Below are 43,616 nucleotides of genomic sequence, written 5' to 3'. Positions count from 1 at the left end.
AACTCAGTAAGCATGAGTGAAAGCTTAAGCAACTCAGTAAGTATGAGTGAGAGCTTGAGTAACTCAGTAAGTATGAGTGAAAGCTTAAGCAACTCAGTAAGCATGAGCGAAAGCTTATCTAACTCAGTAAGCATGAGTGAAAGCCTATCTAACTCAGTAAGCATGAGTGAAAGCTTAAGCAACTCAGTAAGCATGAGTGATAGCTTGAGCAACTCAGTAAGCATGAGTGAAAGTTTAAGTAACTCAGTAAGTATGAGCGAAAGCTTAAGCAACTCATCATCGATGAGTGAGAGTCAATCTAGCTCAACAAGTACGATGACTTCAACAAATAGTACTAACAATAATGGTTCTAAAGTAACGCCAAACAATAGTGGTGCTAAATCTACAATTTCTACTAATACACTTAAGTCTCAACATGAAAATGCTGAATCTGTAGATAAGACGGTTAAGAGACATCACCGTAGAGGTAAATTGCCTCAAACAGGAGCAGAATCAAGTTCTAATTTATTAGGATTAATGATTACTGCTTTAGGTGGATTGCTTGGCTTCAGACGTAAGAAACGTAAAGATAAAGATTAATAAATCTTAAAGATAATAAATAAAGCCTCGACTTCCTTTTTTGGAAACTCGAGGCTTTGTTGATGTGTTTGGAGACTTACATCTAGTCTGTTGAAATGCAGATATCGTTAACGATAGTGGTAATGCGATGTGTGAGAGAAGAGACTTCTGAGTTTACGCATAGAAATTTAACTAAATCAAATAGTGAATTGTACCAAGTCATAGTTCCGGAGATAAATGTAAAAATAGGATAACCATGCTAATCCTCTCTCTTAATTGATAAAGAAATGAAAAACTATAACTTTAATGAGAAGTTACGTAGGTATAGATTAGCTATTGATTTATTTTCTTTTACATGTTGAAACTTATTTTGAATGAATTAGCTGATTATAAGAAAATAGAATATAAGTGTTATATAATATGCTTTTAGTAGATAATATATTATGCGATTAGTGAAAGTTAGATGTTTAAATATTAATAGAAATGAGTGATAAGTTTGAAAACGATAGTATTAAATGGTGATTATGGATTCTTAGATAAAATTGAAACAACAATTAAATCAATTATTTATCATAATCAAAAAGTAAAAATCTATGTTATCAATCCTGATATTCCACACGAATGGTTCACTAATTTGAATCAATATCTCAGTCAAATAGGGTCACAAATTGTAGATAAAAAAATTGATCAGGCATATTTAAATGACGTTAATTCTTCTTTTAAAGGAATTAAAAATATTGCCTTTGCGAGAATACTAATTCCTGAATTAATTAAAGAAGATAAAGTACTATATTTAGATTGTGATATAGTTGTGAATGCCAATTTAGACGAATTATTTAATATTGATTTAGAAAATAAATGGGTTTGTGGTGTGCGTGACTATCAAGTTCCTGCAGAATTTAATTCGGGAGTGTTATTGATTAATAATAAAAAGTGGAAGAAAAGTAACATAGTTTCTAGACTTTTAGAGAAAGCAAAAGATACTAATCTTCGAAATGGTGATCAAACTGTTATCAATGAAGTATTTAAAGATAAAATTGAAGAATTAGATCTATCTTATAATTACCAAATTGGTTTTGAAAAAGCAGCTTTTTGGGGAAATTTGCAAAAAACTACACAATTTCTTGATAAAGTTAAAAAACCAAAAATAATCCACTTTATTACTGAAGATAAACCATTTAACTTAGTATCAACAGTTAGTTTACGAAACAAATGGTGGCATTATAGAAGACTAGAATGGTCAGAAATTATTTCTAAATATAGTAGTTTTAATAAGAGTAAAATTAAAGATCCATCTTTTGATGGAGAGGCATTTTTGCTTACTCGTATGGCGGAGGTACAGAATATTGAACAGTTGATAAAAAAATTACCAAATATAAGATTTAACATAGCAGCCTATACCCCCATGGCTTTTCTTTTATTGAAATTAACACAATATGATAATGTGAGACTTTTCCCAACTATTGTAGGAAAAACTTTGGATAAAGAAATAAATGAAGCAGATATTTATTTAGATATTAATTATGGTCCTAAAGCTGATGAAATAATTGAAAGAATTATGAAGAAAAATATTCCAATCTTTTCCTTCGATCAAACTCAGTCTCAAAATTTGGATTATGATAATTATCATGTCTTTCGTGATAATCAAATTGATGAAATGGCAGAAGCGATTAAAGAGACGGTCAAAACTAATGCTCCAAAATATAATATTAGAGTAAAAGATATGGACGAATCATTAGACTTGATTTTGCGAGACAATAAATCTGTGATTCGCTTTGGAGATGGTGAATTTGATTTAATTAGAGGAGGTTCAATTCCCTATCAAACTTATGATTCAGAACTTGCTAATCGACTAAAAGATATTATTTTGCGGGGGCAATTTAATAATACCTTGGTTTGTCTACCAGATGTATTTACCAAACTAGAACGTTATCAAGATTTTACTCGATACTTTTATAAGACATCTTTCTTTCCAAATAATGAAAGTTTCTTAAATGAAATTGGACAGACTGGTAATTGGTATGGTTCAACTTTTATTTCAAGACCATACATTGATTTGTTTGATAAAAGTAAAAGTGCAGCATACTTTGATAAATTAAAACAACTTTGGAGTGGTCGTAATCTGCTAATAGTAGAGGGAGCACTAACGCGTTCGGGAGTGGGAAATGATTTATTCGCTAATACTAAATCAATTAAAAGAATTATTGCTCCATCAAAGAATGCGTACCAAAAGATTAGTGAAATAGAACAAATGATTCGAGAAAATGCAGAAGATAGATTGATTTTGTTGATGCTCGGGCCAACAGCTAAAGTAATTGTAGATGATTTGCAAGATTTAGAGAATCAAATCATTGATTTAGGTCATATTGATTCAGAATACGAATGGTTCAAGATGGGAGCTACTCATAAAGTTAAGCTTGAAAATAAGCATACTGCAGAATTTAATTTTGATGAAAATATTGGGTCGGTCCATGATCAAACTTATGAGGATGAGATTATTGGAGAAGTTGAATAAATGAAGATAATTGCATTAAGTGTAGATTACGACTGGATTGATAAAGCAGAGACAACTTTAAAGTCTATCTATGCGCGTAATCAAGATATCAAAACCTATATTATTAATCCAGATATTCCGCATGAGTGGTTTATGAATATTAACCGATATTTAAAAGAGTTGAACTCAGAAGTTATCGATTTAAAAATTGATCTTAGCCGTTTTAAGGATATGCCAAATCCTGAAAATCGAATTTCTAAGATGGTGTATGGTAAATTTTTGATTCCCGAATTAATTAAAGAATATAAGGTTCTTTATCTAGATAGTGATGTAATTGTAGACCAAAATTTAGATCAACTTTTTGAAACTAATATTGAAGATAGGCCTCTCTATACTGTAGTCGACTATTTTAATCCTGGTCAATTTAATTCAGGAGTCTTATTAATTAATAATAGATTTTGGTATAACAACAATATTGGAAATCAATTGTTGGATTTAGGGAAGAGATATAATCTAAGTAATACTCAGGTTATGATGAATGAAGGTTTTGCGCAGAACTATGGAAAGCTAAATCCAAAATATAATTATCAAATTGGTTATGAACGCAAAAGTTACTGGAATGATAAAGATAGTTTTTATTCATTTTTTGATCATATAAAAGAGCCTGCTATTATTCATTTTACTGAGCGAGATAAGCCATTTAACGTTACTAATACAACTGAATTAAGAGAAAAATGGTGGGATTATCACAATCTAGAGTGGACAAAAATTATTTTCAGAAACTTTGAACTAAATAACGAGCATGATAGGACTTTTGATGGAGAGGCCTATACATTTACGAATGTCGCTGAAGTTCAAAATTTAGAAGAGCTAGTAAAAAAATTACCTAATATTCACTTTAGTATTGCTGCGTTTACTCCAGTTGCCTTTTTATTAAGTCATTTATCTCAATATGACAATGTAACTATATATCCAAGTGTTACTGCAAAAAAACAAATTGAACTTATTAATAAGTGTACAGTTTATCTTGATATTAATTATGGTAATAAAAATAAAATGGTGCTCGATCGGATTGTACATCGCAAAGTTCCTATTTTATCTTTTAGTTCATCACAATCTAAAAAGTTAGATTATGAGCACTATCAAGTATTTGAAGACGATCAAATTAATGAGATGGCTAATAGAATTCAGAAAGTAGGAAAGAGTATCACTCAACAATTCGTTCCTCAGCTTTTTAATATTCATGTCAGAGGTATGGATGAAGCGCTTGATCGACTTATTAATGAGAAAAAGTCCATTATTCGCTTTGGTGATGGAGAACTGAGCTTGATTAATGGAAAGGGGATTACCTATCAAGCATATGATGAAAATTTGTCGAGACAATTAAAACAGATACTTTTTGCTGGAGGTAATAATAAATACGATGTAGCTCTTCCAGATGTATTTGAAAGTTTAAAGAATTATGGTCAATACACAAAAGATTTTTACGAAACTAATTTCTTTTTTAACAATCAGCATCTTCTAAAAGAAATAGAAAAAACAGAAAATATTTATAGTAATACTTTTATTTCAAGACCATACATTGATCGAATTGATAAATCTAAAAGTGCACACTGGTTTGATAAACTCAAACAAATTTGGAAAGATAAAGACATCTTAATTGTTGAAGGAAATTTTACACGTTCAGGGTTAGGAAACGATCTATTTGCTAATACTAAATCAATTAAAAGAATTATTGCTCCATCGAAGAATGCGTACCAAAAGATTAGCGAAATAGAACAAACGATTCGAGAAAATGCAGAAGATAGATTGATTTTGTTGATGCTCGGGCCAACAGCTAAGCTAATTGTAGATGATCTCCAAGATTTAAAGAATCAGTTAATAGATTTGGGACATATTGATTCAGAATATGAATGGTTCAAGATGAGTGCTACTCATAAAGTTAAGCTTAAAAATAAGCATACGGCCGAATTTAATTTTGATGAAAATATTGAATCGGTTCACGATAAAACTTATGAGAATGAGATTATTGGAAAAATTGAATAATAAATAATACTAAGCAAAAAAGCTACTAAATCAAGGCTTGAATACCAAGATTTAGTAGCTTTTTATGTAGAATATTAATTTCTATCGCTAAATCCAAAGATTTGTAAGAATTGTAAGAATAAGTTAACGAAATCTAAATAAAGAGCTAAAGCACCAGCAACTGCTAGGCCGTCAACAGAAACTTGACCATTATAGTTTTCGTAGATTTGCTTCATTCTTTGTGCATCCCAAGCAGTTAAGATAGTGAAGATAATAACTGCAATGAATGAAAAGATGTAAGAAACCATTGGATTTCTTAAGAACATGTTGATTAGCATTGCAACAATTAATCCAATTAAAGCTGCTGAAGCGTAAGAGCCAAGATTATTCAAGTTCTTCTTAGTTGTTGTACCGATAACTGCCATAGTAATGAAGACAGTTGAAGAAGCAACGAATGCAGAAGCAATACTACGACCAGTGTAAGCACCAGCAATTAGTGAAAACTCGACTCCGTAAACAATTGCCATGACCATTAACATAACAAAGCTAGCTACCGGATTTCTTGTTGCTCTAAAGCTAATCCCAAAAGTTAGTGCAAGTGGAACTAACAATAAAATCCAAGTCATTGCTGGGTTACTAGAAAATAAAGTTAAAATTTGAGTTCTAAAGACGGTCATTGTTAAGTAAGCGCTCAAAGCAGACACTAAAACGGCAATTGTCATCATACCGTACATTCTGCTTAAGAATCTATTTAATCCAGTTACATCAACAATTGTACGACGTTCTGGTTCTTGTGAAAAGTTATTCATAAGCTCTCCTTCTTTCTTTTTATTAGTATATTTTAACGTATATTAAATATAAAAGAAACTTTTATACAAAGGGATTATAGAAGCGTCCAGAATTAACTTTAAAGAGCAAAATAACGACTAAAACTAGAATAAAGGCTGAGCTCGTGACTAAATAGTCTGCTAAGCTAAAACTTTCTGCAACATACCAGGTACGTTTTTTCTTTGAGCCAAAACGTCTAAGTTGCATAGCAGTACTAATTGTGTCAATTCGGTCAAGACTTGAAAAGATAAGTGGAGTAACGATGTTTAGTGTTCCATGAATTCTTTTGCCCAGGGATGCTTTTTTAGATAATTCATTACCACGCGCTTGCTGGGCAGCAGAAATTGACCAATAAATTTCTTGAATGTTAGGGATATAGCGCAAGGCTAAAGAAACGGCATAAGAGACCTTATAGCTGACGCCAATTTTATTTAAACTAGCTGCGAATTGACTAGGATTAGTCGTTAATAAAAAGAGCAGCACTAGGGGAATAGAACAGATGTATTTCAGACTAACGTTAAATAAATAAAACAATTCTTGAGCAGTCAAAGTGAAGTAACCTGCATTAATTAGGACTGTTCGTGAGTGATACAGCGTTTCACCATAAGTTGGCTGAAAGATGAAGACTGCAATAATATTGATAATCGCAAAAACAATAATGAACTTAACGATAAACGATACTTGTTTCCATTTGATGCCAGCTATTTTTAATAAAATTTCTGAACCAACACCTGGGTCAACAACTGAAACAAAACTTGTACCTTTTGGCCAATACTTAATAGTTTGGTAAAGGCGGTAAGAGGCAGACCAAATATCATAAGGTGGAATCTCATGAGTTAAATCTGAAACGACGATGTGAGGGACAACCATGTGGGCAACTCTGTGCATGGCACTAACGGCCTCATCTTTTAAGCCGAAATCGGTTTGTAGTACTAGAAAATAATTTGTTTCCCTTCCTCCTTTGATATGTTTTTAATTACTAATAATTTACAATGTATTAAAAGTTTCGTCAATGAAAAATCCGTACCATTTCACTATGTAAGTGTATATAGTACGGATTTTATGGTGAAAATTATTTTTTAGGCTTAGGTTGCCACTTTAATCCAATTCCTGTTACTCCAGAAAGAATTGAGAAAACAGGAGAAAGTAAACTAAAGAAGGTAAATGGGATAAAGGCTAAAACTGGAACCCCCAGAGTAGAGGCAGCAAATGATCCAGCCACGCCCCAAGGGATTAAGTAGTTAATTACGCTACCTCCATCTTCTAACACACGGCTCAAGGCAAGTGGGGCAAGACCGATTCTGTCGTATGCTTGTTTAAAGGCGCGACCTGGCAAGATTACGGATAAGTATTGTTCGCCGACAAATAAGTTAATGCAGATACCGGAAAGAATAGTAGTAATTACTAAACGACCAGGCTTTTTAAGGTGTTCAACTAATGGTTCCATGGCAGTTTGAACGATATTAAACTTCATTAATAAACCACCGAGAGATAAAGTAGCAATAATTAAGCCCACAGTATCCATCATGCTAGAAATACCACCACGGGTTAGTAGGACGTTAACGGAAGCATCACTAGTTTTGGCAACGAAACCTTTCATAATTAGATTAGTTAAGTCAGTAAGGGATTGATGAGGATTTTGAATAAAAATCATAATGATAGTGACAGCGATATTTAAAAACAGAGTGGGAATAGCTGGAATCTTTCTCCATGCACAAATTAACATTAAAATAATTGGAACAATTGCCCACCAAGTAATAATGAAATTATGTTGTAAAACTGAAGCTGTATGATTAATCTTGGAAGCATCAATTGAGCCACTGTTTCCTAAGATCCAAAAAAGAATTAAAGATACTACAAATGCTGGAATCGTAGACCACATCATATTTTTAATATGGGCAAATAGTTCACTTTCTGCGACAGCAGAAGAAAGGTTAGTAGAGTCAGATAAAGGTGACATTTTATCGCCAAAGACTGCTCCAGAAATAATTGCACCAACAACAAGTGCAGGATTGGCATTCATACTGGCACCAATTCCAAAAAGAGCAATTCCAACTGTTGAAATAGTTGTAAAGCCGCTTCCGATTGCTAGACCCACGATTGAGCAAACAATGAAGACGGAAGGAACGAAGAATTGTCCACTAATTAAGTGAAAGCCAAGCACCATAATTGAAGGGATAATGCTGCCTTTGATCCATAAACCGATTAAGGCCCCGATTAAAATAAAAATAAAGATAGGAATAATGGCAACACCAATCCCTTCTTTAATTCCGTCTTGAATAGAAGTCCAGTCATTTCCTCTAAGTCTGAGCCAGAAAACTAATAAACAGACTGTGAATAAAACTGGAACTTCTGGCATTAAGCCGAATTTAATTACTGAAATACCTAAAATAATTAGGAGTAACAGTAAGATAATAATTGCTTCTGAGAAAGAAACTTTCTTTTTCATAAAAAATCCTCCATAAAAAAAGTCCTGTTGAAATTAATCAACAGGACGCATTACCGTGGTACCACCTATTTACTGCATATTTGCAGCACTCTCATCAGGTGATAACGGCACTGATTGTGGCCAAATAAAAGATTGATCGCTGTAATTCATAACTTATGCCTGACTGGTTCGCACCTTACCACCAACTCTCTGACGCTTAACATAAGCACTACTGTGACGATAATTGTTGCAATTATGATAACAAGCTTAAAAAAAGATGTCAATGAATTTATTAATAAAAATGATTAGAATTTCGAATTATGGACTTAGAGCGGTAAAATAGATGGATAGAGAAAAAGTATAAATATAAATTGAGGGATTAAGATGACTGATATTTTAACCACCAAAGAATTAGGGAAAAACTTCAAAAATAAACATGTTCTGAGCCGAATCAATATTCATGTTCCTGAAGGAAAAATTTACTGCATCATGGGACCAAATGGGGCTGGTAAATCAACTCTTTTGAAAATGATTAGTGGAATTGAGAAACCAACCGAAGGAGTGATTAACTTTAAGGGCGAAAACTGGAAGCGAGAAGATTTAAAAGTAATTGGTTCGTTAATCGAAGAGCCGGGCTTATTTTATAACTTAACAGTTGAAGATAATATCAAATTAAAATTAAAACTTCATCATGTTGAAAACAAAGATCAAGAACAGATTTTAAATACGCTTGGCTTTGGTGATCATAATCAAGAAAAGGTTAAAGGATTCTCAACAGGGATGCGACAACGTCTTGGTATTGCGCTCGCTTTTATGGGAAATCCAGACTTAGTAGTTTTAGATGAACCAACAAATGGTCTTGATACGTTTGGAATTCATGAACTACGTGAATTATTAATGCTAGAAAAAAAGCAAGGTAAAACAATCATCATTGCTAGTCACAGGCTTTCTGAAATACAAAAAGTAGCTGATCGCATTGCTATCTTAGGTAATGGGGAGCTTTTACTAGAAGAAGATTATGACCAAAAGACAGATTTGGAGGACTTATTTATTTCAACTCTAGAGAAGGCAGGCGTAAAGCATGACTAATATTTTAAAAGTTGAATTTTTAAAAAACAAGCATACTATTATTCGTTTGCTTATTTGGCTTTTGCCATTAATTGCCATTTTGATGATGACTGCTGTTTTCTGGGATAATCAATATTCGGTGCAATTAATGATGGGACAATGGAGTTATTTTTGGTTAAATATGTCAATTGCTCTCGTAATCGGAATTAGTACTTATTATCAAAACCAAGCTACAAAATTCAAAGAAATTTTAACTTCGCCGCAAGATCTTTTTACTTACGAAGTTGGGCGAATTATTCATGGAATTTTACAAGCAGCTTTAATGAGCGTGATTTTCTTAGCTTTGGTAATTTGTGTACGATTTATTTTTTCAAGTAGTGAAGAAATTGTTTGGATGCTTTGCTCAGGGATTGGAATTTTCTTAACTTCCATTTGGCTAGTTCCGTTTTATTCATGGCTTTTCCGTATTACTAACTTATATTTTGCCCTAGGAATTGGATTTTTAAGTTCAATTTTGGCAATGTTTTTAAGTAGAACTTCTTGGAGTATATGGTGGCCATTTGATTGGGGAATGCTTTTAAACAATATGTGGCTTAAGGGAGACTTTGTTTTAGGATCCTGGAGTTTAATCATTTGTAGTTTGATTTTAGGATTTATTTTAGGTGTCTTTAGTGCCTATTCTTTTAAAAAGCAATAGTATTTTTTAGTAAAATAGTAGCAAGTATCTAAAAAGGAATTGAAATTATGCAAAAAAATCAAATTGTCGACTTAGAAATTACGGACTTATCTTATGAAGCAATGGGCGTTGCTCACTTAGACGGAATGACTATCTTTGTAAATAATGCTCTTCCAGGCGAAGTGGTTTCCGCTAAAATTTTAAAGGTAAAGAAGAATTTTGCCTTTGCGAAAATTGAAAAAATTAAGAAGGAAAGTCCAGATAGAATTAACGTTGAACTTCGTCAATGGGTTCAAACAGGTTTAGCCTCACTTGCTCATATTAAATATGAAAAGCAACTTGAATTTAAACGTAATCAAGTAGTGAACTTATTACATAAGGCCGACTTAGATAATATTAAGGTTGGTCAGACTTTGCCTAGTCCAGAAGAGACAGGCTATCGTAATAAGGCACAAGTGCCAGTTCGTGAAGTTCATGGCAAGCTTGATATTGGTTTCTTTAGAAAGCATTCACATGATTTAGTACCGTTAACTAATTTCTTTACCACGGATCCAGAAATTGATCGAGTTTTAATTAAAGTTCGTGATATTTTAAGAAAGAATCATGTACCAGCTTATGATGAAATTCACAATAAAGGTGAAGTGCGTTACCTTGATGTACGGCGCTCAAAAGCAAGTGGAGAGATTATGGTGATTTTGGTCTGCTTGCATAAGGATTTTCCACAATTGCAAAAAGTGACTAAAGAAATCAGTGAAATTAAAGGTGTTACAAGCGTAGTGTTGAACCATAATCCTAAAAAGACTAACGTGATTTTAGGTAAGAAAGATTACTTGCTGTGGGGAGAGCCTCAGATTACCGACAAAATTGGGGATGTTAGTTTTAAGATTTCACCTCAAAGTTTCTTCCAGATTAATTCACTGCAAACTCCGCGCTTATATGACTTGGCAATTCAAAAGGCTGATCTTAAGTCAGATGATGTGGTAATTGATGCCTACTCTGGAATTGGAACTATTGGCTTGTCAGTTGCTAAGCATGTTAAGGCAGTGCGAGGGATGGAAGTTATTAAGCCAGCTGTTGATGATGCAAATGTAAATGCTAAGCTAAATGGTATTGATAATGCGGAATATGTAGTTGGAAAAGCTGAAGAAGTAATGCCTCAGTGGGCTAAAGAAGGACTTAAGACTGATGTGATCTTTGTTGATCCACCAAGAAAGGGATTAACGCCAGAATTTATTGATGCAGCCGTTGAAACTGATCCTAAGAAGATTGTTTATATCTCATGCAATCCGGCTACAATGATTAGAGATCTACAATTGTTCCGTGAGCAGGGTTATGACTTTAACGAAATTGATCCTGTTGATATGTTCCCTCAAACTCCGCACGTTGAAGCAGTGGCGGTGCTTGAGAAGAAATAAGTAGAATTTATCAGTGAAAAGTGTACTTTTCCATAAATAATTGGAATTAGTACACTTTTTATTTTTTCCATTGTTAGCTTGAGTACATTTACATCTTAGGCATACAATTAAAGAAAAACGATAAAAAGAAATTCTGCAAAAAACGTAGTTGCCTTAGGTAATAATTGAAAGGAATAACTATGCGTCTGAAAAAAATTATCCTCTATATCTTCCTAGCTATCTGTATATTCTCAGTATGTTTATTTGTTGTGCCTTCAAGAAGTAGGATAGACCCTGGACTTAAAAATTCACAAAAGCAGCTAAAAGATTATATGAAATCACATCATATAAATGGAGTGATGCTCGTTAGCGGCAAAGATGGTCAACCGAACGTTATTAAAAATAATGAGACTTCCAACAAAAATGACTTAGTGAATGCAGATCAGCTATTTCCAACTGCTTCTCTTCAAAAGATTATAACGGGAACCGCAATTTATCAGTTGCAGCAAAAAGGGCAGCTGAATTGGAATACGCCTTTGTCAAAATATTATCCACAAGTTTCAGGTAGCCAAGATATTACAATTCGTGAATTAATGAATCACACAAGTGGATTAATCAATAATGCTCGTCCATCTGAACCACTTAAAAATCAAGAAGAACAAATTGCCTATATGCTTAAGTATATGCAAAATGATCATCTTCATACTTGGGATTATCAAGATGTAGACTATGAGTTATTAGCTGCAATTATCAGTAAGGAAAGTCATTTAAGTTATAACGACTATATTCAGAAGAATTTTGCTAAGCCATTAAAACTGCGTCAAATTAAGGATTACTCTGAAGTTAATCAAAATGAGATTCCTCAACCAATGAGTAGCAATGTTGACTGGCATAAAGTAGTTGTGACTACATCATCTGATTTTGGAGCAGGAAATTTATTTATATCACCTAATGATTACTGGAAATTTGTGTATAACAGCGTTTTAAAAGATCCGAAGATGATTAATGAATATGCTCAGCAGGCTAAGCATCAAGAAGTAGCGTACTTTGGTGGAGTGTATTTTAAGGACGATGTTATTCGTGCAGAAGGTAGTATTCCTGGATACAATGCTTGTTTTGTTGCTAACTACAAAACTAAGGAAATGATTATGCTGTTTTCTAATAATATTAATTACTTAACTCTGAAGAAAGCATCTGATTATTTGCTTCATCATTATATGGGATTATTTTAATGAAAAAGACTTTAATTAAGAAAATTTCAAATCAAGTGCCACAAGAATTGCAACATTTTATTGCTGATGCGGATATTTATGATAGTTCATCATCTCCTGAAGCTCGCGTATATTTTATTGATAAAGATGGCGGTTATTATTTAAAATGCGCCAAAACTGGTATGCTTGAAAAAGAAGCTAAAATGACGCAATATTTTTACTCAAAGAATTTAGGCGCTGAAGTATTGAACTATAGTTCAAATAATCATGATTGGCTGTTAACTAAGGCAGTAGTAGGACATGATTGTATAGATAGCGAATATTTAGCTAATCCAAAGCGCTTATGCGATACGATTGCCACCGAATTAAGAAAATTGCACGAAATAGACTATAGTGATTGTCTCATTATGGATCGAACGACAGAGTATTTGGCAAACGCGGAAAATAATTATCGGACAGGTAATTATGATAAGTCGAGTTTTCCGGATAGTTTTGGTTATCGTTCAGCCGAAGAGGCTCATGAAGTTTTAATTTCTGGTAAAAATGCTTTGCAAAGCAAAGTTTTATTGCATGGAGATTACTGTTTACCGAATATTATTCTAGATAACTGGAAGTTTTCAGGATTCATTGATCTTGATTGTGCAGGTGTGGGTGATCACCATATCGATTTGTTTTGGGGTGTTTGGACGCTTGGGTTTAATTTGAAGACTAGTAAATATCGCGATCGCTTTCTTGATGCATATGGACGTGATAAGGTAAATGAAGAGTTGCTCAAAGTTGTTGCGGCTGCCGAAGTATTTGGGTAATTGAAGTATGGGCTTAAAAAGTAATATAAATTCTAATTATGATTTTTTAGTATTAATATTTTATTATTAACCTTTCCAACTTCATCAACTTTTTGGTATGATAGATATGTTCTAAAGGTTGCCTCAATGGCGGAATTGGCAGACGCGCAGCGTTCAGGTCGCTGTTCACGCAAGTGAGTGCAGGTTCGACTCCTGTTTGAGGCACTTGAAAAAAGAGATATGCATTTTTGCATATCTCTTTTATTTTTATCTTAATTTAACAGTTTTACTTTCAAATTTAAACGGCCTCATAAAAGTAAGTTGGTAGGCAGTTAACTGTAATTTTTCTCCGTCGTGGTAATTAGAATTGTACAGCGGATCACCGATAATTGGAGCATTTAGAGCAGCTAAATGTACCCTAATTTGATGAGTGCGGCCAGTCTCTAAAATTAGCTTTACTAATACTTTATCATCATGTTCTTCAATAATTTTATACTGAGTAAGAGCTTTTTGCCCATCTTCACGTACCATTCTTTTTCTTTGATCACTTGGGTCATGACCAATTGGAAAAGAAATAGTGCCACTCTGTTTTAACTTACTAGATTTATTTACCCAAGCCAAGTATTCACGGTGCAATGTTTTATTGGTTAACTGCCTATTTAAAATTGGCACAACTGCTGGATTTTTAGCTACTAATAAAAGACCGTTGGTAAGCATATCAAGTCGGTGTACAATATAAGGACTGTAGCCAAGATAAGTTGCACAATCATTTAAAGCAGTATTTGTTTCATTTAAGTTAGGATGCGTTTTTTGACCAGCTGGTTTATTGATCACTAAGACATCGGAATCTTCATAAATTATTTCTGGTAATTTACCACTTGCAGGATAGGTTTGCTGCTCACTTTCTACTTGATCAAGATAAATATCTATTTTGTCGCCAGCCTTTACTAAAAAATTTAAGGGTAAGTATTTTCCATTAACTAGTATTTTATTTTCAGTACGTAAAAAATGACGCCATTTTCTTGGAATTAGGAGCTTACGCATTAAGTCATCAACGCTTATTGGTTTTAAATTAGTGGGATATTTAAGAGAATAATGGTATGTGGTCATCTTTTCCACCTTATCTAATTTTTAACTTTTAAAATACTATTTTTCAAATAAAGATATGCTAAAATCGTCATATTAGGTTTATTGACGAAAAGGGAGTTTTAATTTTATGCATTCCCAAAATCATGAGTTTTGGCATCGCGTTCATTTAGCGATTAAAAACTTCAACCATCGTTTTCAAATTTGGCGTTGGTTAATTTTAATTTTATTGTCGTGCTGTTTATTTGTTTGTACCTATTATACCGTTAAGGTAAAAACTTCAAATATTTCAAATATGAAGGCAGCACTTTCTACGACAACTACTATCTATGATAATAAAAATCAAAAAGCAGGGTCACTTTATTCGCAAAAAGGATCATTTGTGGAATTGAATCAAATCTCGCCTTATATTCAAGATGCCGTTATTGCAACAGAAGACCGGACTTTTTATAAAAATCCTGGTTTCAGTGTAAAAGGAATGGCACGTGCTGCAGTAAGTAGTCTAATTCACCACGGAATTGTTGGTGGTGGATCTACTCTAACGCAGCAGTTGGCAAAGAATGCGTTACTTACACAAAAGCAGACTTTTTCTAGAAAAATAGAAGAGTTATTTTTTGCGATCGAAATTAATCGTGTCTATTCTAAAAAAGATATTTTAACTATGTATCTAAATAATGCCTACTTCGGTAATGGAGTTTGGGGTGTTCAAGATGCGGCAAGACGGTATTTTGGTAAAAACGCTAACGATGTTACTGTTGGTGAGGCAGCAACTATTGCAGGGATGCTTCGTAGTCCAAGTTACTACAATCCAATTGATCATATGGATAATGCCATTGCGCGTCGTAATGTTGTTTTAGGCTTAATGGCTGATACAGGTAAAATTTCTAAGACGCAGGCAGATAATGCTAAAAGAACTACTTTAACTTTAGAAGATACTTTTTCTCAAGAAGATGGATATCGTTATCCTTACTTCTTTGATGCGGTGGTTGATGAAGCAATTGATCGCTATGGCTTAAAAGAAGAAGATGTGATGAATAAAGGTCTGAAGATCTATACTACGCTAGATACTGGTTATCAGAGTGCTTTGCAAGATAGTTTTGAAGAAAGCTGGAATTTTCCTCCAAATGCAAGCGATGGTACTAAAGTTCAAGGCGCCAGTGTAGCAATGGATCCCAAAACTGGTGCTGTGCGTGCGATGGTAGGAGGCAGGGGACAACATGTCTTTCGTGGCTATAACCGCGCTACGCAAATGAAGCGTCAACCTGGTTCAACCATGAAGCCACTTGCCGTATATTCTCCAGCCTTGCAAAGTGGTTATCATTATGATTCTGAGCTTTCTAATAAGCTACAAAAATTTGGTAAGAATGGATATGAACCAAAGAATGTTGATAATCAGTACTCTAACAAAATTCCAATGTATGAAGCTTTAGCAGAGAGTAAAAATGTTCCTGCTGTTTGGTTATTGGATAAGATAGGCGTCAGAAAAGGTGTTCAATCCGTTGAAAACTTTGGCATTCATGTAAATAAAAATGATCAAAATTTAGCCTTAGCATTAGGAGGATTGTCAACTGGTGTATCTCCAATGCAAATGGCACGTGCTTACAGTGCTTTTGCAAATGAAGGGAATCTGCCAAATCAATCCTACTGTATTACTAAGATTACTGATGCAAGCGGTAATGTTATTGCTCAAAACAAAAATCCTGGTAATCACCGTATTATTTCAACTAATACTGCTAAAGAAATGACATCAATGCTTTTAGGAGTATTTACTTCTGGTACTGGTAAATCAGCACAGCCAGCAAGCTTTAGAGTTGCTGGGAAAACTGGATCAACTGAAGTACCTGATAGTTATGGCTTTGGTACTAAAGACCAATGGATTGTTGGTTACACGCCAGATGTTGTCTTATCAACTTGGGTAGGATTTGATAAGACTGATCAAGAGCATTATATGGAGGGTATTTCTGAAACAGGAATTACCCACCTCTATAAATCTGAATTAGAACGTCTGCTTCCGTATACACCACAAACCCAATTTAAGGAGAAGAGTGCCCAACAAATTTCAAAAGATACGGGGGCAAATTCTGACTGGCTCGGTAATTTAGGTCAACAAGTACAAAAAGGGATCAATGATACTGGGTCTAAGTTTAACGAATGGTATAATAATCTTAAAGGACTTTTAGGTCAGTAAAAATAAAGGAGAATTAATTTAAAATGGTTAATATTTATGATAACGCCAATCAATTGGCAAAGGACTTACAAGAAACTGAACAATTTAAAGATTTAAAGAAGTCTCTTGAAAACTTAAAGAATAATCCAGAAAGCTTAGATTTATATCAAAGAATGGATAAGCTTCAACAACAAATCTTAGCTGCACAAAATTCTGGCCAACCACTTTCAGACGAAGTTAGAAAAGAATATCAAAAGATCAATGAAGAAGTTCAAAATAACGACGAATTAAAGGATATGATTACTAAAGAACAAGCTCTTTTCCAAATGATCAATGATGTTCAACAAGCTATGACCAAGCCAATTGGTGATTTATACGATGATTTAAAGGCAAAATAATAAATATGAAATTTATGCATTTAGCAGATGCGCACTTAGATAGTCCTTTCCAGGGACTATCTTTTTTGCCATCTAATGAATTTAACGATATTAAAGAGTCAACTCAAAAATCCTTTACTAAAGCGATTGATACTGCAATAGAGCAAAAAGTAGATTTAGTATTAATTGCTGGTGATACTTTTGATTCGGTTAATCCAAGCCCGCAGAGTCAATTATTTTTTAATCATGAAATTAAAAGATTGACTGATCAAGAAATTCAGGTAGTGATGATTCTGGGAAACCATGATTACTTAAATCCTGAAGAAATGATTTTACCTCAAACACCATATTTTAAGCTTTTAGGTTCTGATGAAAAAGTAGAAGAGGCGCAATTTAAAACTAAAACTGGCTTTCCTTATACAGTGGTCGGGTTCTCTTATCAACATAATCACATTGAAACAGATAAAATCAGTGAGTTTCCTAAAAAGAGCAATAACTTTACTTTCGGTTTGATGCATGCGGGAGCTAAAACTACAGATGCTCATAAAAACGTTTATGCTCCTTTTACAGTCGCCAAAATTAAGAACTTGAATTATAACTATTTTGCTTTAGGACATATTCATTTGCGTCAAAGCTTATCTGAAGATCCATTAATTGTTTACAGTGGAAATTTACAAGGTAGACATATTAATGAACGTAAGGCTAAAGGTGTCTATCTTGGTATAGTAGATGAAACAACTAAAAAGATAAATTTAGATTTTGTTAAAACAGCACCTATTATTTGGCAGATGGCTGATTTAGAATTAGATCATGAAATTTCTCAAAGTGATTTAACTAGAAAAATCGTTGATATCTTAACTAGAAAAAATACACAAAAGACCTTATTTGGTTTAACTATTAGTGGAGCCCAGTATTTAAGTGAAAAAGAATTAGAACTAGTAAATGATAGTGATTATTGGCTACAACTTTCAAATTCTTTGAATTTTGATTCTCGTTTGGTAAAAGTTTACCTAGTAAATAATGAAAAATTGCAACTTAAGTCAGCTGATAAAGAAGCTTTTAATCAAGCAGAAAGTGAAACTTTTGCTTTAGAAAAGATATATTCTCTGGCAAATGATTTAAGTAAAAAGAGCGATTATGTTGCTGATCTATTAAAAAAGCCAGAATTCATTGAGGAAGTAAAGGAATTATCACAAGTTAAATTGGGACAGAAGTTAAAGGATATGGATGATGAAACTAACTCAAATTAAAATTATTCACTTTGGAAAGTTAAATGATGTAACTTTTAATTTGAACAAAGATTTAACGATCTTTTTGGGTGCGAATGAAGCTGGAAAGAGTACAACTGTTGCCTTTATTAAACAGGTATTATTTGGTTTTCATTTAAGAACTAATAAGTCACCCTTTTTTGAAAACTATCAACCTTTAGATCATGTCAGCCCGATGGGTGGAAGTCTAACTTTTGAAGATGAAGCAGGTACTTTTGTCTTAAATCGACTATATGCAAAAGGTGATCCCAAAAAGGGCGTATTGACAGTTAAATTGAATGGACAAGAAGTTCCAGAATCAGTTTTCTTTGATCGTATTCAAAATATCGATGGCAGTTTTTATACTGATAGCTTTATTTTTAATCAAGATATGATGCGTGAGATAAATAGTCTGTCACAAGCTGAATTAATGGAACAGATTTACTTTTTAGGTGCATCTCAGAGTCATAAGCTGCTTGATTTACGTGATGAATTTAATAATAATGCACAAAAGCTATTTAAAAAGAATGGGCGTAAGCCTGTAATTAATCAACTAATTAACCAAATTCAGGATCAAAAAGATGTTTTGGCGGAAACTGATAATGAATTTAGTAATTATCGTGAATTAGAAGAAAAGCTAAATAAAGAAAAAGCTGCTTTGGCAAAGTCACAAGTAGAATTAGCAAGTTTAAATGAACAGGGACAAAAAGTTAGTTTATTGATGCAAAAGCTAACTAATTTTAAGCAATATCAAGACTTAAAACGAGAATTAAAACCAGTTCAATTTTCTAAGGAATCTTATGAAAATGCGCAAGCAATTAAAAATAAAATTGCTGATTCGACTGAAAGTCTTGATAGTTTGACTAATCAATTACAAGAAGTTGAGTCAAGTAATACTCTGTCTAATAAGGATAAAATTCGAGCTTTAGTTGATCATAAAGCAGAAATCCTTCATTGGGAGAGTGAAAGTAAAGACCTAGCGCGTCAAGTTGAGACTGCTAATCAAGATTTACAATCTTATGAGCAGCTGCAACTAGAAGCTGTTAAATTAAGTAAATTGCCTAGTGAAACGAGAACTCAAATTAAATCAGATTACCAGGAATTGAAAAAGCAAAAAGAAGATGCCAATAACTTACCTGGAATTTTGTCATTAATTTTATTGGTTGCAGGGATTTTTAGTGCAATTGCAATTAGTAATTTATTTGTACGCTTTATTGGAATAATGTTGGCACTTGGAAGTATGGGTTTATTTGTTCGGACACGACAAAAGAATAATCAAAGTAGTCGAAAAGAGCAGACTTTTATTGAAAAATATGGACTTAATCCTAATGAAATTGATCTAAATAATTTATGGAATGAAGTAGTCCAAATTGAATCTAAAAAGCAAACTTTAGAGCAATTAACTCAAGAACAAAAGACATTAAATGAAAAAGTGAAAAACTTTATTCAAGAGTTAAATCCATTTATTCAAGGAAAAGCCCAAACTTTTTCAGATATTATCAACTTATTAAATTCACTTCAAAAGTTATTAGACCAAAATTATTTGGCTCAGCAGCGTTTAAATGATCTTGCTGTGCAATTACAAGAAAGAAAAAATCAATTAGCTAAAAATAAAATAGAATTATCTAATATTTTTGCTAAGAATAAAGTTACTAATTTTGATGAGTTTTCAGACTTAAAGAAGCAGGCTGAAGCACAAGAACAACTTAAATTGAAAGTTGATGCTTTACAAAATGATTTACAAGAAGATTTAGCACAATTAGAAAAGGTTGCTCAAGACCCAAGTGCTTTATCTAAAGAAAAGCAAGAAATAGAAGCACAAATTTCTCAAAAGCAAGGGCAAATTAATACCTTACATGCAGAAAGTGCAAAACTTGAAAACCAAATGAATATTTTAGCTAACTCGGACAAATATTTTGCTGAAAAGCAAAAGCTTTCTGATCTAGAATCTTTACTAGCTGAAAATGTTAAAGATTATCTTGCTAACTTGTTAACTAGTAACTGGATTGCGAGAGGATTAGACTTAGCTTCAAATGAGCGTTTTCCTAAAATGCTTGAGGATGCTAAAAAGTACTTTACCTTGTTAACAGGTGGAAGATATGTTGACATTAACTTAGATAAGCAACTTAAAGTTAAACGAGCAGATGGTAAGAAATTTGACGTTGAGTATTTGTCTAGAGGTACAAGTGAACAACTATACTTTGCTTTAAAATTAGCTTTTGTCGAACAAGTCTCTGATAAAATTGAATTGCCAATTTTAATTGATGATGCTTTTGTAAACTTTGATGCTCAAAGAACAAACTATATTGTTAAGTTATTAGAAGAATTAGCTAAGAAGACGCAAGTTTTAATTTTTACGGCGCGTAAAGATTTGGTTGAGAAATTAACTATTTATCCGATAAGAATAGAAAAGGAATAATCATGATAAAAAGATTGCTTGATTATAATGATGGTGAGGATATGAATCTGGTTTTATTAATCAAGGATTCAAGTCTTCGCACTAGTAAAAATGGAAAAAAATACTTAGTTTTACAATTTAGTGATTCAAGTGGTGCAATTAGAGGCAATCTTTGGAATGCTAGTAAGCAAGATGCGGATACTTTTAGTTCAGGAACGATTGTTGAATTAAGTGGAAGAAGAGAAGAATATCAAGAACGACCACAGATTAGAATTTATGATTTGAGAGTTGTGGGTCCAAATGAAGGTTATGACCTAAGTCAATTTGTTCATTCAGCTCCGATCAAACAGAAGGATCTTGAAGAAGAAATTAATAAACGTGTCTTCGAAATTTTGAATCCAACTTGGAATAGAATTGTGCGTTACTTACTCAAAAAATGGAATAAAGAATTTTTCTCATTTCCAGCTGGTAAGTCGAACCACCATGCTGTTAAAAATGGGCTAGCTTTTCACACTGTTTCAATGTTAAGAGATGCAGAAGGAATTGCTAACACATATCCGCAAATTAATCGTTCACTCCTTTATGCGGGATGCATTTTGCATGATATGGGAAAGGTAATAGAATTGTCAGGTCCTGTAGCAACAAGCTATACAACTGAGGGAAATTTGATTGGACACTTAGTTTTAATTGATGAACAAATTATGCTTGCTGCACATGAATTAAAGATTGATGAACATAGTGAAGATTTGATGCTATTGAGACATTTGGTTTTATCTCATCATGGTCTACCAGAATACGGGGCAGCACATCGACCAGTTGTTCTTGAAGCAGAAGTTTTACACAAGATTGATGATTTAGATGCTACCGTTTATGCGATTACAAATGCTTTGCAACAAACTAAGCCAGGAGAATTTACTGAGAGTATTAAGTCACAAGATAATCGCAGATTTTACCGTCCCAAAAGCGATGAGGCCTTAGATAAGGCTCCAAAATTAGAATAATAAAAATACCGGGATCACTTTTCATGATCTCGGTATTTTTTTAGAAATATTATTTAGAAAGACTGTCAGTTGAAACGTATTGTGAAAGAACGTTCTTTAAGTCTTTGTCTTTGATAGAAACATCGGCACGTTTAAGAACTGTAGCAATTACACTTCTCATAACGTTTTGATCTTCTGACATTGATTGATAGATTTGATTATCAATTTGCTTCTTGTGATCCTTGAAACTACCCTTAGCTGGGTGCTTAATCATTTTAATTACGTGATAACCGTATTGGGTCTTAACTGGAGTAGTAGTAATTTCACCAGTCTTAAGTTTAAATGCAGCAGTCTTGAAGCTAGAATCTAAAGTGCTATCAGTAGAGTCGAATGCAGGTAATTTACCAGCATCATTCTTAGTAGCAGTATCGGTTGAATACTTCTTAGCTAACTTCTTGAAGTCGCCACCATTTTGTAATTGCTTAATAATGTCTTCAGCAGTACTCTTTTTTGAGATAAGAATATGTTGAACTGTAACTTCTGGTTGGTAGTTCTTCCATGCTTTCTTTTCTTGAGCAGGAGTAATCTTCTTAATGTGCTTCAAAGCAGCTTCAGTTAAAAGATTGGTCTTCAAATTGTCTTTAAAAGTAGAAGCAGTCATTCCATTTTGTTCAAGAACAGAATCAAATTGACTACCGTATTGTTTCTTGTATTTATCATATTCTTTATCAACTTGCTTTTGAGTGACATCCTTACCGTATTGGCTTTCTAAGGCATCAGAAACAATCATGCTGGCGAGAGTAGATTGACCTGCTTGAGATTCTTTCATCTTGTCGTAATATTGTTTCTCAGTGATTTTACCACCTTTATAAGTAACTACAGCCTTGCCACCAGAACAAGCGGTAGCTCCTAAAGCAATACCAGCAAAAGCTACAATAGCAGCTGCTTTTTTCCACATTTTTTTCATAAGTTAATTTGCACATCCTTTGTTTAATTCACAGTTTCAAATATAACATAAAAACCCTTATTATCCCAATGGACAATAAGAGTTTTCTATATATTTATAAAAAATACTAACAAATCTTAAAATTAAAGTTCATTTTTAACCTTATCAGCAGTAGATTTTACTTCTTGAGATAAATGAGAAATATTTTCTTTCATTTGGTCTACTTCAGGTTTAATTGAACTTTGAAAATTAGTTACGCTACTTTGTATATCTTTTACTGACTGTTCAGCCTTGGGTAATTCACTCATTAATTGACTGGCAGCAGCCTGTGCTTGATTTTTGCTAGCTGCTAAAGTTGTAGCATCATTTTTTGTATTATTTAAAAATTGACGCACATCTTCTTTAACTTTGTGACCAGTTTGCGGGTTAGGGAGAAGAGAAATACCTACCCCTGCCAAACTACCAATGCCTAAGCCTATTGCAAAAAATTTCATTAATTTTCTTCCTTATGTTCTTCTTCACTCGCATCAGAATTGCTATCTAAAGATTCTTCATCTTGGGTAGCATCCTTGACATCCTCAGTAGCATCTTCGATTTCGTCTTTGGCTTCATTTAACTTGTTTTTTACTGCAGCAAATACACGATTGTGATCAACAGCTTTAAATGAGGCAGCAGAGAATGCATCAACTAGATCATGAGCCTTGTCTTTAAGAGATGGACCCTCAGATACTTCAACTTCTTCCTTTTCATTTGGAGCTTCAGTTGTATCAGCATTTTCATCTTGAGTTTCCTCAGGTTGTTCCATTCTTTTTTCTTCTAGTTCGTCATAAATAGTTTTAACGCGGTGAACTGAGTCAGTAAAGTTATCTGCCGAATCTTTAACATCACTTCTGATTGAATTACCACTTAATGGGTTTTTAGCGTATGATAATAAACCACCTGCAACTGTACCGGTAAGAATCCCTAATAAAAATCCAGACATAATATATACCTCTTATCTATTCAATAATTTTTAACTTAATAACCACTTTTATTATACCGCATTAAAGGGAAAATTACTGAGATTATAGATTATTTTTGATAGCGTTTGCAACAGCTTGATAATCATCTTCTGAATATTTATCAGCATTATTCACATGAGGAGTAGAAATAGGATCATTTTCTCCCCGACGTGGAATTAAGTGAATATGTGAGTGCATAACAACTTGACCAGCAATTTCGCCATTATTAACTTCAACGTTCATCCCTTTAATAGTAGGGTCTGATTTTTTTATTGCTTGAGCAACGAGAGGAATATATTGTAAAAAGCGTGCTGCATCTTCTTGACTATAATCAAAGAAATTTACTAAATGCTTTTTAGGGATAATTAAAGTATGACCTTTAGTTACTTGAGAAATATCTAAAAAAGCTTTAACATCATTATTTTCAAAAACTGTGTAAGAAGGAACTTCTCCTCTAATAATCTTACAAAATAAACAATCTTTTTCTAATTCTGCCATGAGACCGGCTCCTTTCTTAATGAAAAGAAAATTTAGTTTAACTTATGTTCATGCTATCATAATAAGGAAGTATTTGCAGTAGAGAGGAAAAATCTATGGCACTTAAAATTGAGAATTTAACTGGTGGTTATTCCGGAATTAATGTCATTAAGAATGTGAATTTAACAATAGAACCTGGCCAAGCGGTTGGCTTAATTGGGTTAAATGGTGCAGGTAAGTCTACAACAATTAAACATCTACTTGGACTATTGAGAATGCAGAAGGGCACGATTACTCTAAATGGCGTTAGCTTAACTGAAAATCCCGCTGAATTTAAGAAAATGATTGCTTATATTCCTGAAACGCCAATTTTATATCCAGAATTAACGTTAAAAGAACATCTTGAGCTCGTAATGCTTACATATGGATTAGACAAGGACAAGGCCTGGGCACGAGCTAAAGAATTATGCAAAATGTTTCGTTTAGAGAATAAATTAGATTGGTTACCAATTAATTTTTCTAAAGGAATGAAACAGAAAGTCATGATTGTTACTAGCTTTTTAGCAAATGCGGATTTGTTAGTAATTGATGAACCATTTACTGGGTTAGATCCATTGGCGGTTGCTAACTTTATTGATTTAGTTAAAGAAGCCGTTGCTAATCAAAAAATGGTTTTAATGACTACTCACGTTTTAGCTGAGGCACAAGAAGCTGTTCAAACTTTTGCAGTACTCAATAACGGCACAATTGAAACTGAAGGCAGTTTAACTGAAATTAGACAGTTTTATGGCTTAAAGCCTAGCGATTCATTTGATCGTTTATATCAAATTTTAAATCAGGAAACGGTGAAGAAGCATGACTGATTTAATTAAGAATAGACTTAATAAGAATTTTAAAAAGCAGACGCATTATTTAACGTTGGTTTTTAACGATTTCTTTATCTTGGCATTAATTTTTCTATTCGGAGCCTTAATGTTTTGGTATGCACAAAATATTAAGAAATGGCCGAATAATCTTTGGTTTTATAAACCGCTACTTGCCTTGATTTGGACAACGACATTAGGAATTGGACATTTTGCAACTTTATTTAATCGAGCAGATGAGCATTTTCTTTTTAATCAAGATAGTGAAATGAAGGATTATTTCAAGCCGCTATATCTGCACAATATGATTCTTCCAGTTGTTTTGATTATCTTGATTACAGGAATTTTATTACCATTTGCGACAATGAGAGCAGGATTTTCAATTGGAGGACTTATTTTTATAATGATTGGTTTAATTGCAAGTAAAAATTTGCAATTTAAATTGATTGTTAGAAGTTTTTATTTTAATAAGCATGATTACTACAATACTTGGCTTTTTTTAGGGATAAATTTTATAGTCTTGTACTTATCCTTTTTAGGTCATTATCCTAATCCGCTTATTTATACTACGTTAGCAATTGCAGGCGGGATTGGAGTGGATTACTTACCACGTGGTAAAATATTTGACTGGTACAAGGCTTTAGACTATGAAGAAAGACGAGTCGATCTCTTAAATAACTTTTATAGTATGTTTACCGATGTAGCAGATAAGAAAGTTCATATTTCAAGAAGAAAATATCTGGACTTTTTGATTAAAAAAGATAATCAAACACCAAATACGTACATCTATCAGCGGGTACTTTTAAGAGATCCTGAGTATAGCAATTTATTAATTCGGATGATTATTTTTGCTTTATTGTTAATTGCCTGCTTACAAGATGCACGCTGGGCGATAGCAAGCGGAGCTTTGATTATTTTCTTAACACTTTATCAGTTGATTCCGTTGGGTACGGTTTATGAACATAATATGATGTACCATGTTATGCCGATTCCGTTTAAGTCAAGAGGGCAGGCTTTAAGAAAGGTTTTACAAAAGGGAATGCTGCTTGAATGGGGATTAGTTAGTCTTGGCTTGATAATCTTTTCTCCTCAAAAATTAGAAGCCTTTGAAGGAGTATTATTACTTCTTGCCTTAACATTCTTATTGCTATATTTCTATTTACCAAGTAAAATTGAACAGTTGTTTAAAAAAGTTAGATATTAGGTTGTGAAAAAATGAGATTAAGAAATAAACCTTGGGCTCAAAAATTAGTAGTCGAACATCCAGAAGCAATTTTGAATGAGCCAAATCCGGAAGAAAAAATTAATTGGGAAGAAAGATTCGATGATTTTTCTAAGCCTCTTGCTATTGAAATCGGTTCTGGTAAAGGTCAGTTTATTACGACTTTAGCTAAAAAACATCTAGAAAAGAACTTTATTGGGGTTGAGCTTCAAACTACAGCTGCAGGAATGATTTTGAGAACTAAGTTAGAGGAAAAGATCGATAATCTCCAATTAATGTGTGCCGATGCAGCAAATATTGCAATGTATTTACCAGAAAATAGCGTAGATATTATATATTTAAATTTCTCTGATCCTTGGCCAAAAACACGTCATGAAAAGCGTCGGTTGACTTATAAGAGCTTTTTAGACAAATATAAACGTATCTTAAAACCAGATGGACATTTGGAATTTAAGACTGATAATCAAGGATTATTTGAATATAGTTTAGTAAGTCTTAACAATTATGGGATGAAATTTGATTATGTAAGTCTAGATTTACATAATGCAAATGACGAAGTTTTTGAAAGAAATGTTGAGACTGAATATGAACATAAATTTGCAGCTAAGGGTAATCCGATTTACTGCTTACATGCACATTTTGTACAATAAATTGATAAAAACATTTTAAAAAGCAAAAAAGTGTCTAGGAAAGTTAAATTCTAGACACTTTTTTAATATAATTATTTACTTTATAATTTTAATTCTAAAAGTAATTCATTTGTATAATTAACAGCTCTAAAAAATCTTGTACCAGCTTTGATATGCTCACTACTATTTGCAAAATTATCAAAAGTAAGAATCTCATCATTAAATGTATCCATCACTTTTAAGGTATCATCTGAAGCAGACTTTAAGTGTGCAGGGAGTCCATTTTTTCGAGTATTGGTGGTAATTGTAGCTGCAATTTTATGATAGGCAGAAATTAATGAGAAAATTTGGTCGATATTTTTTTCATTAATCATAATCCAATTATCAAGATCTTTTCTAATATCTTGAACCATTTCATCAAAAACTAAGTTTAATCGATAACCGGCATGGAGCAATTCCTTATTCATATCAACCATTATTTTAATACCTTCTTTTTATATTTTTATTGTAGAGCGTTTTTAATCTAAGCTAAAAGATTTGAGACTAGATTTTTGAAATAAAAGGATGTAAAATAATTATGACTTATAAAAAGTAAGGAAAGGTGAGATAAATGGAAGAAATCAAAGAATTAACTCCTGAGAAGTTAAAAGACATTACCAAAAATGGAAGAGTAGTATTATTGTTTTCAGCTACATGGTGCCCAGATTGCCGCTTCTTAGACCCATTTTTACCACAAATTGAAAAAGATAATCCTGATTCAAAATTCTATAAAATTGACCGTGATGGATCAATTGATGTAGCAAAAGAATTAAATATCTTTGGAATTCCTAGCTTTGTTGTCTACCAAGATGGCAAAGAAATTGGTAGACTAGTAAATAAGGACAGAAAGACTAAAGAAGAAGTAGAAAGCTTCCTTAACTCTCTCAAATAGTCTAGGAAAGGAAATTTACTAGAAATGATTATTTCTACCAATAAAACAAGTTACCCTGATACTTTAATTGTGATTTTGGACCAAGATAAGGGTCGTAGTAAATTCACAGAGAAAGATCAAGTTACAAGAGTTGAAAATGAAGATAGCGAAGTTATTGGATTTAATTTCTTTAACGTAAGTAGCTTTTTAGATTATGATAAGCTACCAAATGGTGAAGTTAAACCAACACAAGAATTAGTTGATGCTTTAAACAAGAAAATTGCTGAAGCTGGCTTCGATACTAAGCTAGAAATTGGAAAGCCAACGCTTGTTTATAGTTACGTTAAGACTTGTGAAGCACATCCAGATTCAGATCACTTACATGTAACTACTGTTGATGTAGGAAATGGTGAAGAACACCAAATCGTTTGTGGTGCTCCAAATATTGCTCAAGGCCAAATGGTAGTTGTGGCACTTCCTGGTACTTTAATGCCAAATGGTCAACAAATTTGGCCAGGTGCACTTCGTGGTGTTGATTCATACGGTATGATTTGTTCAGCACGCGAATTAGACTTAGCACACGCTCCTCAAAAGCGTGGTATTATGGTTGTTCCTGACGACTTTAAAGCTGGTGATGAATTTGAACCAACTAAGTGTGATGAATTACTAGCTAGTGGTCAAATTAGCCTTTAACATCTGTTCGAACTAGATATAACACAACCCGAAATTCATATAAATCTCGGGTTGTGTTGGAGAGGTTGGATTATTTTTCTGATAAGAAGCCATTATTTAAAACTTAATATTATGTGCTCTTAAGTTTCTTTTGATAAGTTATATGACATTTTTTGTTGTATCTCCTTTACTATTGGTAAGAAGATGTTTAAATAATATGAATCTTTATTATGCTATTTAATTACAATAAGTGTTATAGTAAAAATGGTAAGAATGATGTTTTTTGTGTTATATATAGTGAACGGAAAGTGAGGGAACGAGATAACATATATGAAGTATAATACAGCTAAGCTAGCAGGCGAGCCTCTGAAAACTCTGGGGGGGGTATAAGGCCCCTTATCGACCAAGTCCAAAAGATATGAGAAATTTTTTTGATGATTATCGTTTTGAGTTAGTAATTACATAAAGAAAGATTTGGCGCGGATTGATGATCTAAAACTACTTATATGTTAGGGCTTGAAAAAGAATTTTTGTAAATAAAAGAAAGTAGGGAGTAAGGATGAGCTAACTACTTTCTAATTAGAACATAACGTTGTGTTATGTTCTTTTTTTGTGCTAAAAATGGTAGAATTAAAACGAATATTTTGGCACAAACAATGGAGATAGTAATAATATGTTAGACAAAAATAAACAAATTTGGTTCATTGGCATTAAAGGAACTGGTATGGCATCCTTAGCTTTAGTTTTGCACGACTTAGGCTATAATGTTGCAGGTAGTGACATTGAAAAGTACACCTTTACTCAAGTTCCTCTTGAAAAAGCTGGTATTGAAGTAAAAAACTTTGACTCAAAAAATATTAAGAGCAATGCAGAACAAGTAATTGTTAAAGGAAATGCTTTTAAGCAAGATAATCCTGAAGTAGCAGCTTGCTTGGACAAAAATGTTGAATGGCAAAGCTATCCTGATACTGTTGAAGAAATTGTTCAGATGCATACTTCAATCGGAGTTTCTGGTACACATGGTAAGACTTCAACTACAAGTCTTTTATCACACGTTTTAGGTGAAGTTGCTCCTACTTCTTACTTAATTGGTGATGGTCGTGGTAAAGGAGTAGAGGGTTCACGTTTCTTTGTTTATGAAGCCGATGAATATCGTCGTCACTTCTTAGCATATCACCCAGACTACCAAATTATGACTAACATTGATTTTGATCACCCAGATTACTTTAAGGATCAAGCTGACTATACTAGTGCCTTCCAAACTGCTGCTGATCAAACTAAGAAGGCTCTCTTTGTTTGGGGAGACGACAAACGTCTTCAAAGTCTTAAGACTGATATTCCTAAATATACTTATGGCTTCAAAGATACTGATGACTTCCAAGCAGTTAATATTGAAAAGACTACTACTGGTTCTAAGTTCAATGTTTTAGCACATGGAAAAGATTTGGGTCGCTTTGAAATTCATTTATTTGGTGATCACAGTATTTTAAATACTACTGCTGTGATTGCAGTAGCTTATACTGAAAAAGTTCCAATGGAAGATATTAAGAAGGGACTTTTAACTTTCAAGGGTGCTAAGAGAAGATTTGCTGAAAAAGATTTTGGCGATGTTTCAGTAATTGATGATTATGCTCACCACCCAACAGAAATGCGTGCAACTATTCAAGCTGCTCGTCAAAAATTCCCAGATAAAGAATTAGTGGTAGTTTTCCAACCACATACTTTCTCAAGAACTAAGAAATATCAAAAAGATTTTGAAGAAATTTTACGTGATGTAGACAAGGCTTACATTACTCCAATTTATGCTTCTGCACGTGAAGCAAGTGGCGATATTTCAAGTGAAGATTTAGTTAACAATATTCCTGGTTCAGAAGTAATTGATTTAGACAATATTGCTGATTTAACTAAGCATAAGAATGCTGTTGTAGTATTTATGGGTGCTGGTGACATTCCTAAGTATGAAGACGCATATGAAAAATTACTATAATTAAATTAAACGCTCAATTAATATAATTAGAATTGAGCGTTTTTTGTCGTAATTGTTGGTTTGTAGTTGAAAGACTAATACAATGTAGACAGGGAATATTGTTAAGCATTGAGGCGTGAAGGATGTCAATTTTAGCAATTATAGAGATAATTTGTATTGGTCTAGTAACAGGGACTATCACTAGTTTAATTGGAGCGAGTGGTGTTACCGTTGTTGTTCCTAGCTTAACGTTGCTTTTTGGAATTAATTCTCATTTAGCAATTGGAACGAGCTTATTAGTTGATGTGATTACAAGTATCGTTGTTTCAATTGATTATATCAAGCATAAGAATGTCAGGCTGCAGGCTAGTATTTGGATTACAGTAGGGTCAATTATTGGAGCTCAACTTGGAAGTCACTGGGCTGGGATAATCTCTGATACGAAACTAAGCGGTATTTTTGCGATAATGTTAATTATTTCAGGGATTTCGACGCTGCGAAAGAAGAACAATTCGTTTGATCCTAACAAAGGTGTTCATTTTAAGTCGAAATTTGCACAAACAATGGCATTACTAGGATTAGGCTTTGGTATTGGGATCATTAGTGGACTAGTTGGTGCTGGCGGCGGTGTGATGGTGTTATTGACTATTATTTTTATTTTGCATTATCCAATGCATCAAGCTGTTGGAACCTCAACCGTTATTATGGCAATTACAGCATTATCATCATTATTAGGTTACGCAAGACAAGGCAATGTCGATTGGAAATATGGCCTTTGGATAGCGTTAGGGGCAGTTGTAGCAGGTATTATTGGTTCACGCTTTGCTAATAAAATTGATGAGCAAAAGCTCAATAAGGTTGTTGCTTGGGTCTTTATAGGTTTAGGAATTATTATGATTGGGATGAAATTTATTCGTTGAAATCATCAAAGATCGTTAAAAAGAGGAACGTTTAAGTACGTTTCTATTTTTTAGCGGTTAAGATCAATTATAAAAGAGTTTAAGTCACCACGATAAGTAGCAATCGAATATTCGATCAACTGGTTCTTATTTGTCTAGCCCAGATTTAGAAAATTATCGTAAAGAATTAAGCCTTGATGAGAATTCAAGAATCATTGTCTTAAGTACTGAAGGTGGTACTGATAATTATCGTGAAGTTGGTGATGAAAATAATCCATTTTAGGTATTTAAGTACTAAAGCAAAGTAGATAATTAAATGATGTATCAAAAACTGTTAAAATAGTTAAGAGACTATTTGACAGTTTTTTTATTTAAGGAGAAAAATATGGCACAAAAGAAATTGCTTTTAATTGACGGAAATTCAGTGGCCTTTCGTGCCTTTTATGCTTTGTACCGTCAGTTAGATAGATTTACTAGTCCAGACGGTTTGCATACAAATGCAATTTTTACTTTTAAGAATATGCTTGATGCAATTATGAAGCAGACAAAGCCGACTAATGTCTTAGTTGCTTTTGATGCTGGGAAAGTTACTTTTAGAACCAAGATGTATCAAGATTATAAGGGTGGTCGACAAAAAACTCCAAGTGAATTATCGGAGCAACTTCCTGTTATCCGTGAATTGCTTAAAGATTTAGGAATTAAGAGTTATGAACTAAAAAATTATGAAGCAGATGATATTATTGGGACTCTTTCAAAGATGGGTGAAGATGCAGGATATACAGTTGATGTTGTAACTGGAGATCGAGACTTGACACAACTTGCTTCTGATAGGACAACCGTTTTAATTACTAAAAACGGTGTTGGTGATACTGAAGCCTATACGCCAGAACATATGAAAGAAGTTAATGGTGTTACTCCGACAGAGTTTATTGATATGAAGGCTTTGATGGGTGATAATTCTGATAATTACCCTGGTGTAACAAAGGTCGGTCCTAAGACTGCTTCACGCTTAATTCAAAAATATGGTTCAGTTGAAAAACTTTATGAACATGTGGATGAAATGAAGAAGTCCAAGTTAAAAGAGAATTTAATTAACGATAAAGACAAGGCCTTTTTAGCTAAAAAATTAGCAACTATTGATCGTGATTCTCCTGTTGAAGTTACTTTAGCTGATACTAAACTTCAAGATCCAAACATTGAAGACTTGCGTAACTTGTATGAACGGTTAGGATTCAAGAAATTTTTAGCTGAGTTAGGTGCGTCTGCTACTAATAGTAATAAACAAGAAATTGAAAAATATGAATATCTTGAATTAACTAAAGAAAATATTGTCGAATTGGACAATATTAATGAAAAAGAAGTTACTTTTTATTTAGCAATGTTGGGTGATAATTATCATTTAGCACCGTTAGAAGGATTTTCATTAAAAGTTGGCAATAAGATTTATGTTTCAAAAGACGTTGTTTTATTGCAAGAAAATCCGCTTCGTCAAATGCTAGAAGATAAGAATATTAAAAAGAATGTTTTTGATATTAAACGTACTTATGTGGGCTTGAATCGACTAGACATTAAAGCTGAAGGGCTAGATTATGATATGCTTTTAGCCTCTTATCTGGTTAATAATGAAAATAATTCCAATGATCTTGGTGAGGTGGCGCATCTATATGACGATTATTCAGTTAAGACCGATTTAGAGGTTTATGGTAAGGGTAAAAAGCAAGCTGTTCCAGAAGATGGGGAATTTTTTGAACATTTGTCTGCAAAAGTTGCTGTAATTGAAAAGCTAAAAGAGCCGCTTCTTGCAAAATTAAAAGATCATGAACAAGATGACTTATATGAAACAATCGAAATTCCAGTTGCTTTTGTTTTAGCAAAGATGGAGATTACTGGGATTAAGGTTGAAGCATCAGTTTTGAATCAACTTGGTAATGAATTCGCCATTAAATTACAAGAATTAGAGCAAAAGATTTATCAACAAGCTGGTGAAGAATTCAACTTGAATTCACCTAAGCAATTAGGCCATATTCTTTTTGAAAAGTTAAACTTACCTCCAATTAAGAAGACCAAGACAGGCTATTCAACATCTGTTGAGGTATTAGAGCAATTGAAGATGAAGAGCCCAATAGTTTCAGAAATTTTGGACTACCGTCAAATTGCTAAAATTCAAAATACTTATGTTAAAGGGCTACTTGATTGTATTCAGCCTGATGGCAGAATCCATACTCGTTATTTACAGACTTTGACTGCAACAGGTCGTCTTTCTTCAGTAGATCCTAATTTACAGAATATTCCAACTAGAACTGATGAAGGAAAGCAAATTCGAAAGGCTTTTGTTCCATCAACTAAAGATGGATATATTTTCTCTTGTGATTATTCACAAGTTGAATTAAGAGTACTAGCTCATGTTTCTGGTGATGAGCATATGCAGGAAGCCTTTAAGTCGGGGTATGATATTCACGCCCACACTGCAATGAAGATCTTCCATTTAGATTCTCCAGATGAAGTAACGCCATTAATGCGTAGACATGCTAAAGCTGTTAACTTTGGTATCGTTTACGGTATTTCAGACTATGGCTTATCTAAAAACTTAGGTATTAGTCGTAAGCAAGCTAAGACGTTTATTGAAAATTACTTTGAACAATATCCACAAATTAAAAATTATATGGATGAAGCAATTAAAAAAGCGCGTGAAAATGGTTATGCAGAAACTATTATGCATAGAAGACGCTATTTGCCAGACATTCATTCTAAGAACTTTAATGTAAGAAGTTTTGCGGAAAGAACTGCGATTAATTCACCAATTCAGGGATCAGCAGCTGATATCATTAAGATTGCTATGATTAACATGCAGAAAAAACTTGATGAATTACATTTAAAGACTAAGATGGTTTTGCAAGTACACGATGAATTGATTTTTGATGTACCTAAGGATGAACTAGATACAATTAAGAAGATTGTGCCAGAGGTTATGCAATCAGCTGTAAAATTAGATGTACCTTTGATTGCTGATTCAAACTGGGGTCATAATTGGTATGATGCAAAATAAAAAGTAGGTGATTTGATGCCAGAAATGCCAGAAGTTGAAACGGTCAGGAGGACTTTAACGCCATTAGTTAAAGGAAAAACAATTGAAAAAATTGTTGTTTGGTATCCTAAAATTATAGTTAATGATCCAGATGAGTTTGTTAAAAAACTGACAAATAAGAAAATTTTGAAGATTGATCGTTATGGTAAATACTTACTGTTTAGATTTAATGATGACTTAACAATGGTGTCACATTTGCGCATGGAAGGTAAATATCATTTAGTTACTCCAGATGCTCCTAAGCAAAAGCATGAACATGTGGAATTTATCTTTACAGATGGAACAGCTTTACGATATGACGATGTGCGGAAGTTTGGAAGAATGCATTTAGTCGAGACTGGAACAGAACGTCAGACGACTGGAATTCGACACCTAGGACCGGAACCAAATACTGATGAGTTTAGTCTTGAATATTTTAGGGATGCATTAAGTAAAAAAAAGAAAAATATCAAGAATACAATTTTAGATCAGACAGTAGTTTGCGGATTAGGTAATATTTATGTTGATGAAGTGTTGTGGCAGAGTAAAATTCATCCCCTAAGTAGCGCTAAAAAAATACCATCCGATAAGGTGGCTGATTTATATCGAAATATTAATCATACGATTGCTGTAGCAACTAAAGAACGCGGTACAACTGTTCATACTTATTTAGATGCAAATGGAGAAACTGGTGGTTATCAAAATATGCTTCAAGTTTATGGTCATGCAGGTGAACAGTGTAGCAGCTGCGGTACTGTTTTAGAAAAGATTAAAGTAAACGGACGTGGCACTACTTTTTGTTCACATTGTCAGGTGTTGTACAAATGACATATTTTTTAGGTTTAACTGGTGGAATTGCCAGTGGTAAAAGTACGGCTGATGACTTTTTCAAAAAGAAAAATATTCCAATTATTGATTCCGACTTGATTGCCCATAAGATAATGGAAGTTGGACAAGCTGGGTATCAGGCTGTTGTTGACTATTTTGGATCAAAGATTCTTACTGATAATCAAACAATCAATCGTCGCAAGTTAGGTGAGATAGTTTTTAACGATCAAGCTAAGTTAAAGAAGCTTAACAGTTTAACCCACCCACTTGTTCATCAAGAAATTAAACGACAGATGGAGCAGTATCGTTTAAATCAAGAAAAATTGGTTGTAATTGATGTGCCATTGCTATTTGAATCTGGCTTTGAAAGTTTATGTGATGGGGTATTAGTTATTTCGATTTCTCCAGAGTTGCAGCTTAAGCGACTGATGAAGCGGAATAATTTCACTGAAAAAGAAGCTTTAAGTAGAATAAATAATCAAATGCCACTAAGTGAAAAAGAAAAAAGAGCTACCTATGTTGTAGCGAATACTGGTACAATAAATGATTTAGAGAAAAGATTATCCGATTTATTACAAAAGATAGGCAGGTAGAGAAGATGGAATGTCCAAACTGTCACAAGAATGCTTCAAGAGTAATTGATTCTCGTCCAAGCGATGAAAACAGAGCAATTAGACGACGTAGAGAATGTGAAAATTGTGGTTTTCGGTTTACTACTTTTGAAAGGGTAGAGCGATCACCTTTATTAGTAATCAAAAATGATGGGACTCGTGAGGCCTTTAACCGCGATAAAATTTTGCATGGTGTAGTGATGGCTGCGCAGAAAAGACCGATTTCAAGTGAGCAATTAGATACTTTAGTTGACCATGTAGAAAATGAAATTCGTAAGCAAGGTCTTAATGAGATTTCATCTAAAGATATTGGTAATTTAGTGATGAAAGAGTTAGCTAATTTAGATGATGTAGCTTACATTCGTTTTGCAAGTATTTATCGTCAATTTAAAGATGTTTCAGGATTTATGGAAGCCATGGAAGATATGATGGCTAAACATGATAAGGAGTAGGTAGCCTGTGTTTGAAAGTGCTGACCCTAAGCAGCCTTTTTATGTGGCTAATCAAATAGCTGTTAGTGAGGAAAATATTAAGGTTCTAACAACTCTTTTTGAACCCTTAGTAGGAATTCAAGGAGTGGGATTATACATAACTTTAACAAAGGAATTTGATGAAGTGCCTTTTGCTAAAGATTATAAAACCTTATATCAACTTCAAGATCAGACAAATCTAAAATTAGAGGATTTATTTTCTACATTGCATCATTTAGAAGCGACAGGTTTAGTTAAGACTTTTTTAGGTTCAAATCCTGTTCTAGGCGAAGTATTAATTTTTGAAGTTGAAAAAGTTCCTTCAGCAGGTGAATTTTTTCATACCTTTTTACTTTCAAGTTTATTACTTGAACGTGTAGGGAATGTAGCATTTAATCGTTTAGTAAAGAAATTTACACCACGTACTTTTGTCGGTTTAAAAGATGCTAAAGAGGTTACTAGTGGATTTTTTGATGTATTTCATTTAAGTGCTGAAAGTGCGATTGATGCTCCTGTCGAAGTTAAAGAAGCAGCTGGCGAAGTTCCTAAGGATAATAAGAGCAAAATAAAGCTGGGCAATGAACCAGTAAAAATTGATTGGAACTTTTTGGTAGACCTATTTGCGAGCTATCACATCGATAAGGGCGAAGTTTTAAAGCATCAAGTCGAAATTAAACAGATTATTGATTTTTATCATCTAACAGAGCAAGAATTTGTGGATACGGCTTTAATTACTATGTCAGCTGGTTCAGAAAAACTGAATATGTATGCAATTCAAAACGCTGTTAACGAGAACTTCGGACTTAATCGCAATAAAAAGATGGTTAAAAAGCAATTGCAACAAGTTCCTAAAGATGCGAATAGGACTATTAAGAAATTATCCCAATCAGATGCAGATTTACTGAAGGCTGTAGATAGTAAAGTGCCAACTGATTACTTGTATGAATTAAAAGAAAAAAAGGGTGGCTATATAACTGCAAATGAAAAGAAAGTCATTTTTCGTTTACAAGGTCAAATGGGACTAACTCCGCCTTTAATTAATATGATTGTTTATGCATGTTTTGAATATGATACTGTATTGACCGCTAATCTTGCAGACCGAATTGCTAATGATTGGCTTCAGCAAGGAATTACTACACCAGCTGAAGCAATTGCCTATCTAAAAGAAAGAAAAAATACGCGCAAGCGTCAGTATTATCGTGCACCTAAAAAGACTGTGCGTAAAACAACTGATTGGTCGAAGTATGAAAAGCAGAATCAGACTAAGAGAAAAACAATGTCTACTGAAGAAAGAAACCGAATTTTTCGCGAATTTGGTAAAAATGAATAGGAAGTGTTGTACTGGTGGAAGATATTTCTGAAGTAATTACACGAATTTTGAAAAAACGAAAATTAGATGAGGATGGTCAAAAAATTGCTAGAACGGCAATAAAGCATCCAAGTGTTCAGACATTTTTTAAACAAAATAAGGATAAATTAAATAAGGAAATTGTCCAGGCTTCGCTTCCTACAATTTTTAACTATGTTGAGCAGATTAAGGCGCCAAATCCTGTGATGAAGGGATACAAGCCTAGACTTTTTCTTAACGGTAATGTAATTGATATTACTTATGTGCCTACTCAAGATAAATTGGATTCTGAAGCAAAAGCACGTGCAGAGCGCAGGATTGAATTAATTGATTTACCAGGTAAATTGCGTCATGTCGAATTAGCAAATATCGATTCAACACCAGAACGTGACGCGGTTTTGGATGAAGTAGCCTTGTTTTTAGCTAATTTTAAGAAAAATAAGCATATCAAAGGATTATATCTAACTGGGGATTTTGGCGTTGGTAAAACTTATATTTTAGCTGGTCTTGCTAATACTATTGCTCGTCAAGGAAACCGAGTAGTCTTTCTACATGTACCATCTTTTATAGCTAGTTTAGGAAGTCATTTTCAAGATAATAGCCTAAATGATGAAATTGATCGTATTGCTTCTGCTCCCGTTTTAATTTTTGACGATATTGGAGCAGAAACATTAAGTGAATGGTCGCGTGACGATGTTTTAGGTGTGATTTTACAAAAACGTATGGATAATGTCTTACCAACCTTTTTTAGCTCAAATATGACCATGGATGACTTAATGGAGCACTTTGCTGAAATACGAAATAACGTAGATGAAGTGAAAGCCAAACGATTAATGGAGCGAGTTCGTTTTTTGAGTAAAGAAGTTTTTGTTGGTGGTAAAAATCGTAGAAATTAATTTAAAATTTCTCTTGCATCTCTTCGATGAGCTAGTATAATGAAAGTCAATGAAAGACATGATTTTCTTCAACTCAGAGACAGGAGCCTAGTTCTGGAAGCTCCTGATTAGAAGAGAACCCCAATTTCATTCCTGAAATTTTTTATATTTGGCTAGGTACCATTAACGACCTTTAGAGGAATTAATTTTTACGATTAATTCGAATTTCGGGTGGAACCACGTATTTTAACGTCCCAGCACTATTTTTAGTGCTGGGATTTTTTATTTGGAGGTAAAATTTTATGAGTTTTTCTGTAACTTTGCCAGACGGCTCAAAGAAAGATTTTGACAAGGCAGTTTCTGTTAAGGAATTAGCATCTTCTATTGCTACTTCTCTAGGAAAAGCTGCTGTTGGTGCAAAAATTAATGGCGTAATGAAGCCTTTAGATTACGTTGTTGATGAAGATGTTGAAGCAGCTATTATTACTGATAAGGATGAAGAAGGTTTAGACATTTTACGTGCTACTGCCGCATTCTTACTTGAAGCTGTTGCAAAGCGTAAGTACCCAGAATTACGTTTAGGTATGCATGAAGCAGATGAAGGTGGCTTCTTTGTAGATACTGATAAGGAAGATCAAATTAAGATCACTGAATTACCAGAACTTGAAAAAGAAATGCAAAAAGCTATCAAGAATGGCGAAAAGATTGAATACACTTCAATGAAGAAGAGCGAATTGGAAGATATCTTTAAAGATGACCAATTCAAGTTAGATCTTTTGAAAGATGAAAAGGACGAAGTTGCAGTTTATAAATTAGGTGACTTTGTAGACTTTGGTTTTGATGCTTTATTGCCAAACACTGGTAAAATTAAGAACTTCAAGTTGTTATCTGTTGCTGGTGCATACTGGTTAGGCAAGTCTTCTAACCCAATGCTTCAAAGAATTTTTGGTACTGCATTCTTCAAGAAGGCTGCTTTAGATGAAGATTTGAAGCGCCGTGCTGAAATTAAGGAAAGAGACCACAGAACTATTGGTAGAGATTTAGACTTGTTCTTTGTTGATCCTAAAGTTGGTGCTGGTCTTCCTTACTGGATGCCAAAGGGTGCAACTATTCGTCGCGTTGTTGAAAGATACATTGTTGATAAAGAAGTTGCTGACGGTTATGAACACGTTTATACTCCAGTTTTAATGAACGTAGATGCTTACAAGACTTCTGGTCACTGGGCACACTATAGAGATGATATGTTCCCACCAATGGACATGGGTGATGGCGAAATGCTTGAACTTCGTCCAATGAACTGTCCTTCACATATTCAAATTTATAAGCACCACATTCGTTCATACCGTGAATTGCCAATCCGTATTGCTGAATTAGGTATGATGCACAGATATGAAAAATCAGGTGCCTTATCTGGTTTACAACGTGTACGTGAAATGACTTTGAATGATGGTCACACTTTCGTAGCACTTGATCAAATTCGTGAAGAATTTGCTAAAGTTTTGAAGTTAATCATGGACGTATACAAGGACTTTGACATTACTGATTACTACTTCAGACTTTCATACCGTGATCCAAAGAATACTGACAAGTACTACGCAAATGACGAAATGTGGGAAAGATCTCAATCAATGCTTAAAGCAGCTATGGATGATCTTGGTCTTGACTACGTTGAAGCAGAAGGTGAGGCTGCTTTTTACGGTCCTAAGCTTGATATTCAAACTAAGACTGCTTTGGGTAACGATGAAACTATGTCAACTATCCAACTTGACTTTATGCTTCCAGAAAGATTTGGCTTAACTTATGTAGGTCAAGATGGTGAAGAACACCGTCCAGTTATGATTCACCGTGGTATTGTTGGTACTATGGAAAGATTCATTGCTTACTTAACTGAAATTTACAAGGGTGCATTCCCAACTTGGCTTGCTCCAATTCAAGCTGAAATTATTCCAGTTAACGAAGAAGCCCATGGTGGATATGCTGACAAGGTTCGTGCTGAATTAGCTAAGCGTGGATTTAGAGCCGAAGTAGACCACAGAAATGAAAAACTTGGCTACAAGATTCGTGAATCACAAACTCAAAAAGTTCCTTACACTTTAGTTCTTGGTGATGAAGAAATGAATGCAAATGGCGTTAATGTTCGTCGCTACGGTACTGAAGAACAAATTTCTAAGAGTTTAGATGACTTTATCGCTGAAATTGATGCTGATGTTAAGTCATACTCAAGAGAAAAATAATTTTGATAATTGATAGATAATAAAAATCCGCTAGGAAGAAGATCCCAGCGGATTTTTTGTATAGAAAAAATAACCATTTGTCTATGGAATGAAGTAAAACAAAAAGGAAAATTTGATTAGTTTTTAAGAACTCACAGCAGATGAGTTCTTTTTATTATGCATGAAATATCTTTAAAAAAATTGAAAGATCATTATAATAAAAAAACTAGATAACTAACTGGAGGAATAGAATGAAGGATTTTACTTTGTCACATAAAAGATGGCAACAAATTTTTGATGTGCAATTATTAATTACACTTATCTGGATATTTTTAGAGGCTCTATCTCATAATAAAAATAGTTTAGAGAATTTAATTCAAGGAGCTTTTTTTATAATAGTTTTTGGACTTAATTTATATGTTCAAAGAGCAAAAAAACGAATGGAATAATCTTTGAAATTGTAAGATGGCTAAATTTATTTGGCCTAAGTACTTTATTCCCAAGTGTGTGGGTAGAAATAGGTAATTACTGTTTAAAAAATGTCCCTCAGCTAGAAATTCTATGGGTTCTTTTGCTCTGGATGAGCTATTTAGTTTTACTATTACCTCTCGCAATTTTATTTGTGGGCAGCTTGAAGAATTGGTTTTTACGTTTAGTAGGGGTTGGTCTTCTAGGAACACAATATGGTCCTGATTCTTTATTAAAAATTAGCAAGAATTTACCGTGGCTCCATTCAATTACTAGCCAAGGAGTAATTGCAGCGTTTGCTCTATTAATTTTAGCTTGTTTTTTAGGAAAAGAGTGGGGATTTCATTTTAATCCTAATTTGAAGTTTATAAAAAGTAGTAATTTTCAATATTCAATTTTAATAATACTTTTGCTATTTGCATTTATTGATGTGTTTTACAATGCATTTATCAGCTATGATAAGCAAATTTGGACTGCATTTTTTAAATATTCAATCGATTTGCAGAAAAAATATGTTACCATTGCAAGTTTTACAGCTGCTTTAGAACCAGGCATTCTTGAAGAAACTGAAAGATATTTGGCTATTATAATTTTACTTGCTGGTTTTAAGCGATATCGTAGTTGGCGTGTACCAATAGCTATCTATGGTTCTGCGCTTCTTTTCGGATTATCTCATCTAGGAAACGTTGGTTGGAATGGTGAAACCTTTGAAGCTACAATTGCTCAAGTGATTGGAGTAATGGGAAGTGGTTTTTTATGGGCTGTGCTTTACCTTTATAGTGGGAAACTTTGGATACCAATGATTTTTCACTTCTTGATGGATTATCTTGCAAACTTGCAGAGTGGTTGGAATTCTGCAGGCTGGCAATTTAATGGCTGGCCTACAGATTACATTTCTGAAGTTCTAATGGTTTTAGTTCCATTAGCTGTTACAGTTTGGATGATGTATGGTAAAAGGCGAGAAGTATTAGAAGAAAATGCTGACCGATTGATAAATTTACCAGTGGAATTTAATCGATACCAAAAAATTAATAGTTGCATTTAATTACTTCTTGACGTAAATTGATTAGATGGTATAATTTAGAAGTTGAGAACAAGAAGAAGCTCCCGCTTCTCGCCTAAGTTAATATTACCTCTGGGCTGATCGATAATATCTGTTGATTAAAAGCGGGCGTTAACTTTGCCCGCTTTTTTCTTGTCCTCGAAATTAACGTGGAGGTGAATACTCATACCAAGAAATATGATCTTAAACGAAGATATTCGTGCTCGTGAAGTTCGTTTAATTGGAGTCGATGGCCAACAAGTTGGTGTCGTTTCTAAGAATGAAGCTTTACGTAAAGCAGCCGATGCTGACCTTGATTTGGTTTTGCTTTCTCCTAATGCTAAGCCACCTGTTGCTAGAATTATGGATTACGGAAAATTCCGTTTTGAACAACAAAAGAAAGCCAAAGAAAACCGTAAGAATCAAAAGGTTATGGCTGTTAAAGAAATCCGTTTAAGTCCAACAATCGAAGGTAATGACTTTGACACTAAGTTAAAGCATGTTCGTAAATTCTTGACCAAAGGCGCTAAAGTTAGAGTTTCTATTCGCTTTAGAGGTCGAGCAATTACTCACAAGGAGTTAGGTAAACAGGTCTTAGAAAAGATGGCCGAAGAAGCTAGTGACTTATCTAATGTAGTTACTAAGCCTAAGATGGAAGGTCGTTCAATGTTCTTAATGCTTGCTCCATTAAGTGAGAAAGACAAAAAGAAAAAGTAGTTAATTGGAGGAATAGATATGCCAAAGCAAAAAACACACCGCGCTTCAGCAAAGCGTTTCAAGAGAACTGCTAATGGTGGTTTAAAGCGTCACCATGCTTACACTGGACACCGTTTCCACGGTAAGACTAAGAAACAACGTCGTCATTTGAGAAAAGCTGCTATGGTTTCAGCAAGTGACTTAAAGCGCATCAAACAGATGCTTTCCCAAATGCGTTAATTATTTAGAAGACTTTTTGAGGAGGAATTTTAGATGCCAAGAACTAAAGGTGGAACCGTAACACGCGCTCGTCGTAAGAAGATCATGAAGTTAGCCAAGGGTTACCGTGGCTCAAAACACTTACAATTTAAAGCAGCAAGTACTCAAGTATTTGTATCACGTAAATATGCATTCCGTGACCGTAAGAAGCGTAAGAGTGAATTCAGAAAATTGTGGATTGCTCGTATCAATGCTGCTGCAAGACAAAATGGTCTTTCATACTCTAAGTTAATGCACGGTTTAAAGGTAGCTGGTATTGACATGAACCGTAAGATGTTAGCTGACATTGCTTACAACGATGAAAAAGCTTTTGCTGATTTAGCAGATGCTGCTAAGAAAGCTTTGAACTAAGAATATTAAAAGGCTGTTTGTCAAATCCTGTTGATGAATAGTTTTGAAAAAGAATCAAGCAACT

At 33.7% G+C, this 43,616-nt stretch carries 43 protein-coding genes, 1 tRNA gene and 1 other annotated feature; of the genes, 34 read left to right on the top strand and 10 right to left on the bottom strand.

Annotated elements, in window-relative coordinates; genetic code table 11:
• A partial coding sequence (locus FD18_RS10155) for a hypothetical protein (RefSeq protein ID WP_235499893.1) occupies positions 1 to 272 on the bottom strand: 272 nt, incomplete at its 3' end.
• Positions 273 to 282: 10 nt separating this feature from the next.
• On the opposite strand from FD18_RS10155, the gene FD18_RS10150 reads away from it, so the two are divergent.
• The 3 genes from FD18_RS10150 (at position 283) to FD18_RS06025 (ending at position 5,098) form a co-directional block, all read left to right on the top strand.
• Positions 283 to 579 carry an LPXTG cell wall anchor domain-containing protein gene (locus FD18_RS10150; RefSeq protein ID WP_235499892.1) on the top strand — a complete coding sequence of 99 codons (297 nt, stop codon included), beginning with the start codon at positions 283 to 285 and terminating at the stop codon, positions 577 to 579.
• Positions 580 to 1,054: 475 nt separating this feature from the next.
• The gene (locus FD18_RS06030) at positions 1,055 to 3,073 is read left to right on the top strand and encodes an SP_1767 family glycosyltransferase (RefSeq protein ID WP_057719070.1); all 2,019 of its coding nucleotides are present in this window, start codon (positions 1,055 to 1,057) and stop codon (positions 3,071 to 3,073) included.
• Positions 3,074 to 5,098 carry an SP_1767 family glycosyltransferase gene (locus FD18_RS06025; RefSeq protein ID WP_057719069.1) on the top strand — a complete coding sequence of 675 codons (2,025 nt, stop codon included), beginning with the start codon at positions 3,074 to 3,076 and terminating at the stop codon, positions 5,096 to 5,098.
• A 74-nt stretch (positions 5,099 to 5,172) separates the two neighbouring features.
• Here FD18_RS06025 and FD18_RS06020 read toward each other — a convergent pair whose 3' ends face one another.
• The 3 genes from FD18_RS06020 to nhaC form a co-directional block, all read right to left on the bottom strand.
• The gene (locus FD18_RS06020) at positions 5,173 to 5,886 is read right to left on the bottom strand and encodes a Bax inhibitor-1/YccA family protein (RefSeq protein ID WP_057719068.1); all 714 of its coding nucleotides are present in this window, start codon (positions 5,884 to 5,886) and stop codon (positions 5,173 to 5,175) included.
• Positions 5,887 to 5,947: 61 nt separating this feature from the next.
• Positions 5,948 to 6,871 carry an SAM-dependent chlorinase/fluorinase gene (locus FD18_RS06015; protein ID WP_167337404.1) on the bottom strand — a complete coding sequence of 308 codons (924 nt, stop codon included), beginning with the start codon at positions 6,869 to 6,871 and terminating at the stop codon, positions 5,948 to 5,950.
• A gap of 106 nt (positions 6,872 to 6,977) precedes the next feature.
• Positions 6,978 to 8,354, bottom strand: coding sequence for a Na+/H+ antiporter NhaC (nhaC, locus tag FD18_RS06010; protein ID WP_057719067.1), 1,377 nt, complete (start codon positions 8,352 to 8,354; stop codon positions 6,978 to 6,980).
• Between the two features lie 363 nt (positions 8,355 to 8,717).
• Between nhaC and FD18_RS06005 the strand changes: the two genes are divergently transcribed.
• From FD18_RS06005 to FD18_RS05980, 6 genes are all read left to right on the top strand, one after another.
• Entirely contained in the window at positions 8,718 to 9,422 is a 705-nt protein-coding gene (locus tag FD18_RS06005) for an ABC transporter ATP-binding protein (protein ID WP_057719066.1), read from the top strand.
• The gene (locus FD18_RS06000; RefSeq protein ID WP_057719065.1) at positions 9,415 to 10,098 is read left to right on the top strand and encodes a lantibiotic immunity ABC transporter MutE/EpiE family permease subunit; all 684 of its coding nucleotides are present in this window, start codon (positions 9,415 to 9,417) and stop codon (positions 10,096 to 10,098) included. Before FD18_RS06005 ends, FD18_RS06000 begins: the two co-directional genes overlap by 8 nt.
• Positions 10,099 to 10,145: 47 nt before the next feature.
• The gene (gene rlmD / locus FD18_RS05995; RefSeq protein WP_057719064.1) at positions 10,146 to 11,492 is read left to right on the top strand and encodes a 23S rRNA (uracil(1939)-C(5))-methyltransferase RlmD; all 1,347 of its coding nucleotides are present in this window, start codon (positions 10,146 to 10,148) and stop codon (positions 11,490 to 11,492) included.
• Positions 11,493 to 11,671: 179 nt separating this feature from the next.
• Positions 11,672 to 12,703: a serine hydrolase domain-containing protein gene (locus FD18_RS05990; RefSeq protein ID WP_057719063.1), complete on the top strand. Its 1,032-nt coding sequence runs from the start codon at positions 11,672 to 11,674 to the stop codon at positions 12,701 to 12,703.
• The gene (locus tag FD18_RS05985; protein ID WP_057719062.1) at positions 12,703 to 13,488 is read left to right on the top strand and encodes an aminoglycoside 3'-phosphotransferase; all 786 of its coding nucleotides are present in this window, start codon (positions 12,703 to 12,705) and stop codon (positions 13,486 to 13,488) included. Before FD18_RS05990 ends, FD18_RS05985 begins: the two co-directional genes overlap by 1 nt.
• 120 nt (positions 13,489 to 13,608) lie before the next feature.
• A tRNA-Leu gene (locus FD18_RS05980) sits at positions 13,609 to 13,692 on the top strand.
• A 42-nt stretch (positions 13,693 to 13,734) separates the two neighbouring features.
• Here the strand turns inward: FD18_RS05980 and FD18_RS05975 are convergent.
• Positions 13,735 to 14,577 carry an RluA family pseudouridine synthase gene (locus tag FD18_RS05975; RefSeq protein WP_057719061.1) on the bottom strand — a complete coding sequence of 281 codons (843 nt, stop codon included), beginning with the start codon at positions 14,575 to 14,577 and terminating at the stop codon, positions 13,735 to 13,737.
• A gap of 106 nt (positions 14,578 to 14,683) precedes the next feature.
• Between FD18_RS05975 and FD18_RS05970 the strand changes: the two genes are divergently transcribed.
• The 5 genes from FD18_RS05970 to FD18_RS05950 are packed head-to-tail and all read left to right on the top strand — an operon-like array spanning position 14,684 to position 21,743.
• Positions 14,684 to 16,741 (top strand): PBP1A family penicillin-binding protein, encoded by a 2,058-nt coding sequence (locus tag FD18_RS05970; RefSeq protein WP_057719060.1) that lies wholly within the window; start codon positions 14,684 to 14,686, stop codon positions 16,739 to 16,741.
• 23 nt (positions 16,742 to 16,764) lie between these two features.
• Positions 16,765 to 17,118, top strand: a complete 354-nt coding sequence (locus FD18_RS05965; RefSeq protein WP_057719059.1) for a YlbF/YmcA family competence regulator — start codon at positions 16,765 to 16,767, stop codon at positions 17,116 to 17,118.
• A gap of 5 nt (positions 17,119 to 17,123) precedes the next feature.
• Entirely contained in the window at positions 17,124 to 18,347 is a 1,224-nt protein-coding gene (locus tag FD18_RS05960; protein WP_057719058.1) for a metallophosphoesterase family protein, read from the top strand.
• Entirely contained in the window at positions 18,328 to 20,763 is a 2,436-nt protein-coding gene (locus FD18_RS05955; protein ID WP_200953886.1) for an ATP-binding protein, read from the top strand. The genes FD18_RS05960 and FD18_RS05955 overlap by 20 nt, the downstream gene beginning before the upstream one ends.
• A 2-nt stretch (positions 20,764 to 20,765) precedes the next feature.
• Positions 20,766 to 21,743, top strand: coding sequence for a 3'-5' exoribonuclease YhaM family protein (locus FD18_RS05950; protein WP_057719056.1), 978 nt, complete (start codon positions 20,766 to 20,768; stop codon positions 21,741 to 21,743).
• A 49-nt stretch (positions 21,744 to 21,792) separates the two neighbouring features.
• Here the strand turns inward: FD18_RS05950 and FD18_RS05945 are convergent, their stop codons facing one another.
• From FD18_RS05945 to FD18_RS05930, 4 genes are all read right to left on the bottom strand, one after another.
• A complete protein-coding gene (locus FD18_RS05945) occupies positions 21,793 to 22,689 on the bottom strand; it encodes a peptidylprolyl isomerase PrsA (RefSeq protein ID WP_057719055.1) in 897 nt (298 codons plus the stop codon).
• 122 nt (positions 22,690 to 22,811) lie between these two features.
• Positions 22,812 to 23,162, bottom strand: coding sequence for a YtxH domain-containing protein (locus FD18_RS05940; protein WP_057719054.1), 351 nt, complete (start codon positions 23,160 to 23,162; stop codon positions 22,812 to 22,814).
• Positions 23,162 to 23,650: a YtxH domain-containing protein gene (locus FD18_RS05935; RefSeq protein ID WP_057719053.1), complete on the bottom strand. Its 489-nt coding sequence runs from the start codon at positions 23,648 to 23,650 to the stop codon at positions 23,162 to 23,164. Before FD18_RS05935 ends, FD18_RS05940 begins: the two co-directional genes overlap by 1 nt.
• A gap of 82 nt (positions 23,651 to 23,732) precedes the next feature.
• Positions 23,733 to 24,167 carry an HIT family protein gene (locus tag FD18_RS05930; protein WP_057719052.1) on the bottom strand — a complete coding sequence of 145 codons (435 nt, stop codon included), beginning with the start codon at positions 24,165 to 24,167 and terminating at the stop codon, positions 23,733 to 23,735.
• 95 nt (positions 24,168 to 24,262) lie between these two features.
• On the opposite strand from FD18_RS05930, the gene FD18_RS05925 reads away from it, so the two are divergent.
• Genes FD18_RS05925 through trmB form a run of 3 tightly spaced genes read left to right on the top strand, consistent with a single transcriptional unit; the run spans position 24,263 to position 26,881 of the window.
• A complete protein-coding gene (locus FD18_RS05925; protein ID WP_057719051.1) occupies positions 24,263 to 25,009 on the top strand; it encodes an ABC transporter ATP-binding protein in 747 nt (248 codons plus the stop codon).
• Complete coding sequence (locus FD18_RS05920; protein ID WP_057719050.1) at positions 25,002 to 26,213, top strand: ABC transporter permease; 1,212 nt, start codon at positions 25,002 to 25,004, stop codon at positions 26,211 to 26,213. The genes FD18_RS05925 and FD18_RS05920 overlap by 8 nt, the downstream gene beginning before the upstream one ends.
• Positions 26,214 to 26,224: 11 nt before the next feature.
• A complete protein-coding gene (gene trmB / locus FD18_RS05915) occupies positions 26,225 to 26,881 on the top strand; it encodes a tRNA (guanosine(46)-N7)-methyltransferase TrmB (RefSeq protein ID WP_057719049.1) in 657 nt (218 codons plus the stop codon).
• A gap of 80 nt (positions 26,882 to 26,961) precedes the next feature.
• Here the strand turns inward: trmB and FD18_RS05910 are convergent, their stop codons facing one another.
• Positions 26,962 to 27,336 carry a hypothetical protein gene (locus tag FD18_RS05910; protein ID WP_057719048.1) on the bottom strand — a complete coding sequence of 125 codons (375 nt, stop codon included), beginning with the start codon at positions 27,334 to 27,336 and terminating at the stop codon, positions 26,962 to 26,964.
• Positions 27,337 to 27,470: 134 nt separating this feature from the next.
• Here FD18_RS05910 and FD18_RS05905 point away from each other — a divergent pair, with 134 nt between their 5' ends.
• From FD18_RS05905 to rplT, 17 genes are all read left to right on the top strand, one after another.
• Complete coding sequence (locus FD18_RS05905) at positions 27,471 to 27,791, top strand: thioredoxin family protein (protein WP_057719047.1); 321 nt, start codon at positions 27,471 to 27,473, stop codon at positions 27,789 to 27,791.
• 24 nt (positions 27,792 to 27,815) lie between these two features.
• Entirely contained in the window at positions 27,816 to 28,463 is a 648-nt protein-coding gene (ytpR, locus tag FD18_RS05900; protein WP_057719046.1) for a YtpR family tRNA-binding protein, read from the top strand.
• Between the two features lie 652 nt (positions 28,464 to 29,115).
• Positions 29,116 to 30,429, top strand: coding sequence for a UDP-N-acetylmuramate--L-alanine ligase (gene murC / locus FD18_RS05895; protein ID WP_057719045.1), 1,314 nt, complete (start codon positions 29,116 to 29,118; stop codon positions 30,427 to 30,429).
• A 122-nt stretch (positions 30,430 to 30,551) separates the two neighbouring features.
• A complete protein-coding gene (locus FD18_RS05890) occupies positions 30,552 to 31,328 on the top strand; it encodes a sulfite exporter TauE/SafE family protein (protein ID WP_057719044.1) in 777 nt (258 codons plus the stop codon).
• 130 nt (positions 31,329 to 31,458) lie between these two features.
• A complete protein-coding gene (locus FD18_RS10360; RefSeq protein ID WP_261786846.1) occupies positions 31,459 to 31,590 on the top strand; it encodes a hypothetical protein in 132 nt (43 codons plus the stop codon).
• A gap of 102 nt (positions 31,591 to 31,692) precedes the next feature.
• The gene (polA, locus tag FD18_RS05885; RefSeq protein ID WP_057719043.1) at positions 31,693 to 34,353 is read left to right on the top strand and encodes a DNA polymerase I; all 2,661 of its coding nucleotides are present in this window, start codon (positions 31,693 to 31,695) and stop codon (positions 34,351 to 34,353) included.
• A gap of 15 nt (positions 34,354 to 34,368) precedes the next feature.
• Positions 34,369 to 35,199 (top strand): DNA-formamidopyrimidine glycosylase, encoded by an 831-nt coding sequence (mutM, locus tag FD18_RS05880; protein ID WP_057719042.1) that lies wholly within the window; start codon positions 34,369 to 34,371, stop codon positions 35,197 to 35,199.
• Positions 35,196 to 35,792, top strand: coding sequence for a dephospho-CoA kinase (coaE, locus tag FD18_RS05875; protein ID WP_057719041.1), 597 nt, complete (start codon positions 35,196 to 35,198; stop codon positions 35,790 to 35,792). The genes mutM and coaE overlap by 4 nt, the downstream gene beginning before the upstream one ends.
• A 5-nt stretch (positions 35,793 to 35,797) precedes the next feature.
• Positions 35,798 to 36,262: a transcriptional regulator NrdR gene (nrdR, locus tag FD18_RS05870; protein WP_057719040.1), complete on the top strand. Its 465-nt coding sequence runs from the start codon at positions 35,798 to 35,800 to the stop codon at positions 36,260 to 36,262.
• 7 nt (positions 36,263 to 36,269) lie between these two features.
• On the top strand, positions 36,270 to 37,610 hold the full coding sequence (locus tag FD18_RS05865; RefSeq protein ID WP_057719039.1) for a DnaD domain protein: 1,341 nt from the start codon (positions 36,270 to 36,272) through the stop codon (positions 37,608 to 37,610).
• Between the two features lie 14 nt (positions 37,611 to 37,624).
• Positions 37,625 to 38,524: a primosomal protein DnaI gene (dnaI, locus tag FD18_RS05860; RefSeq protein ID WP_057719038.1), complete on the top strand. Its 900-nt coding sequence runs from the start codon at positions 37,625 to 37,627 to the stop codon at positions 38,522 to 38,524.
• A gap of 281 nt (positions 38,525 to 38,805) precedes the next feature.
• Complete coding sequence (gene thrS, locus FD18_RS05855; protein WP_057719037.1) at positions 38,806 to 40,737, top strand: threonine--tRNA ligase; 1,932 nt, start codon at positions 38,806 to 38,808, stop codon at positions 40,735 to 40,737.
• A 230-nt stretch (positions 40,738 to 40,967) separates the two neighbouring features.
• Positions 40,968 to 41,165, top strand: a complete 198-nt coding sequence (locus tag FD18_RS10145; protein ID WP_057719036.1) for a hypothetical protein — start codon at positions 40,968 to 40,970, stop codon at positions 41,163 to 41,165.
• A gap of 131 nt (positions 41,166 to 41,296) precedes the next feature.
• Positions 41,297 to 42,229, top strand: coding sequence for a CPBP family intramembrane glutamic endopeptidase (locus FD18_RS05845; protein WP_235499891.1), 933 nt, complete (start codon positions 41,297 to 41,299; stop codon positions 42,227 to 42,229).
• Between the two features lie 44 nt (positions 42,230 to 42,273).
• Positions 42,274 to 42,386, top strand: a sequence feature (ribosomal protein L20 leader region).
• Between the two features lie 38 nt (positions 42,387 to 42,424).
• A complete protein-coding gene (infC, locus tag FD18_RS05840; RefSeq protein ID WP_057719034.1) occupies positions 42,425 to 42,943 on the top strand; it encodes a translation initiation factor IF-3 in 519 nt (172 codons plus the stop codon).
• A gap of 18 nt (positions 42,944 to 42,961) precedes the next feature.
• On the top strand, positions 42,962 to 43,162 hold the full coding sequence (gene rpmI, locus FD18_RS05835) for a 50S ribosomal protein L35 (protein WP_003646917.1): 201 nt from the start codon (positions 42,962 to 42,964) through the stop codon (positions 43,160 to 43,162).
• A 33-nt stretch (positions 43,163 to 43,195) separates the two neighbouring features.
• Complete coding sequence (gene rplT, locus FD18_RS05830) at positions 43,196 to 43,552, top strand: 50S ribosomal protein L20 (protein ID WP_003646918.1); 357 nt, start codon at positions 43,196 to 43,198, stop codon at positions 43,550 to 43,552.
• The last annotated feature ends 64 nt before the right edge of the window (positions 43,553 to 43,616 follow it).

It is taken from the genome of Lactobacillus taiwanensis DSM 21401, from assembly GCF_001436695.1.
In the GTDB taxonomy this organism is placed as follows: Bacteria; Bacillota; Bacilli; order Lactobacillales; family Lactobacillaceae; genus Lactobacillus; species Lactobacillus taiwanensis.
Note: the sequence above shows the minus strand (reverse complement) of the source record. Positions and strands in the feature narration are given on the sequence as shown.

Excerpts from the sequence above, each read along its gene's own strand:
- FD18_RS05845 (WP_235499891.1), top strand. The coding sequence starts at position 41,297 with ATGAGCTATTTAGTTTTACTATTACCTCTCGCAATTTTATTTGTGGGC.
- FD18_RS05935 (WP_057719053.1), bottom strand. The coding sequence starts at position 23,650 with ATGTCTGGATTTTTATTAGGGATTCTTACCGGTACAGTTGCAGGTGGT.
- FD18_RS06025 (WP_057719069.1), top strand. The coding sequence starts at position 3,074 with ATGAAGATAATTGCATTAAGTGTAGATTACGACTGGATTGATAAAGCA.
- FD18_RS05950 (WP_057719056.1), top strand. The coding sequence starts at position 20,766 with ATGATAAAAAGATTGCTTGATTATAATGATGGTGAGGATATGAATCTG.
- FD18_RS05990 (WP_057719063.1), top strand. The coding sequence starts at position 11,672 with ATGCGTCTGAAAAAAATTATCCTCTATATCTTCCTAGCTATCTGTATA.
- infC (WP_057719034.1), top strand. The coding sequence starts at position 42,425 with ATGATCTTAAACGAAGATATTCGTGCTCGTGAAGTTCGTTTAATTGGA.
- rplT (WP_003646918.1), top strand. The coding sequence starts at position 43,196 with ATGCCAAGAACTAAAGGTGGAACCGTAACACGCGCTCGTCGTAAGAAG.
- trmB (WP_057719049.1), top strand. The coding sequence starts at position 26,225 with ATGAGATTAAGAAATAAACCTTGGGCTCAAAAATTAGTAGTCGAACAT.
- FD18_RS05905 (WP_057719047.1), top strand. The coding sequence starts at position 27,471 with ATGGAAGAAATCAAAGAATTAACTCCTGAGAAGTTAAAAGACATTACC.
- thrS (WP_057719037.1), top strand. The coding sequence starts at position 38,806 with ATGAGTTTTTCTGTAACTTTGCCAGACGGCTCAAAGAAAGATTTTGAC.
- FD18_RS10145 (WP_057719036.1), top strand. The coding sequence starts at position 40,968 with ATGAAGGATTTTACTTTGTCACATAAAAGATGGCAACAAATTTTTGAT.
- ytpR (WP_057719046.1), top strand. The coding sequence starts at position 27,816 with ATGATTATTTCTACCAATAAAACAAGTTACCCTGATACTTTAATTGTG.
- FD18_RS05965 (WP_057719059.1), top strand. The coding sequence starts at position 16,765 with ATGGTTAATATTTATGATAACGCCAATCAATTGGCAAAGGACTTACAA.
- FD18_RS05930 (WP_057719052.1), bottom strand. The coding sequence starts at position 24,167 with ATGGCAGAATTAGAAAAAGATTGTTTATTTTGTAAGATTATTAGAGGA.
- FD18_RS05940 (WP_057719054.1), bottom strand. The coding sequence starts at position 23,162 with ATGAAATTTTTTGCAATAGGCTTAGGCATTGGTAGTTTGGCAGGGGTA.
- FD18_RS05925 (WP_057719051.1), top strand. The coding sequence starts at position 24,263 with ATGGCACTTAAAATTGAGAATTTAACTGGTGGTTATTCCGGAATTAAT.
- FD18_RS05890 (WP_057719044.1), top strand. The coding sequence starts at position 30,552 with ATGTCAATTTTAGCAATTATAGAGATAATTTGTATTGGTCTAGTAACA.
- FD18_RS05945 (WP_057719055.1), bottom strand. The coding sequence starts at position 22,689 with ATGAAAAAAATGTGGAAAAAAGCAGCTGCTATTGTAGCTTTTGCTGGT.
- FD18_RS05960 (WP_057719058.1), top strand. The coding sequence starts at position 17,124 with ATGAAATTTATGCATTTAGCAGATGCGCACTTAGATAGTCCTTTCCAG.
- nhaC (WP_057719067.1), bottom strand. The coding sequence starts at position 8,354 with ATGAAAAAGAAAGTTTCTTTCTCAGAAGCAATTATTATCTTACTGTTA.
- rlmD (WP_057719064.1), top strand. The coding sequence starts at position 10,146 with ATGCAAAAAAATCAAATTGTCGACTTAGAAATTACGGACTTATCTTAT.
- FD18_RS05910 (WP_057719048.1), bottom strand. The coding sequence starts at position 27,336 with ATGGTTGATATGAATAAGGAATTGCTCCATGCCGGTTATCGATTAAAC.
- FD18_RS05920 (WP_057719050.1), top strand. The coding sequence starts at position 25,002 with ATGACTGATTTAATTAAGAATAGACTTAATAAGAATTTTAAAAAGCAG.
- murC (WP_057719045.1), top strand. The coding sequence starts at position 29,116 with ATGTTAGACAAAAATAAACAAATTTGGTTCATTGGCATTAAAGGAACT.
- FD18_RS06005 (WP_057719066.1), top strand. The coding sequence starts at position 8,718 with ATGACTGATATTTTAACCACCAAAGAATTAGGGAAAAACTTCAAAAAT.
- FD18_RS05970 (WP_057719060.1), top strand. The coding sequence starts at position 14,684 with ATGCATTCCCAAAATCATGAGTTTTGGCATCGCGTTCATTTAGCGATT.
- FD18_RS06000 (WP_057719065.1), top strand. The coding sequence starts at position 9,415 with ATGACTAATATTTTAAAAGTTGAATTTTTAAAAAACAAGCATACTATT.
- rpmI (WP_003646917.1), top strand. The coding sequence starts at position 42,962 with ATGCCAAAGCAAAAAACACACCGCGCTTCAGCAAAGCGTTTCAAGAGA.
- polA (WP_057719043.1), top strand. The coding sequence starts at position 31,693 with ATGGCACAAAAGAAATTGCTTTTAATTGACGGAAATTCAGTGGCCTTT.
- FD18_RS05955 (WP_200953886.1), top strand. The coding sequence starts at position 18,328 with ATGAAACTAACTCAAATTAAAATTATTCACTTTGGAAAGTTAAATGAT.
- FD18_RS05975 (WP_057719061.1), bottom strand. The coding sequence starts at position 14,577 with ATGACCACATACCATTATTCTCTTAAATATCCCACTAATTTAAAACCA.
- coaE (WP_057719041.1), top strand. The coding sequence starts at position 35,196 with ATGACATATTTTTTAGGTTTAACTGGTGGAATTGCCAGTGGTAAAAGT.
- nrdR (WP_057719040.1), top strand. The coding sequence starts at position 35,798 with ATGGAATGTCCAAACTGTCACAAGAATGCTTCAAGAGTAATTGATTCT.
- FD18_RS06020 (WP_057719068.1), bottom strand. The coding sequence starts at position 5,886 with ATGAATAACTTTTCACAAGAACCAGAACGTCGTACAATTGTTGATGTA.
- FD18_RS10150 (WP_235499892.1), top strand. The coding sequence starts at position 283 with ATGAGTGAGAGTCAATCTAGCTCAACAAGTACGATGACTTCAACAAAT.
- mutM (WP_057719042.1), top strand. The coding sequence starts at position 34,369 with ATGCCAGAAATGCCAGAAGTTGAAACGGTCAGGAGGACTTTAACGCCA.
- FD18_RS05985 (WP_057719062.1), top strand. The coding sequence starts at position 12,703 with ATGAAAAAGACTTTAATTAAGAAAATTTCAAATCAAGTGCCACAAGAA.